The 57,208-nt window shown below is 65.4% G+C and carries 52 protein-coding genes, 1 other RNA gene and 2 pseudogenes (2 of these 55 running past the window's edge); 25 read left to right on the plus strand and 30 right to left on the minus strand.

Annotation, left to right across the window (positions count from 1 at the left end; translation table 11 throughout):
- Window positions 1–899 carry the 3' portion of a dipeptide ABC transporter ATP-binding protein gene (locus tag ACX80H_RS03745; protein WP_459311130.1) on the plus strand. Its footprint begins 880 nt before the window's first position, so 899 of the gene's 1,779 nt are visible here — the last part of the coding sequence; its start codon lies off the left edge, out of view; it ends in the stop codon at window positions 897–899.
- An 85-nt stretch (window positions 900–984) separates the two neighbouring features.
- Here ACX80H_RS03745 and ACX80H_RS03750 read toward each other — a convergent pair whose 3' ends face one another.
- The gene (locus ACX80H_RS03750; RefSeq protein ID WP_459311131.1) at window positions 985–1,950 is read right to left on the minus strand and encodes a zinc-binding dehydrogenase; all 966 of its coding nucleotides are present in this window, start codon (window positions 1,948–1,950) and stop codon (window positions 985–987) included.
- A 173-nt stretch (window positions 1,951–2,123) separates the two neighbouring features.
- Between ACX80H_RS03750 and ACX80H_RS03755 the strand changes: the two genes are divergently transcribed.
- Entirely contained in the window at window positions 2,124–2,198 is a 75-nt protein-coding gene (locus ACX80H_RS03755; RefSeq protein ID WP_369299106.1) for a 50S ribosomal protein bL37, read from the plus strand.
- A 112-nt stretch (window positions 2,199–2,310) separates the two neighbouring features.
- Here the strand turns inward: ACX80H_RS03755 and rsrA are convergent, their stop codons facing one another.
- Window positions 2,311–2,571: a mycothiol system anti-sigma-R factor gene (gene rsrA / locus ACX80H_RS03760; protein WP_087076341.1), complete on the minus strand. Its 261-nt coding sequence runs from the start codon at window positions 2,569–2,571 to the stop codon at window positions 2,311–2,313.
- Entirely contained in the window at window positions 2,568–3,263 is a 696-nt protein-coding gene (locus ACX80H_RS03765) for a sigma-70 family RNA polymerase sigma factor (RefSeq protein WP_459311133.1), read from the minus strand. The genes rsrA and ACX80H_RS03765 overlap by 4 nt, the downstream gene beginning before the upstream one ends.
- A 429-nt stretch (window positions 3,264–3,692) precedes the next feature.
- On the opposite strand from ACX80H_RS03765, the gene ACX80H_RS03770 reads away from it, so the two are divergent.
- The 11 genes and pseudogenes from ACX80H_RS03770 (at window position 3,693) to ACX80H_RS03820 (ending at window position 13,836) form a co-directional block, all read left to right on the plus strand.
- Entirely contained in the window at window positions 3,693–4,241 is a 549-nt protein-coding gene (locus ACX80H_RS03770; protein WP_459311134.1) for a DoxX family protein, read from the plus strand.
- A gap of 5 nt (window positions 4,242–4,246) precedes the next feature.
- A complete protein-coding gene (gene aroA, locus ACX80H_RS03775; protein WP_459311136.1) occupies window positions 4,247–5,623 on the plus strand; it encodes a 3-phosphoshikimate 1-carboxyvinyltransferase in 1,377 nt (458 codons plus the stop codon).
- Complete coding sequence (gene rsgA / locus ACX80H_RS03780) at window positions 5,620–6,750, plus strand: ribosome small subunit-dependent GTPase A (RefSeq protein ID WP_459311137.1); 1,131 nt, start codon at window positions 5,620–5,622, stop codon at window positions 6,748–6,750. Before aroA ends, rsgA begins: the two co-directional genes overlap by 4 nt.
- 185 nt (window positions 6,751–6,935) lie before the next feature.
- A complete protein-coding gene (locus tag ACX80H_RS03785) occupies window positions 6,936–7,139 on the plus strand; it encodes a cold-shock protein (RefSeq protein WP_043446208.1) in 204 nt (67 codons plus the stop codon).
- 143 nt (window positions 7,140–7,282) lie between these two features.
- Window positions 7,283–8,092 (plus strand): histidinol-phosphatase, encoded by an 810-nt coding sequence (gene hisN, locus ACX80H_RS03790; RefSeq protein ID WP_301226796.1) that lies wholly within the window; start codon window positions 7,283–7,285, stop codon window positions 8,090–8,092.
- Between the two features lie 27 nt (window positions 8,093–8,119).
- Window positions 8,120–8,884: a class I SAM-dependent methyltransferase gene (locus tag ACX80H_RS03795; protein WP_459311138.1), complete on the plus strand. Its 765-nt coding sequence runs from the start codon at window positions 8,120–8,122 to the stop codon at window positions 8,882–8,884.
- A gap of 31 nt (window positions 8,885–8,915) precedes the next feature.
- Window positions 8,916–9,836 (plus strand): metal ABC transporter solute-binding protein, Zn/Mn family, encoded by a 921-nt coding sequence (locus ACX80H_RS03800; protein WP_459311139.1) that lies wholly within the window; start codon window positions 8,916–8,918, stop codon window positions 9,834–9,836.
- Entirely contained in the window at window positions 9,833–10,717 is an 885-nt protein-coding gene (locus tag ACX80H_RS03805) for a metal ABC transporter ATP-binding protein (RefSeq protein ID WP_459311141.1), read from the plus strand. Before ACX80H_RS03800 ends, ACX80H_RS03805 begins: the two co-directional genes overlap by 4 nt.
- A 1-nt stretch (window position 10,718) precedes the next feature.
- A pseudogene (locus ACX80H_RS03810) lies at window positions 10,719–11,567 on the plus strand (metal ABC transporter permease); the annotation flags it as partial.
- A 272-nt stretch (window positions 11,568–11,839) separates the two neighbouring features.
- Window positions 11,840–12,550, plus strand: coding sequence for a metal-dependent transcriptional regulator (locus ACX80H_RS03815; RefSeq protein ID WP_459311143.1), 711 nt, complete (start codon window positions 11,840–11,842; stop codon window positions 12,548–12,550).
- A 185-nt stretch (window positions 12,551–12,735) separates the two neighbouring features.
- Window positions 12,736–13,836 carry a carboxylate-amine ligase gene (locus tag ACX80H_RS03820; RefSeq protein WP_459311145.1) on the plus strand — a complete coding sequence of 367 codons (1,101 nt, stop codon included), beginning with the start codon at window positions 12,736–12,738 and terminating at the stop codon, window positions 13,834–13,836.
- A 26-nt stretch (window positions 13,837–13,862) separates the two neighbouring features.
- Here the strand turns inward: ACX80H_RS03820 and ACX80H_RS03825 are convergent, their stop codons facing one another.
- The 16 genes and pseudogenes from ACX80H_RS03825 to ACX80H_RS03900 all read right to left on the minus strand — a co-directional run.
- Window positions 13,863–14,090 (minus strand): hypothetical protein, encoded by a 228-nt coding sequence (locus ACX80H_RS03825; RefSeq protein WP_301226785.1) that lies wholly within the window; start codon window positions 14,088–14,090, stop codon window positions 13,863–13,865.
- A 46-nt stretch (window positions 14,091–14,136) separates the two neighbouring features.
- Complete coding sequence (locus ACX80H_RS03830) at window positions 14,137–15,441, minus strand: D-alanyl-D-alanine carboxypeptidase family protein (RefSeq protein ID WP_459311147.1); 1,305 nt, start codon at window positions 15,439–15,441, stop codon at window positions 14,137–14,139.
- Window positions 15,442–15,567: 126 nt separating this feature from the next.
- Window positions 15,568–15,935, minus strand: a transfer-messenger RNA (tmRNA) gene (gene ssrA / locus ACX80H_RS03835).
- Between the two features lie 109 nt (window positions 15,936–16,044).
- A complete protein-coding gene (locus ACX80H_RS03840) occupies window positions 16,045–16,422 on the minus strand; it encodes a hypothetical protein (protein ID WP_459311149.1) in 378 nt (125 codons plus the stop codon).
- Entirely contained in the window at window positions 16,419–16,892 is a 474-nt protein-coding gene (smpB, locus tag ACX80H_RS03845) for an SsrA-binding protein SmpB (protein ID WP_087076369.1), read from the minus strand. The genes ACX80H_RS03840 and smpB overlap by 4 nt, the downstream gene beginning before the upstream one ends.
- A 67-nt stretch (window positions 16,893–16,959) precedes the next feature.
- Window positions 16,960–18,531, minus strand: coding sequence for a M23 family metallopeptidase (locus ACX80H_RS03850; protein ID WP_459311151.1), 1,572 nt, complete (start codon window positions 18,529–18,531; stop codon window positions 16,960–16,962).
- 28 nt (window positions 18,532–18,559) lie between these two features.
- Window positions 18,560–19,474 (minus strand): permease-like cell division protein FtsX, encoded by a 915-nt coding sequence (gene ftsX, locus ACX80H_RS03855; RefSeq protein WP_087076374.1) that lies wholly within the window; start codon window positions 19,472–19,474, stop codon window positions 18,560–18,562.
- A complete protein-coding gene (gene ftsE / locus ACX80H_RS03860) occupies window positions 19,471–20,175 on the minus strand; it encodes a cell division ATP-binding protein FtsE (RefSeq protein WP_459311152.1) in 705 nt (234 codons plus the stop codon). The genes ftsX and ftsE overlap by 4 nt, the downstream gene beginning before the upstream one ends.
- 170 nt (window positions 20,176–20,345) lie before the next feature.
- Window positions 20,346–21,461 carry a peptide chain release factor 2 gene (prfB, locus tag ACX80H_RS03865; RefSeq protein ID WP_459311154.1) on the minus strand — a complete coding sequence of 372 codons (1,116 nt, stop codon included), beginning with the start codon at window positions 21,459–21,461 and terminating at the stop codon, window positions 20,346–20,348.
- 94 nt (window positions 21,462–21,555) lie between these two features.
- On the minus strand, window positions 21,556–22,023 hold the full coding sequence (locus tag ACX80H_RS03870) for a pilus assembly protein TadG-related protein (RefSeq protein WP_459311156.1): 468 nt from the start codon (window positions 22,021–22,023) through the stop codon (window positions 21,556–21,558).
- A complete protein-coding gene (locus ACX80H_RS03875; RefSeq protein ID WP_459311157.1) occupies window positions 22,023–22,553 on the minus strand; it encodes a hypothetical protein in 531 nt (176 codons plus the stop codon). The genes ACX80H_RS03870 and ACX80H_RS03875 overlap by 1 nt, the downstream gene beginning before the upstream one ends.
- A complete protein-coding gene (locus ACX80H_RS03880) occupies window positions 22,534–22,950 on the minus strand; it encodes a TadE family protein (RefSeq protein WP_459311159.1) in 417 nt (138 codons plus the stop codon). Before ACX80H_RS03880 ends, ACX80H_RS03875 begins: the two co-directional genes overlap by 20 nt.
- Entirely contained in the window at window positions 22,951–23,172 is a 222-nt protein-coding gene (locus tag ACX80H_RS03885) for a hypothetical protein (RefSeq protein WP_459311161.1), read from the minus strand.
- Between the two features lie 30 nt (window positions 23,173–23,202).
- Entirely contained in the window at window positions 23,203–24,144 is a 942-nt protein-coding gene (locus tag ACX80H_RS03890; protein WP_459311162.1) for a type II secretion system F family protein, read from the minus strand.
- Window positions 24,141–24,998, minus strand: coding sequence for a type II secretion system F family protein (locus ACX80H_RS03895; RefSeq protein ID WP_459311163.1), 858 nt, complete (start codon window positions 24,996–24,998; stop codon window positions 24,141–24,143). The genes ACX80H_RS03890 and ACX80H_RS03895 overlap by 4 nt, the downstream gene beginning before the upstream one ends.
- Window positions 24,995–25,348 (minus strand): annotated as a pseudogene (locus ACX80H_RS03900) (P-loop NTPase family protein); the annotation flags it as partial. The pseudogene ACX80H_RS03900 and the gene ACX80H_RS03895, both read right to left, overlap by 4 nt.
- A 36-nt stretch (window positions 25,349–25,384) precedes the next feature.
- Between ACX80H_RS03900 and ACX80H_RS03905 the strand changes: the two are divergent.
- Window positions 25,385–26,863: a recombinase family protein gene (locus tag ACX80H_RS03905; RefSeq protein ID WP_459311164.1), complete on the plus strand. Its 1,479-nt coding sequence runs from the start codon at window positions 25,385–25,387 to the stop codon at window positions 26,861–26,863.
- A gap of 422 nt (window positions 26,864–27,285) precedes the next feature.
- On the opposite strand, the gene ACX80H_RS03910 is transcribed toward ACX80H_RS03905, so the two are convergent.
- Complete coding sequence (locus tag ACX80H_RS03910) at window positions 27,286–28,023, minus strand: hypothetical protein (protein WP_459311166.1); 738 nt, start codon at window positions 28,021–28,023, stop codon at window positions 27,286–27,288.
- A 694-nt stretch (window positions 28,024–28,717) separates the two neighbouring features.
- On the opposite strand from ACX80H_RS03910, the gene ACX80H_RS03915 reads away from it, so the two are divergent.
- The 3 genes from ACX80H_RS03915 (at window position 28,718) to ACX80H_RS03925 (ending at window position 31,271) form a co-directional block, all read left to right on the plus strand.
- Window positions 28,718–29,683: a hypothetical protein gene (locus ACX80H_RS03915; RefSeq protein ID WP_459311167.1), complete on the plus strand. Its 966-nt coding sequence runs from the start codon at window positions 28,718–28,720 to the stop codon at window positions 29,681–29,683.
- Between the two features lie 290 nt (window positions 29,684–29,973).
- Window positions 29,974–30,696 carry an adenylate/guanylate cyclase domain-containing protein gene (locus tag ACX80H_RS03920; RefSeq protein WP_459311168.1) on the plus strand — a complete coding sequence of 241 codons (723 nt, stop codon included), beginning with the start codon at window positions 29,974–29,976 and terminating at the stop codon, window positions 30,694–30,696.
- Window positions 30,696–31,271 (plus strand): Pycsar system effector family protein, encoded by a 576-nt coding sequence (locus tag ACX80H_RS03925; protein ID WP_525929878.1) that lies wholly within the window; start codon window positions 30,696–30,698, stop codon window positions 31,269–31,271. The genes ACX80H_RS03920 and ACX80H_RS03925 overlap by 1 nt, the downstream gene beginning before the upstream one ends.
- 174 nt (window positions 31,272–31,445) lie before the next feature.
- On the opposite strand, the gene ACX80H_RS03930 is transcribed toward ACX80H_RS03925, so the two are convergent.
- From ACX80H_RS03930 to ACX80H_RS03975, 10 genes are all read right to left on the minus strand, one after another.
- Entirely contained in the window at window positions 31,446–32,207 is a 762-nt protein-coding gene (locus ACX80H_RS03930) for a S1 family peptidase (protein ID WP_459311172.1), read from the minus strand.
- A gap of 514 nt (window positions 32,208–32,721) precedes the next feature.
- Window positions 32,722–34,770 carry an ATP-binding protein gene (locus ACX80H_RS03935; RefSeq protein ID WP_459311174.1) on the minus strand — a complete coding sequence of 683 codons (2,049 nt, stop codon included), beginning with the start codon at window positions 34,768–34,770 and terminating at the stop codon, window positions 32,722–32,724.
- A 5-nt stretch (window positions 34,771–34,775) separates the two neighbouring features.
- The gene (locus tag ACX80H_RS03940; RefSeq protein WP_459311176.1) at window positions 34,776–36,086 is read right to left on the minus strand and encodes an SIR2 family protein; all 1,311 of its coding nucleotides are present in this window, start codon (window positions 36,084–36,086) and stop codon (window positions 34,776–34,778) included.
- Window positions 36,087–36,273: 187 nt separating this feature from the next.
- Window positions 36,274–37,188 carry a tyrosine-type recombinase/integrase gene (locus ACX80H_RS03945; protein ID WP_459311178.1) on the minus strand — a complete coding sequence of 305 codons (915 nt, stop codon included), beginning with the start codon at window positions 37,186–37,188 and terminating at the stop codon, window positions 36,274–36,276.
- 1,147 nt (window positions 37,189–38,335) lie between these two features.
- Complete coding sequence (locus ACX80H_RS03950; RefSeq protein WP_459311179.1) at window positions 38,336–40,270, minus strand: hypothetical protein; 1,935 nt, start codon at window positions 40,268–40,270, stop codon at window positions 38,336–38,338.
- Between the two features lie 461 nt (window positions 40,271–40,731).
- Complete coding sequence (locus ACX80H_RS03955) at window positions 40,732–41,712, minus strand: hypothetical protein (RefSeq protein ID WP_459311180.1); 981 nt, start codon at window positions 41,710–41,712, stop codon at window positions 40,732–40,734.
- 14 nt (window positions 41,713–41,726) lie between these two features.
- Complete coding sequence (locus tag ACX80H_RS03960) at window positions 41,727–42,038, minus strand: nucleotide pyrophosphohydrolase (protein WP_459311182.1); 312 nt, start codon at window positions 42,036–42,038, stop codon at window positions 41,727–41,729.
- A gap of 138 nt (window positions 42,039–42,176) precedes the next feature.
- Window positions 42,177–42,386 carry a hypothetical protein gene (locus ACX80H_RS03965; protein WP_459311184.1) on the minus strand — a complete coding sequence of 70 codons (210 nt, stop codon included), beginning with the start codon at window positions 42,384–42,386 and terminating at the stop codon, window positions 42,177–42,179.
- A 150-nt stretch (window positions 42,387–42,536) separates the two neighbouring features.
- A complete protein-coding gene (locus ACX80H_RS03970; protein ID WP_459311186.1) occupies window positions 42,537–43,361 on the minus strand; it encodes an HNH endonuclease signature motif containing protein in 825 nt (274 codons plus the stop codon).
- Between the two features lie 1,263 nt (window positions 43,362–44,624).
- Window positions 44,625–45,647 carry a TadA family conjugal transfer-associated ATPase gene (locus ACX80H_RS03975; RefSeq protein ID WP_459311187.1) on the minus strand — a complete coding sequence of 341 codons (1,023 nt, stop codon included), beginning with the start codon at window positions 45,645–45,647 and terminating at the stop codon, window positions 44,625–44,627.
- Window positions 45,648–45,962: 315 nt separating this feature from the next.
- Between ACX80H_RS03975 and ACX80H_RS03980 the strand changes: the two genes are divergently transcribed.
- The 8 genes from ACX80H_RS03980 to ACX80H_RS04015 all read left to right on the plus strand — a co-directional run.
- The gene (locus ACX80H_RS03980; RefSeq protein ID WP_459311189.1) at window positions 45,963–48,914 is read left to right on the plus strand and encodes a hypothetical protein; all 2,952 of its coding nucleotides are present in this window, start codon (window positions 45,963–45,965) and stop codon (window positions 48,912–48,914) included.
- Window positions 48,915–48,958: 44 nt separating this feature from the next.
- Window positions 48,959–51,598, plus strand: coding sequence for a GH25 family lysozyme (locus ACX80H_RS03985; protein WP_459311190.1), 2,640 nt, complete (start codon window positions 48,959–48,961; stop codon window positions 51,596–51,598).
- 75 nt (window positions 51,599–51,673) lie between these two features.
- Window positions 51,674–52,990 carry a hypothetical protein gene (locus ACX80H_RS03990; protein ID WP_459311191.1) on the plus strand — a complete coding sequence of 439 codons (1,317 nt, stop codon included), beginning with the start codon at window positions 51,674–51,676 and terminating at the stop codon, window positions 52,988–52,990.
- Window positions 52,987–53,979: a glycosyltransferase family 2 protein gene (locus tag ACX80H_RS03995; RefSeq protein ID WP_459311193.1), complete on the plus strand. Its 993-nt coding sequence runs from the start codon at window positions 52,987–52,989 to the stop codon at window positions 53,977–53,979. Before ACX80H_RS03990 ends, ACX80H_RS03995 begins: the two co-directional genes overlap by 4 nt.
- 58 nt (window positions 53,980–54,037) lie before the next feature.
- A complete protein-coding gene (locus ACX80H_RS04000; RefSeq protein WP_459311194.1) occupies window positions 54,038–54,775 on the plus strand; it encodes a glycosyltransferase family 2 protein in 738 nt (245 codons plus the stop codon).
- A gap of 3 nt (window positions 54,776–54,778) precedes the next feature.
- Window positions 54,779–55,273 (plus strand): DUF2304 domain-containing protein, encoded by a 495-nt coding sequence (locus tag ACX80H_RS04005; RefSeq protein ID WP_459311196.1) that lies wholly within the window; start codon window positions 54,779–54,781, stop codon window positions 55,271–55,273.
- Between the two features lie 57 nt (window positions 55,274–55,330).
- The gene (locus ACX80H_RS04010; RefSeq protein ID WP_459311198.1) at window positions 55,331–56,218 is read left to right on the plus strand and encodes a glycosyltransferase family 2 protein; all 888 of its coding nucleotides are present in this window, start codon (window positions 55,331–55,333) and stop codon (window positions 56,216–56,218) included.
- Window positions 56,219–56,240: 22 nt separating this feature from the next.
- Window positions 56,241–57,208: the 5' portion of an NAD-dependent epimerase/dehydratase family protein gene (locus tag ACX80H_RS04015; protein WP_459311200.1), read on the plus strand. 130 nt of this gene lie beyond the right edge of the window; only the first 968 of its 1,098 coding nucleotides appear in the window; its start codon is at window positions 56,241–56,243; its stop codon lies beyond the right edge, outside the window.

The raw sequence follows: 57,208 nt of genomic DNA on the forward strand, positions 1-57,208 counted from the left end.
TGAGCATCCACGAGGAGTACGCGGAGGCAGCCGTGCGCGCGCAGGAGACGCACAGGGCGTCGGGCGTGGTGCCGGCGCTCGAGCTCCTGAACGTGGACATCGAGTACCCGGGCCGGTTCCGCCAGCCCCCCTTCAAGGCGGTCTCCGGCGTCTCGCTGACCATCCAACCGGGCGAGGTCCTGGGCCTGGTCGGCGAATCCGGCTCGGGCAAGTCGACGATCGCCCGTGCCGTGACCGGGCTCATCAAGACCTCCGGGGGCAGGGTCAGCATCGGCGGCACCGACATCACGGACCTCAGTGCCCGCCAGCTCCTGCCGCTGCGCAAGAAGTTCGCGATCGTGTTCCAGGACCCCGCGGCGTCGCTGAACCCTCGACTGTCCATCGGCGACAGCATCGGCGAGCCCCTGCTCCTCCATGAGAAGCCGGGCCGCGCCGAGCTCGACCGGCGCGTGGCGGCCCTGCTGGAGGACGTGCAGCTGCCGGTCGCGTTCCGCAACCGGTATCCCCACGAACTCTCGGGCGGGCAGCGCCAGCGTGTCGGCATAGCCCGGGCGCTGTCCCTCCGTCCGGACCTGCTGGTGGCCGACGAACCGACGTCGGCCCTGGACGTGTCCGTGCAGGCACGGGTCCTGGACCTGCTGCAGGAACTGCAGCGGGAGCGCGGCTTCGCGTGCCTGTTCGTGAGCCACGACCTCGCCGTCGTCGAACTGCTCGCGAGCCACATCGCGGTCCTCAACAAGGGCACGCTGGTGGAGCAGGGCAGTACGGAGCAGATCCTGAAGTACCCGCGCGATCCCTACACGCGGCGCCTGCTCGCGGCAGCCCCGGTGCCGGATCCGGCCGAGCAGTCGCTCCGCCGGGAGCAGCGCTCGGCCATCCTCGCGGCGGGCGCCGAGTAGCGGCAGAGCGGGTACACGGCAGACTCGGAAGGGAACCCTCCACGGAGGGTTCCCTTCCGAGTCCGCGGCGTGCGCCGGGCCCGCCTCAGTGGCGGAAGACGACCTTGCCGAACACGTCGCCGTCGAGCATGCGCTGGAAGCCCTGTGCCGCGTCGTCGAGGGGCAGGACCGTGTCGATGACGGGGCGCACCCCCGTGGCCACGAGGAAGCGCGTCAGCCGGACGAGTTCCTCCCGGGTCCCCATGGTGGAACCCAGCACGCGCAGCTGGAGGAAGAACACCCGGTTGAGGTCCGCCGACGGGGCCGGACCGCTCGTCGCGCCACAGGTCACCACGGTCCCGCCGGGCACGAGGGACTTCAGCGAGTGGGCCCACGTGGCCTCCCCCACCGAATCGAAGACCACGTCGACGCGTTCCGGCAGCCGCCCCCCTGCGTCGAACACCTGCTCGGCGCCGAGTCCGAGCGCCCGCTGCCGCTTGGCCTCGCTGCGGCTCGTCGCCCAGACCCGGAACCCCGCTGCGGAGGCCAGGGCGACCAGCGCGGAGGCGACGCCGCCTCCCGCGCCCTGCACGAGCACCGTGGACCCGGGCGCTGCCGGCGACACCGTGAACAGCATGCGGTACGCGGTGAGCCACGCGGTGGGAAGGCAGGCCGCCTCCTCGAAGGACAGTGCGGCGGGCTTGGGCACCAGGTTCCGCTCGGGCACCCACACGTAGTCGGCCATGGTGCCGGGGTAGCGCTCGGACAGGAGGGAGCGCTTCGGGTCGAGCGTCTCGTCACCGCGCCAGTCGGGCGAGGACACGACGCCGTGCACGATCACCTCGTTGCCGTCGTCGTCGACCCCTGCGGCGTCGCACCCGAGCACCATGGGCAGGCGGTCCTCCGGCAGGCCCACACCCTTCAGCGACCACAGGTCGTGGTGGTTGAGGCAGGACGCCACCACCCTCACCCGTACGAAGCCCGAAGGTGCGTCGGGTAGCTCGAGGTCGCCGACGGTGAGTCCGGCGAGCGGATCGTCTCCCGACTGGGTTGCTGCATAGGCGGCGCGCATACATAAGCTCCTTCGGTCACGGATGTCCACCCATCCTAGGGGCAGGCCGCGGGGCGCCGGACGGCGCCCTCCGGCCCTGCGCCTGCCGCTGTTTAGGTGACGCCCGTTGCAGTATGGGAGACTTGGGTGCAGTTCTGCACGACTACAGTGCCTGAAGAAAAAAGGAGGCAGCCATGAGCAAGCGAGCACGCAAGCGTCGCGACCGGAAGCGTGGTGGCGCAAACCACGGTAAGCGCCCCAACACCTGAGTCCAGGCGTTATCCCGCTGCACCAGCAGCAAACGAAAGAACCTCCGGGCCGTCACGGCTCCGGAGGTTCTTTTGTCTCTGCACCCAGGCAGCGCACCCAGGCAGGAGCGCGTCAGTGGTCGACGGTCCTGAGGTGGCTGATGCGGTCGAGGATGCTCGTCTTCAGGGTCGACGGCGCAACCTCGGTGCAGGACCGCTTCACGACCGACCGGATCACGCACTCGAGGTCGTGTTCCTCGGCGCACTCCGGGCAACCCTCCAGGTGGTCCTTGATCTCCACGAGGTCCTGGTGGGACAGCGCGCCGTCCAGGTACTCGTACAGCCGTTCAATCCTCGAGTCGGCGCAATCGCCCATGCTCTCGCAATCGCTCATTTCTCCATCTCCTGTTCCTTGCCCGCTGCACCCGTCGCGACCCGGGTCCTGGTACCAGCACCTGCGCCGGTACCGAGGCCCCGTTCGTGCGCGTACTCGGCGAGGAGTTCGCGCAGCAGCTTGCGGCCGCGATGCAGCCGGGACATGACGGTCCCGATGGGCGTGTTCATGATTTCCGATATTTCCTTGTACGCGAAGCCTTCGACGTCCGAGAAGTACACCGCGAGCCGGAATTCCTCCGGAATGGCCTGCAGGGCGCTCTTGACGTCGGAATCCGGCAGGTGGTCCAGCGCCTCGGCCTCGGCCGAGCGGAGACCGGTGGACGTGTGTTCGGCGGCCTTCGCCAGCTGCCAGTCCTCGATGGTGTCCGAGTGCGACTGCAGGGGCTCGCGCTGCCGCTTGCGGTACAGGTTGATGTAGGTGTTCGTGAGGATGCGGTACAGCCACGCCTTCAGGTTGGTACCCGGCTTGTACTGGTGGAAGGCCGAGAACGCCTTGGTGTAGGCCTCCTGCACCAGGTCCTCCGCGTCACTGGGGTTCCGGGCCATGCGCATGGCGGCCGAGTAGAGCTGGTCGACGTACTGCATGGCGTCGCGCTCGAATCGTGCCTTGCGGTCGGCTTCCGACTCCGTGGACACGTCCAGCTGGTCGTCTTCGGCCTGGCTGCTACCTGCGGGGGCTGTTGTATTCATCGTCCCAAAGTCTACGCGTCCGCGCGGCCGCACGGCCGGGGCAGCGTCCCGCTGGATCGACGTCGAGAGCTGGAAATCCGGTCTTTCGACCGTGGCCGTCCGTATACCCGTCATGCGCACCCATCTCCCGTTCCGGTTTCCTCCACGCCTTCTCCAACCCGCCCGCGGGTTCCCTTATTCCTGCAGCCCTCCTGCTGACCTCCTGCCACATTCCTCCTGCATTCCCCCGGTGTTCCTCCTGTGTTCCTCCTTGTCCTCCCCGTAGTTCTCCCCGTGCGCCGTCCGTCGCCGCCGTCCTCCCCGCAATCCGGGCGTCCGGGACGACCGCGGGATCGCACGGTCTCCGGAGGCGTGCAAAACTAGTTCCAGCGTGCTCCGCAGAACAAAACCCGATGCCCGGCGAATCGCGCCGGCAACCAGGAGGCAGTTGTGACCCTTGTCCGCGTAATAGCCCGACCCTTGATCGCCAGCGGTTTCGTGTTCTCCGGTATCGACCGGCTCCGCACCGCGGGTACCACGGCCCCGCAGCTCAAGCCCGTCCTCGCCGGCATCACGAGGGTCGTCCCCTCGGCCGCCGCGGTCACCGGCAACGAGAAGCTCGTGGGCCAGGTGCTGGGCGGCACCCAGGTCGCGGCATCGCTCCTGCTCGGCATCGGTCGGTTCTCCCGGGTCGCGGCCCTCCTCCTGACGGTGACGGCAACGGTGAACACGCTCGTCGACTACCGGTCGGCGGACGCCTCGACACCCGAGGGCAAGAAGGCACGCCGCTCGCAGCTGCTCAAGAACCTCTCGCTGATCGGCGCCGTCCTGCTGGCCACCGTCGACACGAACGGCCGTCCCGGGATCGCCTGGCGCGCCGAGCACCTCGCCGTGGGCGCCCGGAAGAACGCCCTGGGCCTGGGCAAGGACGCGCGCAAGCAGCTGAAGAAGGCCGACAAGGTCGTGCGCAAGACCGCTGCCGACGTCGTCGGTTCATAAGCTCGATGACAGCGTCTCCAGGCGGGGTGTCCGACCAGACCATGTGGCGGGCGCCCCGCCTGAGCCGTCCCGTGAATGCCGACATCTCGGTTCCCGGTTCGAAATCCCTGACCAACCGCTACCTCGTGCTCGCCGCCCTCGCCGACGGGCCATGCGTGATCCGGCGGCCCCTGCACTCCCGAGACTCCGCCCTGATGGTCGCCGCGCTGCACGCCCTCGGCGCGGTCATCGACGAGGTGCCCGGCGACGGCGACTTCGGCCCGGACCTGCGCGTCACTCCCCTGCCGGGCGGAGACGGCTCCACGCGTGCCCGGACGGTCGACTGCGGCCTCGCCGGCACGGTCATGCGCTTCGTACCGCCCCTCGCCGGTCTCGTCGCCGGCACCACCACCTTCGACGGCGATCCGCACGCGCGCCGCCGCCCCATGGGAAGCATCGTCGCCGCCCTGCGGGGACTCGGCGTCCCGGTCGACGACGGCGGGTCCGGCTCGCTGCCGTTCGCCGTCCGGGGCGAGGGCGACATCCGCGGGGGCCACCTCGTCATCGACGCCTCGGCGTCCTCGCAGTTCGTGTCGGCCCTGCTCCTGGTGGGCGCCCGCTTCACCGAGGGACTGCACCTCGAACACGTCGGCAAGCCGGTGCCGAGCCTCGACCACATCCGCATGACGGTGGAGACGCTGCGCTCCGTCGGGGTGGCGGTCGACGATTCCGTCCCGAACCACTGGCGTGTCTCCCCGGGCCCGATCGCGGCCTTCGACGTCGCCGTCGAACCCGACCTCTCCAACGCCGGGCCCTTCCTCGCCGCGGCGGTCGTCACCGGCGGTACCGTCCGCGTGCGGAACTGGCCCGCGGACACCACACAGGTGGGCGACGAATGGCGGCGCATCCTCCCCCTCATGGGCGCGGCCGCGGTCCTCGACGGCGACGTGCTCACCGTGACGGGTGGGGCCTCGATCAGTGGAGGGACGTTCGCCGACACCTCCGAACTCGCCCCCACGGTCGCGGCGCTCTGCGCGCTGGCGGAGACACCGTCGGTCCTCACCGGCATCGCCCACCTCCGCGGGCACGAGACGGACCGCCTCGCAGCACTCGTGGCGGAGATCAACGGGCTCGGCGGGGACGCAGAGGAGACGGCCGACGGCCTCGTGATCCGGCCCGCACCCCTCCACGGAGGGGTCTTCCGCACCTACGAGGACCACCGCATGGCGACCGCCGGGGCCATAATCGGCCTGGCCGTCGACGGCGTCGAGGTGGAGAACATCGGCACCACGGCCAAGACGATGCCGGAATTCCCGGAGCTCTGGGCGGCCGTCACCGGCACCGCCGGAGCGAAGGGTCCCGGGGCCTCCGGCGCCCCGGGACCCGCGGCGGCATCCGCATGAGCGAGGCCGGCAACCGCCGCGGCTCACGGTCCTGGGACGAGTCCGACGTCCGGATCCGCCCGAACAAGAAGGGGTCCCGTCCGCGCACCAAGAACCGTCCCGCCTACGAGGACGCCGTGCTGGGCCGTGTGGTGACCGTGGACCGCGGGCGCTACACCACCGTGGTCGACGAGGACACCCCGGACGAGCGCATCGTCATCGCCGCGCGCGCACGGGAACTGCGCCGCAGCGCCGTCGTCGCCGGTGACCTCGTCTCCCTCGTCGGCGACCTCTCCGGAGGACCCGACTCCCTCGCGCGCCTCGTGCGCATCGAGGACCGCCGGACGGTCCTCCGCCGCAGCGCGGACGACACGGACCCGGTGGAACGCGTGGTGGTCGCGAACGCGGACCAGCTCGTGATCGTCGTCGCGGCGGCCAACCCGGAACCGAGGACCGGCTTCATCGACCGGGCGCTCGTCGCCGCCTACGACGCGGGCATCGAACCGCTGCTGTGCATCACGAAGGCCGACCTCCGCGACCCCGTTGCCCTGCTCGCCAACTACGAGCACCTCGACCTCCGCGTCATCATCAGCCGGACCGACGAGAGCGTGGGGATCGAGGCCACGTCCGACGACGGCGAGTCCGCCCGGCTCTCGCACGGAGCCGTCGACGCCCTGCGCGACCAGCTCGACGGACAGGTGAGCGTGCTGCTCGGACACTCCGGTGTCGGCAAGTCGACCATGGTCAACGCCCTCACCGGCTCCTCCCGGGCGACGGGCGGCGTGAACGCGGTGACGGGCCGCGGTCGTCATACGTCCTCGTCGGCCCTCGCCCTCAAGGCCGCCGACGCCGCGCCCGGGACCTGGATCATCGACACCCCGGGCATCCGGTCCTTCGGGCTGGCGCACGTGGACGCCGACCGGATCCTGAAGGCGTTCCCCGATCTCGAGCCGGGGACGGAGCGCTGCGAACGCGGCTGCCGCCACGACGACAACGCCGTCGACTGCGGACTGGACAGCTACGTGGACGAGGGGCTCGCCGGGGATTCGGGCCCGGTGCGGCTCGCCAGCCTGCGCCGCCTGCTGACCGCCGGGACCGCCGACCCGCGGGGCAGTGCCTCCGACGCCAAGGAGCTCGGCCAGCAGTAAGGCCAGCAGTGAGTGGTCCGAGGGGACCGGAAAGACTGCTAGGCTGAAAGCTGTTGTTGTTTGCGCATTAAATTTCAAGCCTTGACCCTCCACCTGGAGTTCGACAGCTTTTGACGATAAGCGAGTAACGAACACCACGATGAGCCCCGAACGTCGGGACGCTCTCCCAGGTAAGGAAATACGACATGGCTACTGGCACAGTGAAATGGTTCAACGCCGAAAAGGGCTTCGGCTTCATCGCTCCCGAGGACGGCGGCGCTGACGTGTTCGCCCACTTCTCCGCGATCAACTCGAACGGCTACCGTTCCCTCGAAGAGAACCAGAAGGTCAACTTCGAGACCACCCAGGGCCCCAAGGGACCCCAGGCCGAGAACATCACCGTTCTCTGATTCTCTCCCGGCTGCTCCTGTAGCCCGGATCCGGAAGCCACCGCGCGGCGCGAGCCCGCGGTGGCTTTCTGCTGTCCGGACCAGCCCCCTCACCCCCGCGCCGCCGGGCGGGATGTGCCTGCAGAGACGATAGGTTGAACGGTATGAGTTTCACGCAGGGCTACAACGATGACCTCCGCCTCGCCCACATCATGGCCGACTCGGTGGACGACCAGACGATGGCGCGCTTCAAGGCGCTCGACCTCCGGGTCGAGACCAAGCCTGACCTCACTCCGGTCACAGACGCCGACAAGAGTGCCGAGGAAGCGATCCGCGGACAGCTCTCCCGGGCCCGGCCACGCGATGCGGTGCTCGGTGAGGAGTTCGGCAGTTCGGGCTCCGGTTCGCGCCGCTGGGTCATCGATCCCATCGACGGCACCAAGAACTTCGTCCGGGGCGTGCCGGTCTGGGCCACCCTGATCTCCCTGATCGACGACGGGAAGCCCGTGGTCGGCGTCGTGAGCGCACCGGCGCTGGGCAAGCGGTGGTGGGCGGCGGACGGCACCGGCGCCTATACCGGCAAGTCCCTCGCGGCGGCGCAACGCCTGCGGGTGTCGAACGTCTCGCGGCTCGGCGACGCGTCCCTGTCCTACTCGAGCCTGTCCGGCTGGCGCCAACGGGGATCCCTGGCCGAGTTCGTGAACCTGACCGACCGCGTCTGGCGCACCCGCGCCTACGGCGACTTCTGGTCCTACTGCCTGGTGGCGGAGGGCGCGGTGGACATCGCGTGCGAACCGGAGCTCAACCTGTACGACATGGCGGCACTGGTGCCGATCGTGACCGAGGCAGGGGGCCGCTTCACCTCCCTCGACGGCGAGGACGGCCCCTTCGGAGGCAACGCCCTGGCGACCAACGGAACCCTGCACAGCGAGGTCCTGCGCACCCTCAACCCCGATGTGGATGACCTGCTCTAGCAGCACCGCCGGCTCCTGGAGCCCGTCGTGGTGAGGGGAGGGCCGAGGCTGGACGAGGAGCGGCGCCGCGACATGGCCCGCGCCTACCTCTCCGGAGCAGGGCGGTACGACCGCGTGCGTCCCGGATATCCGGCGCAGGTCGGCGACTGGGTCGTCCCCGACGGTGCCCGCCGCGCCGCGGACATCGGCGCCGGCACGGGCCTCTTCACCGGCCTGCTGGTGGAGCGCGGTCTCGGAGTGACGGCAGTGGACCCGTCGGAGGACATGCTCGCCGTCCTCTCGACCCGGCTGCCGGAGGTCCCCGTAGTCCAGGGCACCGCGGAACACTCGCACCTGCCCGGCGGCTCGATGGACCTGATCACGCTCGCGCAGACCTGGCACTGGTGCGACCACGCGGCGACGGTGCGGGAGGCCGCGCGCGTCCTGGCCCCCGGAGGCCGGATCGCCCTCGTCTGGAACCAGCTCGACGTCTCGCTCCCCTGGGTGCATCGCCTGTCCCGCATCATGCACGCCGGGGACGTCTTCTCCCCGGCGTACCGGCCGGACTTCGGACCGGGCTTCGCCACTCCCGAGGACCTGCTCGTGCACTGGACCCAGGAACTGCGGGTGCCCGACGTCGTCGACCTCGCGCGGTCCCGCAGCTACTACCAGCGGGCCTCGCCGGCCCTGCAGCAGCGTGTGGAGTCGAACCTGCGGTGGTACCTCACCGACTACCTCGCCTTCGAGCCCGATGCCCTCCTCCGCATCCCGTACTACACGCATGCCTGGCGCACCTCCCTGCTCCACACCTAGTTTTCGGCATGCCTAAACGCTATTTTTAGGTATGCCTCAAAATCAGCTGCGTGGGCGGTCGGGCAGGACGGCCGCATGGTGCGTCGCCGTGGTGTTGCTCGCCGGGTGCGCGGCCACCGCGGCACCAGGGGCCCCGGCGGACGACCGCCCCCTCGTCCTCACGACCTTCTCGGTCCTCGCCGATCTCGCCGACACCGTCGGCGGAGGCCACGTCCGCGTGGAATCGATCACCAAGGTGGGCGCCGAGATCCACGGCTACGAGCCGACGCCGTCCGATCTCGTGAGGGCGCAGGATGCGGACCTCATCCTCGACAACGGGCTCGGCCTCGAGCGCTGGTTCGAGCGCTTCCTGCAGGCGGTCGATGCTCCCCACGCCGTCCTGTCCGACGGCGTGGAGCCCGTCGACATCCGCTCCGGCGACTACGCCGGACTCGCCAACCCGCACGCGTGGATGTCCCCCCGGGCAGCCCAGACCTACGTGGACAACACCGTGGAGGCGCTCTCCGGCCTCGCTCCGGAGCATGCCGCCGACTTCGAGGCCAACGGCCTGCGGCTGAAGGACGACCTCGAGGACCTGCTGACGAGCTTCCGGGAGGAACTCGACGCGGCCGACACCGCCGCGCTCGTGACCTGCGAGGGAGCCTTCTCGTACCTGGCGCGCGACGCAGGCCTGCAGGAGGCGTTCATCTGGCCGGTCAACTCCGACACCGAGGGCACCCCGCGCCAGGTCCGCGACGTCATCGGCTTCGTGGAGGAGAACCGCGTGCCGACCGTCTTCTGCGAATCCACGGTCAACCCCTCGGCGCAGGAACAGGTGGCCCTCGCCACGGGTGCAGAGCTCGGCGGCACGCTCTACGTCGACTCGCTCTCGGAAGCGGACGGCCCCGTGCCGACCTTCCTCGAACTCATCCGCTACGACCTCCGGACCATCGCGGAAGGACTCGCCCGATGACCGCCCTCGACCTCCCCGCAACCGCGCCCGCGCTCGGCGTCCGGAACCTCAGCGTGAGCTACAACGACGTCCACGCGCTCGACGACGTCACGATGGGCCTCGGCGCCGGAAGGATCTGCGGACTCATCGGCGTCAACGGCTCCGGCAAGTCGACGCTCTTCAAAGCGCTCATGGGACTCGTGGTCCCCCGGGACGGCAGCGTCGAGCTCTTCGGCATGTCCACCGCGAGCGCCCGGAAGCAGGGCCTCGTGGCCTACATGCCGCAGGCCGAGGAGGTCGACTGGACGTTCCCGGTGTCCGTGTCCGACGTCGTCGCCATGGGGCTCTACGGACGCCTGGGTGCCGCCCGCCGCCTGCGGGCGGCGGACCGGGTGGCCGTGGACGACGCCCTCGAGCGGGTGGGCCTCACCGGGCTTCGGAAACGCCAGATCGGCCAGCTGTCCGGCGGACAGCGCAAGCGGGTCTTCATTGCGCGCAGCATCGCCCAGGACGCGCGGCTGCTCCTCCTCGACGAGCCCTTCGCAGGAGTGGACCGGGCGAGCGAACGCACGATGACGGCCCTCCTGAAGGTGCTGCGGGACGAGGGACGCTCGGTGCTGGTGTCCACCCACGACCTTGCCGGTGTGCCCGAACTGTGCGACGAGGCCGTCCTCCTGCACCGGCGCGTGCTGGCCCAGGGCGATCCGTTGGAGGTGCTGACGCACGGCAACCTCGCACTCGCCTTCGGCCCGGTGCCGGCGGCGCCGACCGCCCCCTTTGTCGCCCCCTCCGTCGCCACCTCCGTCGCACCGGCGGGTCCAGCCGCACGTCCTCCAGCTCACACTGCGCCTTCCGACTCGGCTCCCAGCGCACCTCCCGCCGCCCCGAACAAAGAGTCCTGACATGGATGTCCTCACCTTCCTGCTCGAACCGCTGCAGTACGGATTCCTCACCCGGGCCCTCGCCGTCACCGTCGCCGCGGCCGTGGTAGCGGCCGTGCTCTCCTGCTGGCTCATCCTCATGGGCTGGTCCCTCATGGGCGATGCCGTGTCGCACGCGGTCCTGCCCGGAGTGGCCCTCGCGTACATCCTCGGCATCCCGTTCTCCATCGGCGCCTTCGTCTTCGGCGCCGGTGCTGTCGCGCTCATCGGGATCGTCCGGTCCACCACCAAGCTGAAGGCGGACACGGTGATCGGTGTGGTGTTCACCGCCCTGTTCGCCACCGGACTGGCCATCGTCTCGGCCACGCCCTCGCAGGTCGACCTGATGCACATCCTGTTCGGCAACGTCCTCGGTGTCTCCACCGGCGAGGTCTGGCAGGTGCTCGTCCTCGGCGCAGGAACCCTCGCGATCCTCCTGTTCAAGCGGCGCGACCTGACCCTGCTGGCCTTCGACCGCACGCACGCCCACGTGATCGGACTCAACACCAGGAGGCTGTCGGCCCTGCTGCTCGGACTGCTCGCCCTCACCGTCGTGGTCGGGCTCCAGGCCGTCGGAATCATCCTCGTCGTGGCCATGCTCATCACGCCGGGGGCCACCGCGTTCCTCCTGTCCCGCAGTTTCGACCGGATGCTGGTGATCGCCGTCGTGCTCACCGTGGCCGCGTCCGTCGCCGGGATCTACGCGAGCTACTACCTCGACATCTCCACGGGCGCCGCCGTGGTGCTGTGCCAGGCGCTGGTCTTCACCGCCGTCTACCTCTTCGCCCGGCCCGACGGGGTGCTGTGGCAGGCCCGACGGCGGCGTGCGGCCAGGTCCGGGGCCGGGCGGACCGCGTCCAGGTCCGGGGCCGGGCGGACCGCGTCCAGGTCCGGGGCCGGGCGCGAGTCCGGGAGTAGCGTCGCCCGAGCCGCTGCCGGAATCCCGCCCACCGATATGCCTACAGGTATGCCTACAGGTATGCCTGCCGGTATCCCTGCCGCCCGTATCCCTGCCGCCGGCGCCCCGGCAGCGCCCCCGCCCACGTCCCGAACGTCCGACGCGGCACTGCCCGGCGACGCCTGATGGCGGGCCGCAGGGGCGCCGTGCTCAGCATAGAATCCACGAGCGTCCAGGACTACGTGAAGGCGATCTACGCCTTCACCGAGTGGCAGGGCGACGCCATCACCGCGACGCACCTCGCGACACGCCTCTCGGTCGCCAACTCGTCCGTCACCGGGATGGTCGCCAAGCTCGTGGACCTCGGGCTGGCGCATCACCGCAAGTACGGGCCCATCAGCCTCACTCCGTCCGGGCAGGCACTCGCCCTCGCCATGGTCCGCAGGCACCGGCTCATCGAGACGTTCCTCGTGACCGAGCTGGGCTACGGCTGGGACGAGGTGCACGACGAGGCGGAGCTGCTCGAACACACCGTCTCCGACGCCTTCATCGAGCGTCTGGACGCGAAGCTGGGCCACCCCCGCCGCGACCCGCACGGCGACCCGATCCCGGGCGCGGACGGCTCCGTCCGGTATCCGTCCGCGCATCGGCTCGACGGCCTGGACGACGGCCATGCGGGCCGGCTGGTGCGGGTGAGCGACGACGACCCGGACGTCCTGCGTTTCCTCGACCGGAACGGCATCGCGCTCGACGACGACCTGCTGCTGGCCCAGCGCGCCGCCGGATCCCTCCTGGACCTTCGCCTCGGTACCGAAGCCTCCGCACCGCACCTCGCGGTGGACACGACCCTGGCCCGGTCCCTGTGGATCGAGAGCACCGCACCCCACGAGGGGTGCACCATCGGTGCCCACCGCTGACGCGCCCACCGAACGAGCGGGACCCGCGGCACCCACTGCACCGCCGGGACCCGCGGCACCCACTACACCGCCGGGACCCAGCACACCCCCGGGACGGTGGCAGATCGCCCTCGCCGGGGTGCCGCTCCTAGACTGGTCGGAATGCCGTGCCCCGATGTCCCTGATACCCCGGAAGGGAGTACCCGATGACCACCCTCGGACTTGAGGAGGAGTACCTGCTCCTCGACCCAGTGTCAGGACTGCCCGAACATCGCGCCACCGAGGTGCAGGGGTTGCTCGAGTCCACGCCGGAGATCAGCCGCGACGAGATCCAGCGCGAGCTGCTGTCCTGCCAGATCGAGACGGCGACTCCCGTCTGCGAGACCCTGACCCAGGCGGAGGAGTCCCTGCTGAATTTCCGCCGGAAGTTCGCGGACGCCGCAGCGGGCGTCGGAACCGTCGGAGCCGCGACCGGGACGGCGCCCTGGATCCGGCAGGCGTACCCGGAACTGACCGACAAGCAGCGTTACGAGGATCTTCGAGCCAGCGCGCCGGGTATCGTGGGCGACCAGTTCGTCAACGGCCTGCACGTGCACGTCGGCGTGCCCGACCAGGAGCGCGGCATCCAGGCCCTCAACCGCATCCGCCCCTGGATACCGCTGCTCACCGCGCTCAGCGTCAATTCGCCGTACTGGCTCGGCCGGGACAGCGGCTTCGACAGCTGGCGGGTGGTCCACTACCGCCGCTGGGCCGTCCAGGGCATAGCTCCCTACTTCGCCGATGCAGCCGACTACGAGCGGCGCATCACGCGGCTCGGCACCACCGGCGCCATCCTCGACCGCGGGGTCCTGACCTGGGTGGCGCGCCTCTCGGACCACTACCCCACGCTCGAGCTCAGGGCCTGCGACGTGCAGCTCGAGGCGCAGGACTCCGTGCTCCTCGGCGCCCTGACCCGGGCGCTGGTGGTCACGGCCCTCGGCGAGGCCGAAGCGGACACGCCGCCCGTCGTCCCGGACCCCGAACTGCTCGATGCCGCCCTGTGGCAGGCCGCGCGCGACGGGCTGGAACACCACCTCGTGGACTGTGCGACGGCGGAACGGGTTCCCGCCGGAGAGCATCTCGCAGCCTTCCTCGAGCACATCGGCCCGGCTCTCGACGCCGAGGGCGACACCGCCTGGGTGAAGGCGGGCCTCGCGACGGTGGACGGACGTGGCACGGGCGCCACCCGCCAGCGCCAGGCGATGCGCGAGGGCGGACTGGAGGCCCTGCTGTCCCTGTACGGGCGGACCCTCACCTTCGAACCCTAGGGCCCGCCGGTCGGGCACGTGGGCCGTCAGCGCTCCCGGGTGTCACGCCGCAGCAGGCCGACGATCAGGCACAGGAGTCCGAGCAGGAGGGGCACGAGGGTGAAGAGGGTGTGCGTGCCGCCCAGGTAGCTCATCACGAAGATGTAGACGAACGTCCCGCCGACGAGGATCCAGCCGAGCACGATCAGGGCCCGGCCCCGGTGGGGCGGAGGCAGCGGCGGGAGCCACGGGGGTGGCCGGTCGGTCCAGCTCATTGCCCAAGTGTAGTTGCCGCTCCCCGCCGCATGACCCGGTCCGCGGTCAGTAGGAGGGCGCGGCCGGGAGGCTCATGTAGTGCTCGAGGGTGGGCAGTCCGTGGATGCGCATCTCCGAGGAGATCGTCGTGCCGACGTACCGCAGGTGCCAGGGCTCGTAGGAGTATCCGGTGACCGAGGTGGACCCCTGCGGATAGCGGACGATGAATCCGTACCGCCAGGCGTTCCTGGCCGCCCAGTCTCCTGCCGGCGTCGTCGCGAAGCACTCCTGCAGACCGCAGGCCCCGTTCGGGTTTCCGATGTCGACGGCGAGGCCGGTCTGGTGTTCACTGAAGCCCGGGCGCGCCGAGATGAGGTCGGCCGTCGCCTGGCCGTACTGGTTCACGTACGAGGCATACAGGGAGGCCTGCGTGTCGTAGGAGCGGTAGCCGCTGACCGGGACCATCCCGATACCACTGGCGCGCGCGTCCGCGAGCAGCCGCGCGAACTGCTGGGCGGCGTCACTGCGGAGCAGGGGACCCTCGACCCCCACGAGCGGCCCGGGGACATGGCGTGCCGGGTTCAGCTGCCGGCGCTTGTTGACGACGACGAACACCGACGCGGCGACGTCGATGTCCCGGGCGATCCGCGCTCCGCCTGCAGGGGACCACGAGATGACCCCGCGCTGGTACCGCTGGCTGCAGGCACCCGCGGCGCACGACTCGTCGGACACAGGGTAGCCGAGGGCGCCGTTCTCGTAGCGGGTGGAGGCCCAGGCCGCGCGGATCGCGCCGACGGAGATCCGCGCGCCGGTTGACGGCGACCAGATGATCGACCCGCCCTGGTAGTTCTGGTAGCACCCGCCGCCGCGCAGCCCGCAGACCTCGTCCGTGGTCGGATAGCCCAGCTGCCCGTTCTCGAATCCCGAGCGCGCCCAGGCCCCACGGATCGCGCCCCACGTGGGCCGTCCGCCGGTGGCCGGGGACCAGTGGACCGAGCCGCCCTGGAAGCTCTGGTAGCACCCGCCGTTCCTCAGCCCGCAGACCTCGGATCCCGTGGGATAGCCGAGCTTGCCGTTCTCCCAGCCGGTCCGGGCCCAGGCGGCGCGGATGCCACCCCACGTCGGCTGGGCACCGGTGGCCGGGGACCAGTGGATCGAGCCGGCCTGGAAGCTCCGGTAGCAGCCGCCGCCGCGCAGCCCGCAGGTCTCCGGGGACGTGGGGGCTCCGAGGCGTCCGGACGCACCGCCGAGTTGAGCGTACTTCGCGTCGATCGCCGTCACCGCCTGGGCCGCCGGCGCTGCGACGACGGAGCCCGCCAGGAGCAACACACAGGTCAGCATGGCGAGCAGGTACGCGACGATGCGCCTCATGATGACCCCTCGGACTCGACGACCCTGCTCACAGGGTAGGCGCCCCGGACAGCGGCGACAAGACTTCGGCAGCAGGAGCCGGAGACGACGAAGCGCCCCGCCGGGTACCGGCGAGGCGCTTCGTGGTGGTGGAGATGGCGGGAATTGAACCCGCGTCCGATGCAGTGTAGTCAGGGCTTCTCCGGGCGCAGTTCGCGTCGGTTTTTCTCGGCTTCAGCCATCGTGCAAACAAGTGGCTGCCAAGCCCAGTTGTATAAAAGTCCCCCCGGTCCCTACAACGAGGACCGGGAGCAGTGGCCCTCTAAATGACGCCAGTATCCGGGGCGAGAGCAAACCCGGGCTGACGGACTAGCTAGGCTGCTTAGGCAGCGAGAGCGAAGTCAGTGCGCTTTTGTTCGGCACTTATTGTTTTACAAGGAGCGTTTACGAGATAACCCTGTATCCTCGGCCCGCTTCCCCTGTCGCGACTAACATCGTCGAAACCTGTCATCCCCATGTTCAGTTATCAAGTGATTCCTGTACCGCTCATCCTACCGGTCGAGCGACTCCTCAACTCTACAGCACGTCCGTCCCGCCGTTCCGGCGCTTCGCCAGCAGAGAACACTACTGTCCCAGCTGGAGTCCCAGGACGACGACCGGCGACTGCCAGAGGCGGACGACGACGAAGGCGAGCGTGACGAAGGCGATGCCGAGGGCTGCCAGGGCCGTGGTGCCGGCCTGCCTGCGGCGGAAGCTCCACCAGAAGATCGCCGCGTTGAGGAGGAGCAGCACCGGGGAGATCCACACGAGGGCCTGAGCGAAGAAGACGTAGACGAGGAAGACGAACGGGATCAGCGAGAGGATCCCGACCGGGACCACGACCATCAGGAGGACCAGGTCGATGAGCGCGCCGAGGGTCACCCACCACGGGCGCCTGTAGGTCAGCTCGGACGGCTCCGGCTCGTCGTCGTGCTCCTGGGCTTCCCAGAAGACATCGCTCACGCGCCGAGATTCTTCTCGCGCATCGCACGCAGTGCCTCGCGGTTGTCCTGCTTCTCGCGCAGGGTCTGGCGCTTGTCGTAGTCGCGCTTGCCCCGCGCCACCGCGATCTCCACCTTGGCCCGGCCATTGAGGAAGTAGAGCTGCAGCGGGACGAGGGTGAAGCCGGACTCGCGGATCTTCTGCGAGATCTTCGTGAGTTCCTCGCGGTGCAGGAGCAGCTTCCTCCTCCGGCGGGCCGCATGGTTCGTCCAGCTGCCCTGCGAATACTCCGAGATGTGGATGCCCTCCAGCCAGAGTTCGTCGCCGTAGAAGACCGCGTAGCCGTCCACGAGGGAGGCGCGACCCGCCCGCAGGGACTTCACCTCGGTCCCCATCAGGGCGAGGCCGGCCTCGTAGGTGTCGAGCACGGCGTAGTCGTGGAAGGCCTTCCGATTGGTGGCCACCACTTTCCGGCCACTTTCCTTCGGCACGGCAATACTCCTTCGACGCTGCTGCGGACGGCGGTCCGCGGGAGGACAGTGCCTTCCATCCTACGACCTAGAGCAGGCCCATCGGGTCCACGAGGGTGCCGTTCAGCATCGTCTCGAAGTGCAGATGGCATCCGGTCGAGTTGCCCGTGGTTCCGGTGTAGCCGATCAGCTGGCCGGCACTCACACGCTGCCCGACCGAGACGAGGAAGTTCGTCAGGTGGTAGTAGTTCGTCGCGAGCACATTGCCGCCCACCACCCCGTGGTTGAGCACGATCCGGTTGCCCGCTCCGGGCAGGACGTTCGAGTCCGCGTACCAGACCTCCCCGGCCGCGGGCGCGTAGAGCGGCGTTCCGCAGCCCACGCCGTAGTCGACGCCGGTGTGCATGTACCCGCCGGTGCCGTTGAAGTCGATGGTGCCCACCGGCGTCGGACGCCAGCCGAATCCCGAGCTGATCGGGCCGCTCACCGGGGAGTTCAGCCCGAATCCTCGGGGGTCCGGCGCGGGATCCGCCGGGGCGAGGGCGGGCGGCTCGGGGATCACGGGGGCAACCGGCTCCACGATCTGCGGCTGGACGGGAGCAGGAACCGGCCGGTTCGCGGCTTCGGCCTCCGCTTTCCGGCGCGCGGTCTCCGCAGCTGCGACGGCCTCGGCTTCCGCCTGGCGACGGGCCTGCTCGGCGGCCGCCGCGGCTTCCGCCTCGGCACGCAGGCGTGCCTGCTCCGCTTTCTGGCGGGCTTCCTCCGCTTTCTGGCGGGCTTCCTCCGCCTTCCGGGCTTCCTCGATCAGGCGGCGCTGGCGCTCCGCAATGTCCGCGTTCACCTGCTGCTGGGCCTGCTCGACACCGGCGAGCTTCGCCTCGATGACGGGTTTCTGTTTCTGCAGCGTGGCGGACAACGCCGACGTGTCGGCCACGAGCTTGTCCACCCTGGCTTTCTCGCTCGCTGCCTGGTCGCGTGCCGACTGCTCGGCCGCAAGGGCGGCGTCGGCCTTCTCCTTGAGCTCGGTGATCTCGGCCTCCACGGCCTCGAGTCGGGCCTGGCTGTTGGCGTTCGTGGCGTTCTGCTCCGAGAGGCGCTGCATCGCCGCGTTCTGGCTGCGCAGCGCCTGGTCCACCATGTCCATCGACTCGGTGAAGTCCTCGACGCCCTCCGCGCCGAGGAGCAGCGACACATTCGTAGGGATTCCACCGTTCTTGTAGGCCTCCGTTGCGATCTGTCCGATGACCTCGCGCGTCCGGTCCATCTCCTGCCGGTCGGCGCGGAGTTCCTCGGTGATCTTGTTCCGGGTCTCCTGCGCCAGCTCGACGCGGACGGCCAGCGCCCCGACCTCGCCGGTGGCGGCCTCGACCTTGCCCTGAGCATCCGCGAGGGACTGCTGCGCCGCGGGAAGCTCCGCCTGGTAGGTCTTCAGTGCACCGATGGTCTCGGCGATGTCCGCGTCCAGGTACTCCATGGACTGCTGCACTTCCGCGACCTCATTCTCGAGGGCACTCTTGCGGTCGTCGAGTTCATCCGCGACGACCGGCGTGCTGAACCCGAGGGCGAGTGCGACGACGAGGGCGATCGAACTGCCCGCGGTGCCACGCACCACCAAGGCCCGCTTGTCCTGCCGGGCCCACCAGGTTGCTGGCGGGCGCACGTGGTCCCTCGCACTGAGCGGCATGCTGTCAGACCTTTACGTATCGTCGAAGGGTGAGCAGGGATGAGAGTCCCGCGAGGACGGCTCCGAGCAGGATCAGCACCGGGACCAGGATCAGCACCTGCTGGGACGAGATGAACGCCGTCTGGGGGAAGGTGTTCGCGAGCCAGCCGTCGATCACGAACCTCGACGCCCCCCACAGGGCGGCAGACGCCAGCACGGCGCCGATGACGGCGGCGATCACGCCCTCCAGGATGAAAGGCAGCTGGATGACGGCCTTCGACGCCCCGACGAGGCGCATGATGCCGGTCTCCCTGCGGCGGCTGAAGGCCGAGAGCCGGATGGTCGTCGCGATCAGCAGGATGGCGCAGAACGTCATGACGCCTGCGATCGCCAGTGCGACCACGGAGGCCCAGTTCATGTACCGGAAGATCGCCTCGAGGAAGTCCCGCTGATCGCTCACCGCGTCCACGCCCGGCTCCGACGAGAAGGCCTCGTCGATGACCTCGTACTTCTCGGCGTCGACCAGGCTGACGCGGAAGGACTCGGGGAGCTGGTCCGCGGTGACGGAATCGACGATCGGCGAGTTGGCGAACTGGTCGCGGAAGTGGGCGAGCGCCTCGTCCTGCGACTCGTAGGTCACGGTGTCGACGTACGGGGCGAACTGCTCGGATTCGAGTTTTGCCTGGATTGCTGCCCGCTGGTCCTCGGTCACGGGTCCGGTGGCGCAGCTGGTCTCCGAGGAGTTGTCGACGCAGAGGTAGAGGGTGACCTGGACGCGGTCGTACCAGTACCCCTTCATCTGATTGATCTGCAGCTGGAACAGCCCGGCCGCACCGACGAAGGTCAGCGAGATGAAGGTCACGAGGATCACGGAAGTGACCATCGACAGGTTCCGGCGGATGCCCGAGCCGATCTCGGACAGGATGAACGCGAGCCTCATCCGGCCATCGCTTCGGCCTCGCCGATGTAGATGCCCTGGGCGTCGTCGCGCACCACGGATCCCCCGCGGAGTTCGACGACGCGCTTGCGCATCGTGTTCACGATGTCGTCGTCGTGCGTGGCCATGACCACGGTGGTGCCGTTCTGGTTGATCTTGTCGAGGACCTTCATGATGCCCATGGAGGTCGTCGGGTCGAGGTTCCCGGTGGGCTCGTCGGCGAGGAGGATGCCGGGCCGGTTCACGATGGCGCGCGCGATCGCGACGCGCTGCTGCTCGCCGCCGGAGAGTTCATGCGGCATGCGGTTGTTCTTGCCCTCGAGGCCGACGGTCGCGAGGACGTCGGGCACTGTCTCCCGGATGACGGCGCGGCTCTTCCCGATGACCTGCATCGCGAACGCGACGTTGGCGAAGACCGTCTTGTTGGGCAGCAGGCGGAAGTCCTGGAACACGACACCGATCCCGCGGCGGAGGCGGGGTACGCGCCAGCTGGGGATGTTGGCGACGTTCTGGCCGGCCACGTAGACCGCACCCCTCGTCGCCCGGTCCTCCTTGAGCACGAGGCGGATGAAGGTCGACTTGCCGGAGCCCGAGGCGCCGACGAGGAAGACGAACTCACCGCGGTCCACGTCGAGGGAGACGGCATCGAGGGCGGGCTGCGACTTGGAGTCGTAGGTCTTCGTGACGTTGTCGAATCGGATCATGATCACTCTGCGCCCATGGTGTCCGCCGGTACGGGCATTTGCTGGGGGAAGGAAGCGCCGGCTCCTCGACTATAACGACGGCATCACGAGGCGCCCATTACCCCGGCGGTGTGTCGCACGCAAGAGCTCCACCCTCCGACAGGTGGTGGAGCGCCGGATTCGCGTAGCGGCTAGGCAGCGTCGTTGCGGTTGTTGGTGCGCCAGCGGATGCCGGCATCGATGAAATCGTCGATCTCGCCGTCGAAGACCGCCGAGGTATTGCCCACCTCGTGGTTGGTGCGGAGGTCCTTGACCATCTGGTAAGGGTTGAGGACGTAGGAGCGCATCTGGTCGCCCCAGGATGCCTTCACGTCGCCGGCGAACGCCTTCTTCTCCGCGTCCTCCTGTTCCTTCTTGAGGAGCAGGAGCCGGGACTGGAGCACGCGCATCGCCGCGGCGCGGTTCTGGATCTGCGACTTCTCGTTCTGCATCGACACCACGAGTCCCGTGGGGAGGTGGGTCAGGCGGACGGCGGAGTCGGTGGTGTTGACGGACTGCCCGCCGGGGCCGGACGAGCGGAAGACGTCGACGCGGATCTCGTTGTCCGGGACCTCGATGACGTCCGTCTGCTCGATGAGGGGGATGACCTCGACGGCGGCGAAGGACGTCTGCCGGCGGCCCTGGTTGTCGAAGGGGCTGATGCGGACGAGGCGGTGCGTCCCGGCCTCGACCGACAAGGTGCCGAAGGCGTAGGGCGCCTTGACCTCGAACGTCGCGGACTTCAGGCCCGCCTCCTCCGCGTAGGAGGTGTCGAGGACCTGCGTCGGGTAGCCGTGGCGTTCGGCCCAGCGGAGGTACATGCGCAGGAGCATCTCGGCGAAGTCGGCGGCATCCACTCCCCCGGCTCCCGAGCGGATCGTGACCACGGCTTCCCGCTCGTCCCACTCCCCGGCCAGCAGCGTGACGATCTCGAGGTCGTCGAGGGACCTGCTCAGCGAGACGAGCTCCTTCTCGGCTTCGGCGAGGGAGTCCTCGTCGCCTTCGTCCTGCGCGAGCTCCACGAGGACCTCGAGGTCGTCGATGCGGCTCTCGAGGGTCTCGAGACGCTCGAGGGCGGACTGCCGGTAGGACAGCTTGGAGGTCACCTTCTGGGCGGCAGCGGGATCGTCCCAGAGGTCGGGGGCGCCGGCTTCCTCGCTCAGTTCCTCGATGTCCTTGCGGATTCCCTCGACATCGGAGACCTGCTCGATGGACTGGTACTTGGCGCGCAGGGCGCGGATCTCTGCGGGAAAATCAGTGGTTGCCATGGTTCTTCCAGCCTACGTCATCGGCAGCGGGCGGCATCTGACGGCCGCGGGCGCGATCGGGCTGCAGCGGGCGCGATCGGGCGGCAGCGGCGCGTCACCGGGTCAGTTCCGCGCGCGCGTCAGACTGCGCCACGATCGGGATCCCGGCGGGCACGAGGAAATTCACGATGGGCGGGCGCACGACGGCGGTGAGGACGACCCGGGCGGTGCGTCCGTCGGGTGCACCCGTCGCGGGGTCGATGGCCAGCTGCTCGAAACGGGCAGCCGCACCGGTGGCCGCCAGGTAGCCGGCTGTCGACTCCTCGACGCCGGAGCCCTGCAGGACGGGCAGCGGCGGCGTCGCGCCGGCCCCGCCGGCCCCGACGGGGATGCTGTAGTTGTCGGCGGCGGCGAGGGCAGCGCCGTCGGCAGCCGATAACAGCTTCTTGTGCTCTATATAAACGGCCGAGACGGCGAGCACCACGGTGACGACGAGCAGCGAGATGAGGAGGTATCCGATGATCAGGACCCCGACCTGCCCGTCCTCCGCCCCGTCCTTCCCCTCTGCCTGTCGCCGCGACATCAGCCGAACCGCTCGACGATCTGGGTCGAGGTCGCATCCACGGTCGCGGCGGAGGCATGGGATCCGGCGATACCGGGGATCAGTGGCAGGGGTACCTCGAGGCGCACGACGACGGTCACGGTCGAGCCCGGCGCCAGGCATTCCTCGCTGCAGGCGATGTCCACGGCAGCCTGGTCCTCGCTGTACCCGAAATCGGACAGGGCTATGCGCACCGCCTGCCGCGCCCGTGCGTCCGCCGCCTGAGGTGTCGGTGCGTCCACATAGACCTTCGCGGCCTGGTCGGCGGCACCAACGACGGCGAACGATCCGCCCTGCAACTGACCCATGGTCAGCACGAGGTAGACGACCGGGACCAGCAGCATGACGCCGAGGAACACGAACTCCACGACGGCGTTGCCGTCCTCTCCGCTCAGGGGTGCCCTGCGTGCAGCCAGCCGCCGTCGCTCGCGTCCGGGAGTCCTCCCGTGCTTCCTGCCGCGTTTCCGATGCCGGAGCGGTGCCGACACCGCCTCACGATGGAAGGGCTGCATGTCCATGCACCTCCAGTGCGCCGGCCGGCCCGATCAGGCCCAGGACGGGCAGGGGCGCCCGGACCACCACTTCGAGCATCCGGACACCACCGACCGTGCTCTCAGCGACCGTGATGTCCGACCCGTAGGAATCGGCCAGGGAACCACGGATCAGCTCCTCCGTGCGCCCCACCGCGTCCCGGGGGCTGCGGTCGGCAAGCGTGCCGTAGCGGGCGCCGGACGAGGCCGCGTCGATGAGCGTATTGCGCACATGGAGGACGAGCGTCAGCTGGACGATCGCGAGAAAGATGACCGTCAGGAGACCGCCGATCAGGGCGAAATCGACGACGGCAGCACCGCGCTCGGAATCCCCGCCCGGGCGGGCGGCGGCGTGCTGTGTGCGCGGTCGGACTCCCACCTAGGGTGAGACCTGGTCGATCGCCTGGTTGAACAGGCCCTCGAGGGCGGGCCCGGCGATGGCCAGGAGCGCGGCGACGAGGACGGCGGACATGAGCGTGATCATCACCCAGCCCGGCACGTCGCCCCGTTCGCGTTCGCCGTCGTCCGGGGGCCGGAGCAGGGCGGTGACCGCCACGAGTACCAGGAGTACGATGCGCGATGCACTGGTCATGATCTTCATGGAAGTGCTCCTTCTTGTGGTTGTCGGTGGTCAGAAGCCGAGGTTGATCAGTGCGATTCCCGGATACACGGCGAAGAGGACGGTCAGAGGAAGGACCCCGAAGACCAGCGGGACCATCATCGCGATCTCCTTCCTGCCGGCGGATTCCATCAGCTCGCGCTTGGCGAGGTCCCGGACGTCCTGGGCCTGGGCGCGCAGCACGTCCGCGAGGGGCGTACCCCGCTGGACGGCGACGGTGATGCCGTCGACGAAACGGGAGAGCGGGGCGAGACGGGTCCGGTGTGAGAACTCCTGCAGGGCGTCGACGAGCGGCTTCCCGGCCCGGGTCGCTGCGAGGACGAGGGCGAATTCACCGGCCAGCTCGCCGGACGCCGTCCTGCAGATGCGCTCGAGCGCGCCCGTCGTACTCTCCCCAGCGGAGACTGCCAGCGCCATCAGCTCCGCGAGGCTCGGGAACTCGGCGAGCATCCGCGCCTCGCGCCGCCTGATGTCGGACGACAGGACGTAATCCCGTCCGACGAACCCCATCACGGCACAGGCGAGGATGATGACGACGGCAAGGGGGATATTCGCCGAACCCGACGCCGCCAGGAGGACCATGACCAGTGTCGACCCGGCGAGTCCGCCTGCAGCCCACAGGAGTTGCTGGGCCCGGAAGTCCGTGATCGTCTGGCCCCGCCCCGCCTGGGCGAGCCTCCGGGCGAGCGTTGCCGCCGCCGGGTTGAAGCGGTGGGACCAGGAGACGGCGTCGGCCAGCAGGGGACGGAGGATGCGCTCGAGCGGCCCGAAGGGCGTGACGTTGGCCGGTGACTCGGAGAGGAGCCTGGACCGCGAATCCACCGCACGCAGTTGCGGCGCCACGCGCTGCGTCAGCGTGGGGGGCCGCATGGCCGGCAACCGCACGACCACCAGCCAGAGGCCCGTCCCGAGGACGATCCCGCAGAGTGCGGCCAGAGCAGTGGCCGGATTCATTGGAGCACCCGCTCGTCCTCAGGCAGTGCCCCGATCCGCAGCATCACGCGGTAGCAGACGATCGAGACCAGGAGCCCGCCAAGGAGGACCACGGCTCCACCTGCGGAATTGTAGGCCCGCACGGCTTCCGGTCTGGTCGACAGGAGCAGCAGCACGAACCACGGAGCAGCGACAGCCAGCCGGGCAGCATTGACGGTCCAGGACTGCCGGGCCTCCAGCTCGCTGCGCGTCCGCGCCGCGTCCCGCAGGAACTCGGACAGGGTGCCGAGCAACCGGCCCAGGTCCGAGCCACCCACCTCGCGAGTCATGCGGAGTGCCTCGACGATCCGGTCGGCCACCGGATCCGCCAGCCGGTCCTTGAGGCGGTTCAGCGCATCGTCGAACCGTCCGCCCGCACGATAGTCCACGGCGAACGCCCGGAACGCGGGTCGCAGTTCGAGCGGGCCCTTCTCTCCCAACTGGATCAGCGCTTCCGGAAGCGACAATCCGGCCCGGATAGCGGAGCGGAGGTGGTCCACCACGTCGGGCCACAGTTCGCGCAGCGAGGCCGCACGCCGGGCGGCACGCCACCTCACGATCGAGAACGGCAGGAACCCGCCGAACAGCGCGAAGCACAGCGCGATCGGAGCGGAACCGGTCAGGACGAAGCCGATGAGCAGCACCACCACGGCCACGGCGCCGCACGAGGCTATCAGGCCGTTCGATGAGACCCGCTCGACCCCCGCCCGCAGGAGAAGGTCGTCGAGCAGACGCCGCCGGGCGGGAACCCTGCGCTCCTTCGGCGGCCGCTCCCAGAAGGACCACCACACGAGGAATAGACCGGTACCGAGGGCGACACCGAGCGCGGTGCTCATGCGCGAACTCCGAGGAGGGCCGACAAGTCGACTCCCGCGGCGGCGAATTTCTCCTCTGCCGGCATGCCGCTGGCCGTCAGCTGCAGGTTCCCGTCGATGCTCCTGAAGACGGAGGAGGATTCGATGACACCGTTCTCGACGCGGCGGCCCAGCGCCATGATCTCCATGACCCTGCGCTGCCCACCGGAGAGCCGTGCGCAGTGCACCACGAGGTCGATGCACGATGCCACCGTGGGCACGACGAAGCTGCTGGAGATGTTCTGCCCTGCGAGGAGCGGCAGCGTGCAGATCTTGGTCACCGCATCATGGGCGCTGTTCGCATGGACGCTGCACATCCCCGGAAGACCCGATAACGCTCAGGGACAATGCAGGCGTAGTATGAGCGTATGAGTGAAGCGTTCATCTACTGCCGGATCAGTCAGGATCGGTCTGGGGAGGGACTTGGGGTTCAACGCCAAGAGCAGGATTGCAGGCAGCTAGCCGACAGCTTGGGCCTGCGTGTAGCGAGAGTTTTCATCGACAATGACATCTCCGCGTATGGACGCGCCAAGCGCCCGGCGTACCAGTCGATGCTCCGAGCAATTGAACGGGCAGAGGCATCGGCGATCATCAGCTGGCACACTGACCGCCTGCATCGAAACATGATGGAGCTGGAAAGCTATATCGAGGTTTGCGAAGCCGCTGGCGCTACAACTTACACCGTGAAAGCTGGGCGCTTCGACCTAGCCACCAGTTCCGGCCGGATGGTGGCAAGGATGCTCGGTTCCTCCGCTCGGTACGAGTCTGATTTGAAAAGCGAACGCATCAGGCGTTCGATTGAGCAGAACGCCAGGGCCGGGAAATGGACGGGCGGAGCCCGTCCATTCGGTTGGGAGTTCATAGATGGGAAGCCTCTTCTCGCGCCGGTCGAGAGCGAGGTCGTCGCGGAGATTTTCAACTACGTTCTCCGCGGCGGCAGCCTCGGGTCGAAAGTCAAGAGCATGAATGACCTGGGAATCAGGACTTCGATGGGAAATGACTGGACCTATGCAACTCTGCGGCAGCTGATTCTCCGTCCTCGGAATGCCGGCCTCGCTGAGTGGAAGGGCGAGATTGTCGGGCCTTCTGAGTTCCCCGCAATAGTCGGGGAAGACGTATGGCGGGCAGCGTGCTCGATTTTGAAAGACCCAAGCCGACGCAGGTCTCAGACCAATAAGGCAAAGTACTTGCTGGCAGGGATCGCGACCTGCGTGTGTGGCTCCGTAGTGCGGTCGGGACTCACCACCCTCCGCGACGGAACCAAACACCGACACTACCGTTGCAAGGAGTCAGGCACGGGACATGTCGGCAAGCGGATCACCTTTGTAGACGATGTGGTGAACCGCTGGGCGATAGCGTGGAGAGCGGCCGCTTCAGCAAACGCGGAACTTCAGCCCGTCGAGATCGACACCTCTCCCCTTGAGACCGAGATCATCGCTCTGCGGCGCCGTCTCGACGACGTCGCTATAGAAGCCGCCGACGGCGGCATCACTATGTCGCAATTGGCCACTGTATCTCGAAGGATTCAGGACAATTTGGAACGACTGGAGGCCGAGATGATTGCCGCGAGGCTGACGCCCGCTGCTCCTCCGTCGGCCTTCCCGACCCTAGTCGAGCCGATTATTGGGAGTAAGCACGCAGACGAGTGGTTCGCCCTACCGATCGACGATCGGCGTGATTGGGTGCGAAAGACCTTAGACGTAACCCTTCTGCCTCATGGGGCAGGGAGCACGAAGGTCTTCAACCCTGACACCGTGCGCGTCCTGCCACGGGGTTTCCCGATTCCTCGCACTTCCGATGAGCAACACGCCGCACGACGCCGATCTGGTCTTGATCAGACCCATTGACAGCAGCTTGCGGACGGCAAAGGTGCCGCAAACCTCTGCATGGCATCAGACCTAGGTAACGGCGGGCAGTATCACCGTTACCGGGGGGGCGATCTCAGTGGACCAGATTTAGGGGGCCCATTCGGTAGGTAGCTAACTAGGAAGGCTTGCCACGCTGTCTACCTGGATGAGGATGGCGCGACGTGGTGGTTGCCCAGCACGCGCCACTCTCGTCGTTGATGAGCAGGCCACCGAGCTCGACATGGGGAGAAGGCCCTAGTCAACCCCTGGAACGGCCGGGGATTTGCGGGATATCTAACTCCTAGGTGGACAAGCGGCTCATCACATACATGCCCAAGGCTTCCCAATTGAGCAAAACGAGTGGGTCACTTTTTCGCCACAGACCCACCTGCGGAGATTTCCCTGCCGTCCTCGCACCTAAGCTAAATAGCGGAGACGCGCTTCCGGAAAATGTTCTGCCGATGCCATGCGAAATAGACCGAGCTACCCGCACTCCACTTGGCGCACTGGTTGCCGGAAAGGTGCTGCTGAAAGTACTCGCTGAGTACTGGGCTCTGCTCAAGCAGCGCGCTTCCCTGAAGGGCACCGGATGCCGTGACCGTGACCAGACCCAGCTCGAACAGCTGATCACAACCGAGTCTGCACGCTGCCATCGCAATATGCTGGAAGTCGTGGCGCTCGTCGTCCGTGCACTGCGCGCGCAGTTTTATGTGCGCAGCTACTAAAAATTCACTATCAAACTCACGTAGGCAGAGTGCGCAGATCCCGGCTGCGTCGGACTTCACCCGCAGCGCGAGTTCCCGTTGCTCTAGACGTCTCTTACTCAAAGTACGAGCGTCGGTCGGCCCCGCACTCGGTGTGACCCCAGCATCCTCCGCCTCGGAGTAGTCCGACCGAATAGCCAAAAACCTTAGAGCCCTTTCGCTCTGCAGTTCGTCAAGCACCCTGAAGTCTTGGATATAATCTTTTCCTCCTTCACCTATGGCTGCCAGCAGCTCGACCGCTGCGCGGTCGATCGCGTACGGGTCCTCGAGCCCCATGATGTATTTGAAAGGTCGGCCGTCCACTGCCGTGCCCCAAAGGTGCTCAGCTAGGTCCGCATCGGTGAACGTCCCGATCACACGCGCCACCGCAAACAGACGCTTCTTTGCGGAGAACACGACAACGTCGCCCGCCGCAACTGAGGACCACCGATTGGGCGGTGCAGGCAGTCCTGTTGTTTGAGTCGCTGTCAGGTGCCGGCCGTTCCGTTCCCTGACTCCCCAAAAGCTGCAGCTACCCATATTGGTGCCGCCTCGCAAGTTGGATATCGAATCAACCGTTGCTAACACCGAATCCGTTAGGTCAACCGGCTCAACGACCGTCTTGTTGTAGTTGGCGCGAGCGAAATGATCCGCACACGGAAGAAATATAACCCTAGACACTTGCCCCCCTCGCAATCTCTGCCAAGTATAGGGCGACACGAGCCACGGATCGGGGCCTGGAGCGCATTGAAGTCAATCTACTGCAGAGCAACCCGCGGATAGGTGAGCGCCTTGGTTTCGCCGGAACGACCGGTTGAGCGGTCCTGCTTCAACCCGCTGCGGGATCACCATTGCGGCTCGGAGGAGCCAGCGCTGAAACGCGACCATCCGGCCCCAAGCGGTCAGAACGGCCGACACATGGCACTCATCTATCACCTATGCTCCTATATTGGGAACCGCGTACTACCGCCCATATTGCAGAACACCTTCCGAGGGCAGCCGATCAAGCCATGAGAGTGACGTCGTGGTTCTACAGAACACTCAGCACGGGCCGTAGGACCGCTCCTGGTTGCGATGACCCATGACAACAAGTAGGAAACAAGGACGGAAGATGATGAGCGGATACAAAGCGGTGCCTGAGCCGCTCTGGCAAAAGATTGAAAAATTTAACCACTCGTTCCAAATTGGTGTCTCCAAAACGTACAGCCGCGAGTCATTGGACGAAGGAAAGCTTGCGAGCCTCGGTATCGCCGATTTCGCCAGCGCCATGAATATCGATGCTGTCATCGTCCCTGACGTAGATGCAGGACGTTGGTCCGCATGGAACGTAGAGGGAAGGGAGGTCCTGCGTCCTGACCTTCCGAAGGTATCGAGGTCCTCCGTTTCCTGGGTCTATCCGTACGGCAATAAGAGCGCCTCGCAGGTGCCGGCATATCGGACCCGCTTGGTCACGCCCAGAGAGACGCTCCACGGACATGGCTATTCAATCGCGGTCATGGGCAGCGCAGCACAGGATGAGGCCCGCCTCGCCTTCCGAGTGCAGCGGGTGTTTGGGCCGGGAACAAGCAAAGATGACCCTGACCTCCTGATGTCACTGAGCCTACTGAGAGAGAACGTCGGGTCTGCAGACGTGATACCGGCAGACATGGACATTAAGGACTGGATCCATCACCAGGAGATCAGCTGGACGCTACTTCCCCCGGGGCAACGGGGGAATCCCATCTTCTCCGAGATCGTCAAGCGGCTAGATCTCGATCCGAATTCTGCGCGCACTCAGACAGCGAAACAACGAAACGAAGCAATTTGGTCTCTCAGTCCTCAGGCAGTTGCCGTCGGAAACGGCAACTTCTCTCGTTACGTTGCGTATATATTCCGGGATGATCTCGTCGTCCTTGAAAATCTTACTTACGGCAACGCTCTATACGTAATGTATGAGAACTGGCAAGCGCTGAGCCAGCGGAGCCGCCTAGATCTGCTTGCGGACCCCGCTGCGGATTACACGCGCATCGTCCACGCGGGGCGATGGATCAGTCAGCTCCGCAAAGTCGTGCAGGCATCGCGCAAACGTAAGTCCTGAGTGCTCGCTTGGTCGGCAAGTACTGCCCACCGACAGCTTCCGACTGCGTGTGCGATGTTTGCATCTAACGAACACGACGTATGCAAAGCAGCGGTGAAAATCGGTTGAACCGGTGATACCGGGTACATTTCCTTAAGGGCAACCGGCACACATTCGCGTTGGTGCTAGACCAGCGGGTTGCTTCACCGCATGCTGATCCCCAAACACCCTGCCTACAAGCAAGTGCTACCACGACCACATTCCATCTGAATAGGGCACATCGAATAGCTGTTTCACACCTCGGAGGAAGAATGGCACTAAGATCGAACGTCGAAAGCGACATCTTGAAGACTGTCAATACCAAGCTCACTACGACAGAACGAAACGACGGCGCCATCGAAAGCGTTCCTGATCCGTCGAAAATGGGCTACTCGGAAGGCTTGTACCTTCCGTCCACGTACCTGTATGCGGACATGGCCAACTCATCGGGTTTGGTCGCTATCTCCCCACCAGACACGGTAGCTCGAGTTATGAAGGCGTATCTCTCAGTCAGCACCAGGATCATCCGGGAGAACCACGGCCATATTCGCAGCTTCGATGGTGATCGTGTGATGGGCGTTTATGCCGGAACAGGTAGGTACGACCGTGCCGTGAAATCAGCGATGCAGATTAAATGGGCCATGCGAAATCTCGTTGAGCCAGCCATCTCAAAACAGTTCAATTCTATTCGCACGAATGGATGGCAGCTTAGGCATGGTTGTGGTATTGCCAGCGGTAAGTCTCTCTTGGTTCGAGCCGGATTTCGAGGCAGCGACGATATGATTTCGATCGGACTGGCCCCTAATCTCGCTGCAAAGTTCAGCGACGAGCGTCAAGGAAAGTACTCGACTTTGATAGAAGCAAACACTTATAAAAAATTGACCGAAAGTTGGAGAACCAGTAAGGGGGCAGATATGTGGAAAGGCCCGTTCACATACTCAATGGCCGGCAAGAATTACTCTTACTATAAGTCCTCCTATTCTTCATCGTTCTAATGAAGTGGCACAGACGAACTGAGGAAAGCATCAGTGCGCAGCCGGACACAAGTACGCCGACAAAGGACAAGGAGGCTCTTGACACGGCCTGGAAGATCCACGCAGCGGTCGTGGATTGGACGGGCAAAGTGGATGCGAAGGCCTCATTCGCCTTCACCTTACAGTCCGCGGCTTTGGGAGTTGCAGTTGCTCTTTCCGCGGATACCCGAATGTTCGGCGCTCTTGAGGGCCCTTGGCAAAACATCACCTACATAGTCGCATGTTTCTCACTGATATGCGGAGCTGGGTGTTCTATGTGGGTGGTAATACCTCGACTTCGCATGATTCACGTTAGAAAAGAATGGCCAGATAACTTCATTTACTTCGGACATTTGAAGTTCTGGGAGGCTGAGAACCTGCAGGAAAAAATCCGTGAGGCTGACATGCTTACAGTAGTAAGTAATCAGATCGTGAGAATGAGTAAGATCGCGTGGGCAAAACATATAGTGGTCAAGATATCGATGATTCTTGCGTCTATCGGCGGCCTCAGCCTACTGCTCTGTGCCGTATTGCTGCGAACGGGGATAACCTGGTGAAAGTGTCGAGCTCACACACCGAATTTGGGACGGGTTGCCTCAGCTCATAGGCAACCGTCTTCAGTACTGTTCTTATCAGACGGACTGTCCTCGGACGAAGGTGTCGCTGAATCATTTCTTTGAAGTCGAAACTACTGCGTTCAACAATGCCGCCTTATGGCTTCCCCGGAACTTCTAATCCTCGCCATCTCCTAGTGCGCCACCTGTGACTGGAGACCTCATCAACCAGCCCTGTGCGGACTCCGGGACCTCCAAGTACAACCAGTCAGCCACGTCTGAAAGCATCAGTGCTAGCCCGTAATTCAGGACCCGTCTTGACTCCTCGCGGTAATGGGTGCCATCCTGCAATACTTCACTTACTGAATCTGTAACGGCGAATGTTTCCAGATTTGTAGTGACCAGGCCGGTTACCAGACTCGGCATCGCTGGGTTGAACAGCGCGCTGCCGCTGAGTCCACCGGGAGCTGGAATGCTCATTTCACCCGCAAGGTAGCTGGAGCCCGCTGGGGACTCGTATTGCAAGAACCTCTGAAAGTGACCTTTGAACATGCGAGGGGTCGGGCTGACTGCTGTGTCCGCGCCGGGTCCCTCCGATGGGTATCCGAAGGTCATGAAGTCGTCACCAACATTCCAGTCACCGACTCCGTCCTGAAACGCCGTTTCCGGGCCGCCATCGCCCGCTCTGTGGTCGAAGGAGCCTTCAGCGATCAGGACGGCGAGGTCGGCAGTGGGGTGCGTCCGAATCTCTTTCACGTTCAAGTTCCGGCGGACACCGGAGAGCTCGACCACGTAGGAGCCATCGGCATGAACACAGTGCTTCGCTGTAAGCAGTACGTCATCACGTCGGAACATAAAGCACGACCCGGTGAATGTTCGTTCGCCGGACTCCTGAACACGATAGATGATGCCGGTGGCCAGGGCTGGAGAGAAGGACATGGGATTAGTTTCCTACTGTTTTGGTCTGGTGTGGCGCGCCTTTGAGACTGGGGAGACAGTCAGACGCGGCGAACCGTCCTGCTGAGGCGTTCACTCGCCACGGATCAGCTTGCATCAACTGACTCTCACCTCAGCTTGGGCTGTTCTTTTGACGTGCAGAATCTCGCGACAACTCGCGGGAGAGCTTCGAACTATCGGACTCAACCAAGCGTCGGAGGGCACAGAGTGCGAAATATGCAGACAGCGAACTTTTCACTATCGGCCAGCGCGCCTTCAGTTGAGCCACAAATGGCTCCAGTGCTCTGACGTCACCGCACCTTGCCCGGGCAAAGGAGATCCTCGAAGACTTCCTTGACGGCGTGTATCTTTGGCCAGCACCGACACCAAATTTGAGCGGCAGGGCAACAGCGTCGGCAACCAGTCCGCGCAGAGGAAGCATTGCTGCACTAGTAAGAGCGGATTCAAAAATTGCCCTGGCTCGCTTTTTCCGGCGTTACGGCTCCTTCATGTACATTCACTGTCCACCGATCCAAGCACTCTCTACCGCCTGCCAATCAAAGGCGACATCTTTCTGACGGGTCCACGTGTTCCAGAACTGAGGGTCATCGGACCGAGGTCGGTGTTCGGCGTCAAGATCGCTGATTTCAACCATCGTGGGAACGGCGGTCGCCCACCCAAGGAGAATAGCTTGCCTGGAGGGCAAGCTCGGCAGCTCTCGAAGAAGATCCCCCAACGCATCAGGTACGAGCCTAGAAACGAGGCGTTGATCTTGGTCATTGACCAACCGGTGCAGAATGAACGAGTTGCACTGGGACAATACGGTGGCTGATAGTTCGGACGGACGCTGGGAGGACAGCACCAAACCCACGCCAAACTTTCGGCCCTCTCGAGCGATTCGCTCAATTGCTTCGCGACACAGATCGTGCGTCGCTGGCACATCAGCCGTGCGAGACGCGGAAGAAACGAATGTGTGCGCTTCCTCAAGAACAAGTACTGTAGGAAGTATTTCGTTGCTCACTCTCGTTATGTACTGCGACGCCTCCATAATTACGCGCGAAAGCACGGAGACGACGGTATGCAGGACGTCGGAAGCTAGTAGTGACAAGTCAATAACAACAACCTCACCGTTAGTCCCGCGCTCATCTCCTATTGTGTCAGTTAGCCAGTCCGTTAGAGATACTCCATCTTCAGGGCAGATTACGTCTCGAAGTCGAGCGTCGGTCAGGATACTCCTCAACCTAGTGGCGAGCGATCCCACATAACCACTGGCACCCGCGAACTCAGCGCGACGGGATAAAGCCTCGACATGGCTTATGAGCGAAGACAAGTCAAAAGGCGAAGGCGCGTCCTCGCTTATTGATCCGAGAATTAGTTCATCTGATAAATCCTCGAGGGCCGTTGTAAGCTCGGATATCACTCTGTCGATATCTATCGGCGAGTATATTCTGAATCTATCACTGCCCTGCCGGCTGAGGACCATCTGGCTGATTACGTCGATCAAACTAGCAAGGCGCTCCCGATGGATGTCCTCATCATATCGCCCCATTGAATCCCGAAGAACCGACAACAGTTCAGTTATGCCAAAGTGCTTGCCCACTGTGGCATATGAAGGGGGATCCGCTTTCTTGACCAAGAATATGCTGAGAAAGCCGCTCAGCTCCTGAGCCAGAACGCTCGTCGAGGAGTCGCCGGGTTGTAGTGAGTTGCGAAGGTTACGGAGCGCTTGTAATAGCAAAGGGCGCTGCACCTGTGGCGACGCTCGGGAAATCGCGGCCCATTCAGCACCCGACCAAAGCCAAGCAGGAACGGTGAGCTGCTTTTCGCCTTCATCCTCCATGGGCACTGGCCGAAATACGCGCACTTTAGAGGCAACGTCATCGAACGATTTCGAGTATTCACCATTCGGATCAAGAATTATAAAGCGCGCGTGTGGCGGAGCGTCGGGCACATGCATGTGTGCCTTTGCGGCCTCTAGCGACCAGCGAATAAGTCCAGCGACCGTGCAACTCTTGCCACTCCCCGTGTTTCCGAGCACCGCCAAGTGCCGGCCGAAAAGCTTATCTGGGTCGACGAAGACGTCAACATCTGCAGCGAGGGGGGATGTTCCAATCTTCAGGCGTGCCGCCGGGTCAGCTGTTTGCGCTATGGCCCGAAGCTGTCGAGCGGTGGGTACTAGCACAGAAGCTCCAACCGAGGGATAGCTCACGATCCCTCGAATGAGTTCAGGCTCTTCCAACCCGTCGTTCGACCGCCACCGAAGAGTGCCTAGAGGCGCTAGGCGTAAGCGCCGAGCCGAGTACGGCATGTCAACCAGGGAGGCGTCCTTCTTGTATTCCCTTGCCAGCGAGCGGTCTCGATCCACGCCTACCCACTTGACAGTGCCGATCAGGTAGCCCACCTCGTTTGGTATGAGGACCCATCCATTTATCCTCGGAAACCTTTGGAGCGTGGATGAATTCAGCGCGGTCGCTTGAGGCGCGTCATGAGAAAGTGCCACGCTTATCTCGTCAGGAGATACTGAGTCGACAGAACCGACTACCTGCGACGCCGTGAAATCAATCAACCTCCTCATAGCAGGGCCGATCCCTCATCCGATTCATCTTGTAGACTCCCCATTCGCATGGAGGCCCGGTATTGGGCGTCTAGGAGCTCCTCGCTCACACCCGACGGCAACAGCCGAACAATATCGTCTAGGGATCCGACTTCATGCCCGATTAGCATTGTCGTTTGTCCGGTCGGGCAGTACGTTTGCACAAAACTCTCGATAGTCTTCGAATTATCCCTACTGATAACAACCAAGTGAGTTGAAGGAATTCGTAACATGTCAGAAATTATTCTATTTATATGCGAATCGCCATATCCATAGCCGTATGTGAACAACACGGAGTTTGGGCGGCAGATTGAAGCCGCAAAATCTCGAAAGAGTTCAGCGTACGGATAGGCGAGTGTCTCGACATCTTTTGCAGGATTGGGGTAGATTGCCACCGCCTCGGACGGTTTTTCCGGGATAGCGTCGGTTGACCCAAATGCTACCGGCGCCCTAACGACTTCGCCCTTACTGTATCTCCAGTCTAGGGACCCATGCAGCTTTGAATACCTAATCACGCCTTCAAGGTAGCGCGGCTCCCCCCGCAATCCAGGGGGAGAGTATGTCATATCTATATCAAGTCGAGATGAGCTGAATCTCGGCTCAAGTGTGCCGACGAATCGGTCTATCAATCTGAGACCCATTAGATCCGCGGAGTATTCCAGAAGGCGGTCGTAATTCGTTGTATATAGATTCAGCCGGTCTCGTCCAGCCTCGCGAGTGGAGAACGGCGCGAGAAAGCGTTGCAGAAGCTTCTTGGATTCCCATGCCGCTCTATCCGGCCGCTCCATCTTGAGCTTCAGGTCGCGCTCAAAGGCACTCACTTCAGCCATCAAATCGGTGAAGACTGAATCGATATCCTCTTGGAGAGAGGCTGCTGCCGCATCTCTCCCTAAGACTTTGACGCCCTCAAGGAGTGCGAGTGCGGATCGAATCTCATCCTCGAGGTTTGGCTCGCGATGCGTATTACTCGCGGCTCGGCTCGCATGAGCTCGCAGTGCTGCCCCGTGCTCCTCATTTTTGAGCTCGACATGACGATTCATCGTCGGGGGGAACGTGCTGCCGAGTGACCCTGCGATGGCGGCACTCAAGCCGTTGCCAATAAGCAGAGCCTCGTGTTCAACCTGCAGGAGTGCTGCCAGCCACGACTCGATCTTCCGTCGGTTCACCGGTTCAAAAACGAGGGCAAGATCATCCCCCTCAGCCACTACGTCATTTCCCATACGGACGAGCCCCGCTGGAAGAGGAGAGTCCTCCCTGGCTGCAAGTCCGGCACCCTCAGTAACTGTCATCGCGCTCCCCCATATTTCAGTGCTAGATCGGCTGCGACGATGCAACCGCTGGCATCATGTCCTTCTCCGTGTGCAGAAAGTTGCCCACCGATAAGCGTAGTCGGGACTACCCCTCACACCGACCGCTGAATGGCCTTGCCTGACCGGCCCCCATCGGGCCCGGGATGGTGGGCTAACGAAGTGATGTTCAGCCGAGAGCCCTCGCAACGTCATATCCGGCCGATTTGGAAAGGTTATTTCGCGCCCGGTCGTACCGGCGCGTGGTGCGAGGATCGGCGTGGCCCATGCTGTCCTGCAGATCGTGCAGGGCAGTTCCCGCGTCCAGTGCGATCGTGGCAAAAGCGTGTCGGAGACTGTGCGGACTGATCTCCCCCTCAATGCCCGCCACGCGGGCCAGCCGCTGCACTGTACGGAACGCCTCAGAGGGTGCCCATCGCTTGCCGGTGGCCGTCGTGAAGATCGGCAGGCCCATGCCTGCCGCTGTCACCAGATCCTGCCCCGTGGTCCCGAGATAGGTGTTCAGCGCTTCCACGGCGGGGGCCGGCACGGCCACCTTTGCCACCGTGCCACCCTTGCGCCGGACCGTCAGTGTCCGGTGCCCAGCATCGTGCCCGTAGTCCGCCGTGCTGGCATTGAGCGCCTCGCTGACACGGATGCCGGTAAACATGAGCAGCGCCACGAGTGCGTGGGATCGGGGGCCGTCGGCTCGCGCCGCCTCGAGCAAGGCGCGTGCCTGGCCCTTGCTTAGCCCCTGTGTGGCCGAGTGGTCCGCCGAGACCTTGGGACGGGTCACCAGATCAACAGGATTGATGGAGACCACACCAGCGGATGCCGCGTAGCGGTAGAAGCTGGAGACCGCCGCAAGCTTCTGTGCCACGGTGGCCGGCGCCCCGGTCAGCGTGTGCCGATACCCGTCGATATGGACCCGCTCGACGCCGAGCAGATCCAGCCCACGTCCATCGAGCCACCCACAGAACTGCCCGAGGTTGCGTCGGTACGCCCGCAGAGTGTGTTCCGATCCTGGGAGCGAGAGCTCCCACGCTGCGAGGGTGCGCCCATGACGGGTGACATTGGTGTTGTCGATGATGACGCTGATATCCATATCCACATGATAACTGACATTATCGTGTGGCCCCCCTTATGAATGCGAGTCCTGTTCGCTGTCACCCGGATCTGCTTTTGGTGGATCAGGGTTTCCACGCCTCCACCCAAAATCCAACTCAGCGGCTACATCGCGTTCACGGTAGTACAGCGGGTTCCCCTCCGCTTCGAGGCTGCTGAGCAGCTGCACTGCATCCAGACGCACAGGTGGGAGTTGAGGCTGTGTTCTAGACTTGCGGTTCGCTTGTCGTGTTATCCAGGTGCCGCACGCATGCCACAAAGAAGCGCCGACTAGGATCATGCTTCCAGTACCAATCATGAGTAACGCCTCGCGAAGAGTAATCAGGTCGAACAGGAGTACTGCAAGCGGTTCAGGGTCTGTCACTGCAGGGACGAAAGCTGACAAAGCAAGTGCGAAAAAGGCCAGAGATCGGGCGAGATCTCTCCTTATAGACGCTGTGTTCGCCTTATCCTCGCCCTGTGCTCGCTCGTAGCGCAGCACATCAGCCCACTGCTTCTCCCAGTTCTCCAGATTGAGACGGAGGTGCTCGCGATGAGTCTCTATCTCATGAATAGAGGGAGGCCGTGATATCCCTTCCGAGGGAACGGCCCGGCTGAAGGAACCTGGGATAACCTCGCGAGAGTCGGGCGCGCTCTTACGCCGCGGCAGCTCGTCAGAGCCAGAATCGTCAACAGCCCTTGGCAGGTTCACAGTGGTACGCTCCCTCGCTCGAGAGGCTACCAGTGTGGCCAGTCGTGGTGGTCGTGTTCCGGAAATAGCTGCCTCTGCTACCGCTGGCGCAACCGAAGCTCCCCCAATGAAGGGGTGGAGGGCCCCTAGTGCCGAGGACCACTGCTCTCCTATCGCCCGCACCGTGTGCTTTACCTGCCGGGGGGGGAGGGGCAAGCGGATTCATCGTCTCCCCCGGTCGTAATAGCGCTTTTCAATGCGGGCAGGATAGAAAGCTTTCCCGCTTGCACGCGGAATGATGGGCAATCGCGGAATTTGGCTCCGCAGACCTGGGATGCAACCCGTACTACTGCGTGCTTGTGCGCTCAGTCATGTCATCCGACGACAACGCCACTAACCATGTGGCGAACGGGAATCCTGCTGGATTCCAAGCTGCTTAAGCGTCGATCGTGCCGTCCTATCCAGTAGGCACTTTCCCTGCGCGGACCACTTCGCGGAAGCCCATGCGAAGGCCAATGACCCATTTCAGGCGCTCGGCCTGAGCGAGCGGCGCTAGCTGTGCGTGCGCGTCCTTGCGCGTAGATACCGCGTCTCTGATGACTCTCGAGATCTTCGAGTCAATGATCTCGAGGTCTTTATAGATGACTTCGAGGTCTACTTCGGAGCGGTGCAGCAGGTCAGCCGTCCCTATATAGGCGCTGGCCAGTGTCGCTTGTGCGCTAGCCAGGTCCTTCGGGCTCGGGGCCATGAGCTGCGTCTTGAAACGTGCGGCATCTTCGCGAAGCTGGGCGCGAACGTACGCCGGAAGAGGAAGTGAAGCACGCCATGGCCCTGAGAGACCGTTGTTGGCCAGAACCCAGCGGGCGTGGCTTTCGGTCGGCGTGCGTGACCGCGAAACTCGTGCTTCCTTCAAATAGATGTCGTCCGCTCGTAGGACTGGAACGGTTCCGGACATGCTCGTTTTTCGGTCCTCCTGAAGATTCTCTTGGTACAGGATCTGAAGCGTCCTCATGGCATTCACAATCGTGCCCGCTCCTGGCACCCACAGTAGGAATCGGAGTGTTCGACCCGCGTGCGATGGGCGTCCTGAAGCATCAACGACCAGATTCAACGTTGGGCATTCGATGCAGGATGACCACGGGCTCGCATCATGACCGCACTCTGGGCGAGGTGTGCGGGTCTTTCGTACGATGCGTATCGGATCGTCGAACGCGCCTCGTTCTTGCTCAGTTAACGCGAACCCCGCGAGTTCGGGTTCTTCGAGCACGGCGCGGACAACTAAGGCGGTGTCACGTTGCATGCGCCGCGAGGCTTCGAGAGCGGCCGGTGAGTCCGAATCGGCCATAACGAGTTTCAGGTCATCCAAGTTCGGGTGACCGTGCAGGGATTGGACGCGGCGGACAACTCGCGCCGTGACCGGATCCGTCATTAGCCGATCGTAGATGAGAGTTATCTGCAATCCGCGGGTGAGCTCCTCATTAGCCTCCTGCAGAAAGCCGGATTGATCAGTTAGGTCATCGAGGCTGTCGTCCACGGTGCCAAGCGCCGAGTCTAGTGCTCTCCGAGCCGTTAGCACGGTGTCGAATTGCGTAGTCACACCCGTGATTCCAGGGTCCGTTTGGATACCGAGGTTCCCGGTAGCGCCACCGTCGATGAGCCACAGGCTGCGTGTACGTCCCAGATTCCCCCCCGCACCGCTTCCGGTAGGATCCACGGGACGCGCGATGCCGAGCCGGACGGTCGGCAGCATTGGAGGCAGGGCTGTGCTGGCGCGAAGGGCCGTCGAGAAGTTAAGAGCGGACGCGTCTATCGGCTGAAGCGGTGGGGCCGCGATAAACGACTGATCTATGTGAGCCGTTATCCCGACATAACCGGAAAGCCAAAGATCTGACGAGACGAAGACGTGCTCTCGATGCCAGCCGCTCTCGCGGAGGGAACCAAGTCTGCCTGCGAATACCTTGTAGTCCTGCGCGAGGAATACGCGCGGTGCGAGCCACACCAGCCCTCCAATGGACACGAAGAACGCAATGATCGCGTACGCCCATATCCAGGCACCGAGGACCGGCGCGAAGGCTAAGCCAATGCTCACAGATGCTGAAACGGGTACCAGAGACACAATGACTGCGACGAGCAGATGACGCACGGAGCGCTGTCGATTCGTCAGCAGTTCATACAGATCCTCTAGGGCCGTAACAAGCTCTTGATCAGACCCGGGCCGACGGATTGCGATCCACGCATTGACTAGGCCGCCGCCACTCACCGAGACGATCTTTCGAACATCCTGCCACTGTCCCGCTGCGACAACCGCCAGCAACGCCCCGATAGCAGCAATGGCAGCCCGGTATCCGCCGCCAGACAGATAAACAACAATTCTCTGTGGCGAAGTCGTCATTCCATCTCTCATTCGCGGGTGATGCGACCGCGGTGCGGGCCCTGTCCTGCTAGGTCTGACAGGAATCCTCTTGGGGGCATGGATGCCGTCATCCAACCGGGCCCCGATTGCTCCCCGCAGGTGTATTCATCCAAGCACCCCCCACGGTCTCTTGATGAGACCTGTGAGCGCCTTCAGCCTGCTTACATCATCAACGCGTCGAGCCTAGTCGCTTGTGCTTGTGGAACCCGCTCTCCATGGTCGCTTTCATGGCTTGATCTTGCCTCGTGGATCGTGGCCAGCAATGCAATTCGCGGCGGACGTTGAAAGCAAGTTAGGCACAGGCTCCCTCCTGTTCCCTACCACTCCCCCAACGGAGGGAGCGGCAAGGCCGGCTTCCTCCTCGAGGTCCATTGCCTTCAACCCATGACCGCAGGGAATACCAGCCACCGCTTTCCACCTCGATCTGCGTATAGCGGTCTCTACTTCGCCCAAGACGATCGGTGCGCCTCGAAGTAGTCATGCGATGCAGCCAGGGAGGACCAACTCTTGATGGTGCGGCCCACGGCGTGATTGTTCGCGTAGGTCCGGGCAGAGTCGTCGGTCAAACGCTTCGTGCCCGCAACTTTCCCCTGTGAGGAAACGACAATCATGCCGCGTTCGTACAACTCGTCACAGCCGAACCTGCACGCCAGCATGGCGACGGCGGGGATGTCCGCCTTTTCCTGAGGGGTGCATAGACTGCGCTTTTTGATGTGTGCAGCCACCAGAAAGTCTCTGGAGAAGGTGCGGCCGCACAGCAGACAGTCCCCTTCCACACCAGGCAGAAGGTACTGGCGCAGGTACTGCTGTTCTGTCCGGCGCTTCCCGATGTACTCGGACTCCATCGCTTCGAACTCTTTCAGCACGGTCTGCGTAGCAGCCGGGGTAGGCTCCGGCGGGGGCGTGGCCCCGTGATCCTCCAAGTAGTTGAGTATTGGATCGCTTTGCTGAGAGGTAAGTACGGAGAACTCCCGTGTTGGAAGGGGAAGCTCCCCGAGTACTTCCTTGAGGTCGTCGTACGATACGTCGGCGTCCTCCGGCTGGTTGAAGGAGTACATGAACTCCCACGATGCCTTGTCGCCGTTCGCTGTGGTCTTTCTCTCCCACAGTGAATCCGCGAGACTCTGGCTGCGGAACTTGTGGGTGACACGTGCCGTCTTGAAGACCCTGTTGCCACCTGTGAAGAGCACGACGTCGCCCGCGGTGATTCTGTTCCATCGGCTTTCCATCTGGCCGCGTTCTCCCCGGGTAGTACCCCACACCGGCACCGCGCCAGAAGGATGCAGGATCGCCAGCTGTTCCTGGTCACCGGCGCTTAGATGTTGTTGCGTAGCCGTGAGGGAGATAGGGCTTTCGACTGTCTTTGCGTAGTTCCTTTTTCCCTCACGATTTCCGGCGGGTTGGACGATCACTAGGGGCAAGACGACTCTCGATTCTATGAGGGGTACTTTGCGCGATTGATGGCTATCTTGTTGCTGATTGCGCTGGGCAGGTCAACCTGCGTCGCGCGGGCGATGTAGTGGAGGTAGATGAAGACATCGGCGATCTCGGCCGCAACCTTGTCCCTGTTGCTCTGCTCGCCAAGCCATTGTTCAACTTGGGCGTCGGGAATCCACTGTAAAAGCTCCGTAAGCTCACCCACCTCTTTCACAAGGGCGAGCATGAGGCTGCGCGGTAGGTGGTGCTGCTGCCACCCGCGGTCAGCAGCGAATTCGTCGAGGGTCTCCGCGATGTCAGAGAAGTCCATAACGCTATTGACTCACACTCCTGCAGCAACGCGGCGTTCTGCGGTCGGCTGAGGCGGTCGCCCGGGAACTTCAGTCACGGCGGCGGGGAGGAGGACGGGCACGTTGCATACCCGTCCTCCTTGAATCGACCACAGTAGTCACCCGATATTCTTGCCGATACCGATACCGATACCGATACCGATTCCGATTCCGATACCGGTGCCGGTGTCGGAATCTTTGGTGGTGCGGCGCCCGTTCATGCCAGCTTTTGGGTTGATTGTTGAGTGGTCACCGATGATGGGCACACGTCGAGCGACCGGTACTTCCGTATCTCTTACCGCCGTGTTGACGGTGGTGACACCGGGCATCCATCTATCTCGCCTCTGCCCCCGGGGCAGGATGCGGCGTCCTTCATTTCGCGTTGATCATTGCTGATGGGGCAGCATCGCTAGGGCTAAACGATGGCACGCACCAATCAGTGCATGATGGCGGTCGGCGGCAGCGCGGGTGACGAGGTGTTACCTGGCGGCCGCGTGCATCGCCGTGGCCGGCCGGTGTAGCGCAAGAGGTGACAGTCCGTGAGCTTCTGCAAATTCCCGTTCAGCCACAGTCACACGACCACAGGCGACGAGACTCCGTTCATCCCCTGTGAGTTCCTTCAGCTCCTTGCGGGCCTCCGTCACCCGCCAGTGCTCCTCTGCGGGAAGTGCTTGCAGGTGGCTTGGCCGGACGCACAGCGTGACACTGCAGATATGGTCGATCTCGTACCCATCAGGGATCGGGCCGACAAAGCGATCGTAAGCCCATCTGTGGGCTCGAACTTCCTTGCGCCCGCCGCCGACGTAAAGCTTGGGGTACTTGTCGTAGGTCTTGGTCGCGGTCCACATCCAGCAGCCGTACTCGTCCGGCACGATCCGCCGCGCGAACTTCTCATCCGGCGGCAACATCCGGGTTGTCGTGAGAGCGGTCGTGCCGAGAGCATCACGACGCTTTCTGTGCTTCGGGCACAGCTCAGCGATTTTCACGGTGATTTCGCATTCCAGGACCGAGCAAGTGCGGGGCGTTCCCGCCTGTTCGCCCTTCCTGAGCGACGCATCCTGTCCGATGGCCCTTGCTTTGCCGTGCTCATCGTTGTACTTTGACCGTCCGGCTGACACCGACGTAGCCAACGATCGAGGAACAGGGTAGCTGAGTACTACGGCCCGCTTCTGCCCGTGGCGGTGAGTAGAGGCTTGCTCCTTCGCGCTGATCGTTGTTGCAGTGGCCTTCGTTCCTGCGAGGCGCAGGACGTGGGCCGGGGAGTCACCGCGCTGGGCGCTGTTGAAGTACGCGTGTGTTGTCATTTTTGTCTTTCGTGTCTGCGTCACATGGACGAGTCCGGGCACGGCTGTGCCCGGCACTATCAATGGGTCGTCGCCCGGGTAGATGGGTTCCGGGGCAGGTGGGCAGGAGCCGCGAGGCGTATGCCCGGGTAAATCCCAATCCCACGTAAAGGCATTGCTTTCGCTCGCCTTTATTAGATTGCGGTCTAGAACGGAGGCGCTCCGTCCCCCCACGGCGCAGGGAACCGTGCTCCAGTCAGCCACCAAAGCTCCTCGTCCAGAGGCCATGGACGCACCCCCAGCGGTACGTAGGCGCCGGGGGGAGGGGCTACAGGGCCACTTGGGCAAGTCAACTGCTGCACAGAGGAGTTGTTGAACCGATACCGGGTCAGGAGGAAGCCCGCAGCGCGTGCGTCGCTCCAGTGCTTTGAAACGGTTGCGGCCCGTACACCAAGGCTGGCAGCAAGACCCGCCCCGCTCTGCACGGTGACTCCTGAACCATCCGCAGTTTCGAGAGTCGCCAGCATCGTTCTCTTGGTTCCCTCATGTAGTCCCGATGCTTCCAGTCCGGAGATGAAGATTTCCCGGCAGAAGTGATTGGGTGGTGCGATACCCGCGGAGCTCTGCAGCCTGTGCAGGAACCAAATCGGGAGATGTCTCTCACACTCATGCTCGCCCGTGCCGCCGTGCGTCGCGCCCTGCCCTGCAGATTGTTCAACCCAGCTACATGTCTTCGCCGAGCCCGCAGTACCATCGGCCGTCATCGCCGTTGTTGCCGTCGACCCCGGCTGCACTTCCATAGCTGGCATCCCCGGCCGCCGATCCCGGTCCGTCACCGCTCCTGAGTCTTGGGGTAGGGCAGCATCCCGCTGCACATGATGATTTGTTTTCATTCGAGAGGCAGTCTCCCCTGCCCAAAGTAAGTTCAACGTTCTGCTTTCTGTTCGTAGTTCAGCTTGTCGATGTGCGAGCAGCCCACTGGTCTGGGCTGGTCGGTTCAGGAGTGTCACTCACATATGGGTAAAGACTGTCGCGTACGGGGATGTGGACACTGGATACCCCTTGAGTCGGAAGTCCCCGAAGACTTCGATCGCTGCCCGTCTTCCCCGGGGGTCTCCGGCGGAAGCCGCCATGGGCCTCAACCGCGACCTTCGATGCCTCCACCTGAGGAAAGAGCACAATGATCCGCCCTCACCGCATGTCCAGCGTGAGTATCGAGCAGCTTCTACTGGTGAAAGAGTGTCGCCGGCGACGATGTGGACACCGAGCGAGGTGTAACCTCCGTCACACACCGATTCCAGATACGGAATCGGTGAGCACTTGAACTCGACCCTTATGGATGGCCGTCTGCCGATGAGCATTGGTATTTGGTCGACGCGTCCCGCCGATTGATCCGGCGGTGGACCGCCCTTCAGTAATATCGGGCAGACCGCTGTTCAGGGCGATCAGCATGTCCAGGCTCTCGGCCTCGCGGACCTCGCCGACGATCAGGCGGTCCGGCCGCATCCTGAGGGCCTCCTTGACGAGGCGCCGCAGGGGTATCTCCCCATGGCCCTCGAGGTTGGGCTGCCGGCACTGCAGACCGACGACATCCCGCAGGGGAAGCTGCAGTTCGAAGATCTCCTCGACCGTGATGACCCGTTCCCGGGCGCCGATCGACGCTCCGAGGCAGTTGAGCAGCGTCGTCTTGCCGGCCTGCGTCGCGCCGGAGACGAGGATGTTGAGGCCGCTGGCAACTGCGGCGCCGAGGAACCGCGCCGCCTGCGGGGACAGCGAGCCCAGTTCGACGAGGTGTTCGAGCCTCGATGCACGCGCGATGAACTTCCTGATATTCACCGACCAGTGCTTGCGGGTGACGTCCGGAATCACCACGTGGAGGCGGGACCCGTCCGGAAGGGAGGCATCGACGAAGGGCGAGGACAGGTCGAGGCGACGCCCGGACGACTTCAGCATCTTCTCGACCAGATCCCGCACCTGCTGGTCCGTCAGCGTCAGCGCCGTGAGCTCGGATTCGCCGTTCCGCGCGACGTACACCTCCGAGGGCGCATTGATCCAGATCTCCTCGACGGACGAATCGTCGAGGTAGGGCTGCAGGACCCCGAATCCGGCGACGGCGTCGTAGATCTGCCGGCGCGCGACGTCGATCCTTCCCAACGGCGGAAGGACGCCCCGGAGGGACCGCTCCTCGTAGTCGGCGATCGCGTCATTCACCAGGAGCTGCACTTCGGAGCTCTGCAGTGAGGGGTCCAGACCGCGTCTGCGGATGAGTTCGCGTACCTCGCCCTCGACCAGGCGCACAGCATCCATGGATACCTCCGCATCCGCACGCCGACGCTGGCGTGACGGCCGAAGCCCGATGGCTCCCGCCGCTCCACACCCTACTGAACGCCGACCGGCGCGACTAGACGCTCGAGGCTCTGTGCATAAGTACGAGACCCGCAGGAACGTGCCGCTTATCACGCTCCATACGCATCAACACGCCGGGCGGAATGCCGGGGCAGCCGCAGGTTTTACCTAAGATTCCGCTTTCACATCCGAAACGTGAGTCCCATTCGTAACAGATATGTAGTCTTCTCGAGATTCACTCAGCTGGCTGACGCCCGGATTCTGCTGGAGAAACCCGTGACCTTGCCCTCCCCCACCCGGCTACTGTGCGCCGCTCTACTGTCCTTCGGTCTCCTGGGCAGTGCGGTTCCTGCAGTAGCCAACGACGCCGTGCCGGCGCCGTCCCCCTCCACGACGGCCGTTACGGCCGCCCCATCCGAGGCTCCGGTGCCGGCTCCTGCTCCGGCTCCGGCTCCGGCCATCGCTCCGAGTGCGGCACCCGCTCCGGTTGCGACCGCGGCTCCCGCCACGCCGGCTCCGGCCGACACGGGTGCGACGCCGACGGCTCAGCCGAGCGAGAGCGCAGCGGTGACCGCCGATACGCCCCCCGCGGCGCAGGACAAGGTCACGTCCTTCGTTCCGGACCTGAACTGGAACCCGCTCGAGGACCCGGACTCGAACGCCCGGTACGGGGAACACTTCGCGCAGCCCGTCACCCCGCTGAAGTCGGCGTCGCCCCTGAGCACCGACGGCAGCGCCGGGGCAGCGGCGATCGCGCCGCGGTACGGAGAGTTCAAGGTCACCCTGGTCACGGTGCAACTGTCGGGGAAGACAGTTGCCGATACCGATGCGATCAATATGACGGCGGCTCGCAACTCGATCACCAGCGCCAACTCGTACTGGAGGTCGGCTTCCGCCGGACGCCTGTCGATCACGAAGGTGAACGAGTACCGCCACAAGTCGGCGGCGAGGATCACCGACTCCTACGGCACGATCATGGCGACCGTGACGAAGGAACTGAACTGGCAGTACCGCTCCTACGAATCCCTGGTCATCTTCGTCCCGCACGCGGACCTCAACTACAACGGGTCCTGGGGGATCCTCGGTGGAGGCTTCACGGACAGCGCCACCAGCGGCCGCGTGATCATGCCGTACCCCTCGGCCCTCACGAACAACGTCGTGACGCACGAGTTCGGCCACGTCCTCGGGCTGCACCACGCGAACTCGCTGGCCTGCACCAACGGACGCTCCGACGTCCCCCGGTCGGGAGGATCATGGGCCGATTCGGCCTGCTGGTCCGCCGAGTACAGCGATACGACCGACCTCATGGGGTACGCCCAGGTCAGCCTGCCCTTGATCAACCCCTTCCTCTGGGAGTACGGCGGCTTCGGACGCGGCGACGAGATCCAGGACCTCGGCAAGGTGACCGACTCCCGCCAGGTAGCCCTCCGCCCCTGGGCGGGAACAGCCAGCAACCGCGCGGCGAAGTTCACGGACCCCGTGAGTGGCGAGGTCTACTACCTCGAACTGCGGGCCCCTGAGGGCTACGACGCGCAGACGGCCATCAACGGCAACCGCGGGGTCAAGATCACCAAGCAGGACATCCTCGGCTGGGCCGGGAATGCCTCCATCGTGCTCACGCCCAACAGCCGGGTCTCGGGCTGGGGCAACACCTCCCTGGCGTGGCAGGCGGGACAGACCTTCACCACGCACTCCGGCACGAAGATCCGCATCGATTCCGTCAGCAACACGGAGGCCCGCGTCACGATCGACCCCGTCCAGTCGGTGGTGAGTGTGGCGGGTCCGTTGGTGCAGGCCTCGGCTGCGCGGACCCCGGCGATCGGCAACCCGATCTCGTCCCTGGTCTGCGGGATCAGCCAGGGCGGCTGCTACCAGAACTACCAGTACGGGCAGGTGCACTGGACCAAGGCCACCGGAGCCCATGCCACGCAGGGAGCCGTGAACGGTGCCTGGGGCAGGTCCGGCTGGGAGAAGGGCTCCCTCGGCTACCCGGTCACCGACCTGACCTGCGGGCTCAAGAACAGCGGATGCGTGCAGTCCTTCCAGAAGGGCAACATCTACTGGTCCCCGCTCACCGGAGCGGCGCTGACCCTCGGAGCGATCGACGGCACCTGGAGTTCCCTCGGCCGTGAGAACAGCACCCTGGGCTACCCCACCGGCAACGAGGCCTGCGGGCTGGTCGACGGCGGCTGCTACCAGAACTTCCAGGGCGGCCAGATCCACTGGAGCGCGGCATCGGGCGCCTCCGCGACCTGGGGAGCCTTCGGCAGGGCCTGGGGCCAGACCGGCTGGGAGCAGGGCTCCCTGGGCTACCCCACCGGCAACGAGGTCTGCGGGCTGGTCAACGCCGGCTGCTACCAGAACTTCCAGGGCGGCAAGATGCACCGGTCCTCGACCACCGGCGCCTACATCACCAGCGGCACCATCAGCGCCGCGTGGGCCGCCAGCGGCTGGGAACAGGGCCGCGTCGGCTACCCCACCAGCAACGCCATCTGCGGACTCGTCAACGGCGGCTGCCTCCAGACCTTCCAGAAGGGCAACATCTACACCTCCCCGGCATCGGGAACAGCCATCACTACCGGCGCGATCGACAGCACCTGGAGTGCACTGGGCCGCGAAAAGGGCAAACTCGGCTACCCCACCGCGAACGAAGTCTGCGGGATCACCAACGGCGGCTGCTACCAGAACTTCCAGGGCGGCCAGATCCACTGGTCCCCCACCACCGGAGCGAACCCCACCTACGGCACCATCGGAGCCGCCTGGCGCTCCACCGGCTGGGAAACCGGAACCCTGGGCTACCCCACCAGCGGCGAGATCTGCGGACTCACCAACGGCGGCTGCTACCAGAACTTCCAGAAGGGCCAGATCCACTGGTCCCCCACCACCGGCGCCTACGCCACCCGCGGCGTGTTCAACAACGCCTGGGGGAACACCCGCTGGGAAGCCGGAAGCCTGGGCTACCCCACCAGCAACCAGGCCTGCGGACTGATCAACAGCGGCTGCTACCAGAACTTCCAGGGCGGCCAGATCCACTGGTCCCCCACCACCGGCGCCCACCCCACCAGCGGCGCCATCGGAGCCGCCTGGCGCGCCACCGGCTGGGAAAAAGGCACCCTCGGCTACCCCACCACCGACGAAACCTGCACCACCACCACCAAGACCTGCACCCAGAAATTCCAGAAAGGCCAACTCACCTGGTCCCCCACCCGCGGCGTCACCCGCTCCTAACCCCCACCAGGCGCTCCATCCCGTTGACGATGAGGACTTTCGACATGCACCCGTTTTCCCTGACAGCCAAGCTGGCGACCGCGGCCTTTCTCGGGGCCCTGACGCTCGCGCCGTTGCCGGCGGTCGCCTCGGAGCCGACTCTTCCGTCTCCGCTCACCCAGCCCGGTCCGACGGCCGAACCGTCAGCGCCTACTACCGGGGCGCAGACCGATGCCGGGGAGGCGGGAACGGCTGACAACGCACCTACCGCTGACCCCGTTCCGGCGGCAGAGCCGGCACCGGCTCCGTCCGCGTCACCGGAGGCGGACGCAGAGACGCCGGAGAAACCGGATGCGGTGACGCCGGTACCAGCGGCGCCGGTATCGCCGGACGCCGTCCTGCCCAGGGACGGTGCGGCGTCCGTCGCGTCCCCCTCGGCGGCCGACGCACTCCGCGGTCGGGGCAACGCCCACATGGGCCAGGGGCTGGAGCGGATCTCGGCGACAGGCAACGCCCAGGTCGCAGCACCCCTGCTGTCCCAGCAGTCATCGACGGACCAGTCCGGTGGGCTGGCGGCCACGTGGCGCCCGGCGGGCATCCAGGGGATGGATGTCAGCAGCCATCAGGGCACCGTCGACTGGCGCACTGCCCGGGTCCAGGGGTCGGAGTTCGCCTATGTGAAGGCGACGGAAGGCACTGGGTACGTCAACCCGTTCTACTCCCAGCAGTACAAGGGGGCGGCGGACGCGGGCATGATCCGCGGGGCATACCACTTCGCCATCCCGACGACGGGATCCTCCGGAGCCGAGCAGGCCACCTATTTCGTGCGTAACGGCGGAGGCTGGTCGGCAGACGGACGGACGCTCCCTCCGCTCCTGGACATCGAATACAACCCCTACCCTTCGCTCGGCAATTCCTGCTACAACATGTCGGCGGCGCAGATGGTCGCGTGGCTTCGGGACTTCTCCTCGACGGTGCGCGCGCTGACCGGCCGTGTGCCCATGATCTATACGACGACGGACTGGTGGGCCACGTGCACCGGCAATTCGGGCGCGTTCGCTGATCATCCCCTCCATATCGCCGCCTACGGGCAGACATCGGCGGGCCTGCTGCCCAACGGGTGGTCGTCCTATGCGGTGTGGCAGTACAGCAGCACCGGCCCCTTCGTCGGAGACTCCAACGTCTGGCGCGGAACGGCAGCCGAGCTGTCCGCCTTCGCCGTCAACTCGCAGGTCCAGTCGGTGGTGAGTGTGGCGGGTCCGTTGGTGCAGGCCTCGGCTGCGCGGACCCCGGCGATCGGCAACCCGATCTCGTCCCTGGTCTGCGGGATCAGCCAGGGCGGCTGCTACCAGAACTACCAGTACGGGCAGGTGCACTGGACCAAGGCCACCGGAGCCCATGCCACGCAGGGAGCCGTGAACGGTGCCTGGGGCAGGTCCGGCTGGGAGAAGGGCTCCCTCGGCTACCCGGTCACCGACCTGACCTGCGGGCTCAAGAACAGCGGATGCGTGCAGTCCTTCCAGAAGGGCAACATCTACTGGTCCCCGCTCACCGGAGCGGCGCTGACCCTCGGAGCGATCGACGGCACCTGGAGTTCCCTCGGCCGTGAGAACAGCACCCTGGGCTACCCCACCGGCAACGAGGCCTGCGGGCTGGTCGACGGCGGCTGCTACCAGAACTTCCAGGGCGGCCAGATCCACTGGAGCGCGGCATCGGGCGCCTCCGCGACCTGGGGAGCCTTCGGCAGGGCCTGGGGCCAGACCGGCTGGGAGCAGGGCTCCCTGGGCTACCCCACCGGCAACGAGGTCTGCGGGCTGGTCAACGCCGGCTGCTACCAGAACTTCCAGGGCGGCAAGATGCACCGGTCCTCGACCACCGGCGCCTACATCACCAGCGGCACCATCAGCGCCGCGTGGGCCGCCAGCGGCTGGGAACAGGGCCGCGTCGGCTACCCCACCAGCAACGCCATCTGCGGACTCGTCAACGGCGGCTGCCTCCAGACCTTCCAGAAGGGCAACATCTACACCTCCCCGGCATCGGGAACAGCCATCACTACCGGCGCGATCGACAGCACCTGGAGTGCACTGGGCCGCGAAAAGGGCAAACTCGGCTACCCCACCGCGAACGAAGTCTGCGGGATCACCAACGGCGGCTGCTACCAGAACTTCCAGGGCGGCCAGATCCACTGGTCCCCCACCACCGGAGCGAACCCCACCTACGGCACCATCGGAGCCGCCTGGCGCTCCACCGGCTGGGAAACCGGAACCCTGGGCTACCCCACCAGCGGCGAGATCTGCGGACTCACCAACGGCGGCTGCTACCAGAACTTCCAGAAGGGCCAGATCCACTGGTCCCCCACCACCGGCGCCTACGCCACCCGCGGCGTGTTCAACAACGCCTGGGGGAACACCCGCTGGGAAGCCGGAAGCCTGGGCTACCCCACCAGCAACCAGGCCTGCGGACTGATCAACAGCGGCTGCTACCAGAACTTCCAGGGCGGCCAGATCCACTGGTCCCCCACCACCGGCGCCCACCCCACCAGCGGCGCCATCGGAGCCGCCTGGCGCGCCACCGGCTGGGAAAAAGGCACCCTCGGCTACCCCACCACCGACGAAACCTGCACCACCACCACCAAGACCTGCACCCAGAAATTCCAGAAAGGCCAACTCACCTGGTCCCCCACCCGCGGCGTCACCCGCTCCTAACCCCCACCAGGCGCTCCATCCCGGGCACCCGTCAGATTGTGCCCGGGATGGACCGCATCGCTATGATCGGGGCTTATGTCCCCAAGTGATCCGCCCGAGTCCGCGGCTGAACCCGCGCAGGTGAAGGGCGGACGAACCCAGGGCAAAGGACTGCCGGCGGTAGGCGGAGCGTCGGTCATCGCCGCAGGTGCGAGTTACCTGATCCTCTTCCTCGCGGCGCGTGCGCTCAGCCCGGAACAGAACGCCCAGTTCCTCACCTTCTGGGCCGTCCTGTTCCTCATCCTCGGCATCATCGCGGGCATCATCAACGAGTTCACCCGTGCCGTCCGGACGGCAGCGACGGACACCGGGCGACCAGCGCACGGTGCGGCCGTCTTCCCCCTCGGATTGCTGATCGGAGGTGGCGGAGCAGTGCTGATCGCTGCGACCTCACCGCTCTGGGCGCCGTCGATCCTGCCGGACGACACGATCCTGCTGGTCGCTGTCCTCTCGGTGGCCTCCGTCGCCTATGCCGGCCACTGTTCCCTGGCGGGGGCGGCTGGAGGGTCGCAGCGGTGGTCGCTGTTCGCCGGACTCGCCGCCTCCGAAGCGGTGCTGCGCCTGCTCCTCGTCGTCGTCGTCGTACTCACCGTGTCCACGCGGGTCGGGCTGGAGGCCGCCAGTGCTGCCGGTGCGCTGACTTGGCTGCTCATCCTCCTGTTCGCACCGTCGTCACGGTCGGCGGTCCGCGCACGAGCCGACGTGGGCACAGCGGCCCTCCTGGCCAACACCGGCCATGCCATGCTGTCGGCCGCGGCCACGGCCGCTCTCATCACCGGGTTCCCCATCCTGCTGCGCCTGACGACACCCCTCGAGCAGTACGCCGGCGCGGCGCCCCTCATCCTCGCGATCTCCCTCACCCGCGCGCCGATCATGATTCCCCTCCAGGCCTTCCAGTCGGTGCTCATCTCACGCTTCGTCGGCGTGACGGGCACGGCTCTCGTCCGGGCCATCGCCCTTCCCGCCGCGGCATTGCTCGCCCTCGGCGTCGTCGGGGCAGTAGCGGCCGGCCTGCTCGGGCCCTGGATCATGCTGGTCTTCGGACCCGCCTACGTCGTCGCACCCCTGGCCATGGCAGCCCTGACCTTCGCCGGGTGCCTGATGGCCGTGCTGACCGTGACGGGAACCGCGTGCCTCGCGCGAGGTGCGCACACCGCCTACTCGATGGGCTGGCTGACGGCGACCGCAGCCACCTTCCTCCTGCTCCTGCTGCCCGGTTCCCTGGAGTCTCGGGTGATTCTCAGCCTGGTGCTGGGCCCCGTCGTAGGAGCCCTCGTCCACCTCACGGCCCTCCTGACCTCCACCGGGCGTCGGAAAGCCGAAACCTCAGCGGAAGAAGGTATCGGACGGTGACAACCGGACCCCTCGTCAGCGTGATCGTGCCCGTCTACAACAGTGCCTCGACGATCGAGCGCGCCCTTGCCAGCGTGATCGCCCAGAGTTATGAGAGCTGGGAACTGCTGGTCATCGACGATGCCTCGACCGACGACTCCGCCCGGCGTGCCCGGGCCCTTGCAGCGAGCGTCCCGGACCGGCCGGTGCGCGTCATCGACTCCCCGGAGAACCGCGGCAGCTCCGCTGCCAGGAACACGGGTCTCGACGCGGCGGCCGGCGAGTTCGTCGCCTTCCTCGACGCCGACGACGAGTTGCTGCCCGACTACCTCGAAGCGCTGACGAGCGCCTGCGACGCGGATACCGACATCGTGGTGTGCGGCCACGTCGTATCCGTGGATGGTTCCGAGGAGCGCCCGCGCTCGAGCCGCAATGCCGGGCGGATGGATGGGCGCACGGCACTTCGCGCGGCACTGGCGGATCGCATCACGCCGTTCCCCTGGGACAAGCTGTACCGCCGGAGCCTGTTCGACGGCCTTCGCTACCCGGAAGGCCTCAAGCGGTTCGAGGACATGGTGGTGAACCTCGCCCTCTACCCCCGGGCCAGGCACGTCATCGTCCTGCAGCGCCCCCTCTACCGCTACCGGATCTCCGCGGGCTCCCTCACCTGGGGCAGGGTGCCGTCCAGGGAGGACGTGGGGCAAGCCCTCACCTACCTCGACCTCCATCTCGACGCCGCCTTCCGGCGCGGTCGGTTCCGGGCGCCGTACCAGGCGCTCCTGACGCTCCTGACGCTCCTCACCGCACAGAGCGCCGCGACATCCGGCTCCACCGCAACGGGAGGACGTTCCCTCCGGCAGTACGGGGCGGACCTGCCGCTCGGCCGCCTGGCGGACTGCGCCAGGGCGCGTCCCGACCTCGCCGCAGCGGGGGTACTCCTCAAGGCGGCACCCGCGCTGTTCGGGTCGGTGTACCGGCGCTACGCGCGGCGTTCCTACGGCGCGGAGTAGACGGAGCGCACACCCGGCCAGCCGGGTCCGCCCGCCCCGGTGGGGTAGATTAGAAGTCATGCCCAAAGCGCCCTACTCCCGCGCCCTCGTCATCATGCCCGCATGGAACGAGGCTCAGACCGTAGGCAACACGGTCCGTGAAACGCTCGCCATGGAGCAGCATTACGACGTGCTCGTCGTCGACGACGGATCCTCCGACAGGACTGCGGCCGAGGCGGAGGCCGCCGGCGCCACCGTCCTGCGGCTGCCCTTCAACCTCGGTGTCGGCGGAGCCATGCGCGCCGGCTTCAAGTACGCCGCCCGCAGCGGCTACGACGCCGTCGTCCAGGTGGACGCCGACGGCCAGCACGACCCCCGTGATATCGAGCGGGTGCTCCGGGGGCTGGAGAACGCCGACATCTCCATCGGTGCGCGCTTCGCCGAACGCGGCGAATACCGGGTGTCGGGGCCCCGCAAATGGGCCATGCAGTTCCTCGCGGGGGTCATCTCCTCCCTCGCCAGGACGCGCCTGACGGATGTGACCAGCGGCTTCCGGGCGGCCAATACCCGGGCCATCGCCCAGTACCTCGACCACTACCCGGCGGAGTACCTCGGCGACACCATCGATTCGCTGGTCGTCGCCATCAAATCGGGCTGCCGGGTGGTCCAGGTCCCCGTGGAGATGCGCGTCCGCCAGGGCGGCACTCCGAGCCACAATCCGACCAAGGCGGCGATCTACCTCGGCCGCTCCGTCTTCGCCCTGCTGTTCGCCCTGACACGCAGGAAATCCGGCCCAGTCCACCTCATGGGAGCCTGACTCTTGGAAACCATCGCCGCCTTCGTGCTGGCCATCATCATCGTCGCGGTCATCCTCGACCTCCTGCGGCGCAAGAAGATCCGGGAGAAGTACGCCGCCCTCTGGCTGATCGTGGGCGCAGCGACAGTGGTGCTCGGCGCGTTCCCCCAGCTGCTGGCCATCGCGGCGGAAGCCGTGGGCGTCGAGGTCCCCTCGAACCTGCTGTTCGCCCTCGGAATCCTCTTCGTGCTCGGCGTGCTGCTGCACCTCTCCGTCGAAATCTCCTCGGTCGAGGACGAGACACGGGCCCTCGCCGAGGAAGTGGCGATCCTGCGGGCCCAGCTCGAGGCCCTTGCCCCTGAGCGCGCCCTCCCTTCCGACAAGGGAGCCGCCGGGGCACTCGCGGCACCGGGAAAGAACCGCGTTCCGGAGCACGGATCTTCAGTCCCGGAGCATGGATCTTCAGGAGGGAAGGGCGCATCCGCCGCGCACCCTCCGCAGAAGCAGAAACACCCCTGACATCACGATGCCCGGCGGAACCCTCCGCCCCACCCACCACGGAAGGCCGGCCTACCCATGCCACTGGACATTTTCATCCCCTACTGGGGAGATCCCGGCTATCTCAAGGAGACCGTCCGGAGTGTCCTGGCGCAGGACTCCGCCGACTGGCGGCTGACCGTCGTCGACGACGCGTACCCCGACCTCACGGTGAAGGAATACTTCGACGGGATCGACGACGAGCGGATCACCTACATCCGCAAGGAGCAGAACGAAGGCATCACCGCGAACTACCGGACCTGCGTCTCGCTGGCGACGGAAGAGCTGATGACGATCCTCGGCTGCGACGACGTCCTCCTGCCGAACTATGTCGACACGATCCTCGCCGCGCACCGGCGGTTCCCCGAAGCGGCGATCCTCCAGCCGGGCGTGCGGATCATCGACGAGGCAGGCACCGTCGTGACGACCCTCGCCGACACGGCCAAGCAAAAGCTGGTCCGCCCGCGCGGTACCGGACTCCAGCTCGTCTCGGGCGAGTCGATCGCGGCGAACCTGATGCACGGAGACTGGCTGTACTGGCCCTCCCTCGCATTCCGCACCGCCAAGATCCGCGAGGTCGACTTCCGTGAGGGCTTCCCCATCATCCAGGACCTCGCCCTGGTGATGGACATGATCTACAAGGGGGACCAGTTGCTCATCGAGCCCACGGTGTGCTTCTCCTACCGGCGCCATTCGGCCAGCGCCTCGTCCTCCAAGCTCGTCGACGGTTCCCGGTTCGCCGGGGAGCGCGAGTACTTCAGCCTCGCTGCCCGCCAGGCGAAGGAACTCGACTGGAGGCGCGCTGAACGCGCCGCCCGGCTCCGCCTCACCTCCCGGGCCCACGCTGCGTCCCTGCTGCCCGGCGCCCTCCTCAGCCGCAACCACACCGCAGCGAAGGCGCTCGCGCGCCACATCTTCGGCCTCTAACGGCCCCTTCAGGAAGGCTCACATGACCCATGCCCCACGTTCCGGCGCGCCGGAACAGACAGTCCTCGTCACCGGCGGAGCCGGCTTCATCGGGACCGCCATCTCCAGCGCCCTGGCGGCCTCCTTCGGCCGCGTCGTCGTCGTCGACAACCTCCACCCCCAGATCCACGAGACGGGCGAGCGTCCGGAGGAACTCCACGCATCGGCGGAGCTGGTCCGCGGCGACATCACCGACGCCGGCGTCTGGGACAGCGTCCTTGCCACGGTGACCCCCGACGTCATCATCCACCTGGCCGCCGAGACCGGCACGGGGCAATCCCTCGAAGAGTCGACGCGGCACACGATGACCAACGTCGTCGGCACCTCGCAAATGCTCGATGCGCTCAACCGCCACAAGAAGCTGCCGCGCCGCATCGTGCTCTCGAGCAGCCGCGCCGTGTACGGGGAGGGCGCCTGGCGCCGCACGGGAGCGGACGCGCTCTTCTACCCGGGCCAGCGCACCAGCGCGACGCTCGACCAGGCCCAGTGGGACTTCCCCGACGCCGAGCCGACAGCGATGAAGGCCTCCGACGTCTTCCCTGCCCCGGTGAGCGTGTACGGGGCCACCAAGCTCGCCCAGGAGAACATCCTCGTGGCGTGGGGCAAGTCCTACGGCGTCGAGACGGCCGTCCTCCGGCTCCAGAACGTCTACGGGCCGGGCCAGTCGCTCATCAACCCCTACACCGGCATCATGTCGCTGTTCTGCAGGATGGCAAAGTCCGGCACCTCCATCCCCCTGTACGAGGACGGCGAGGTCCGCCGCGACTTCATCCTGATCGACGACGTCGCCTCGGCCCTCGTGGCCGCAGCGACCTCCCCGACCGTCAGCGACACGCCCCTCGATATCGGCTCCGGTGAGTTCCAGACGATCGGAACCGCTGCGGCGATCATCGCGGGGTACTACGGCGCCCCGGAACCCCACGTCACCGGCCAGTACCGGCAGGGCGACGT

It is taken from the genome of Arthrobacter pasteuri (assembly GCF_054510955.1).

Excerpts from the sequence above, each read along its gene's own strand:
- ACX80H_RS03750 (WP_459311131.1), bottom strand. The coding sequence starts at position 1,950 with ATGCGCGCCGCCTATGCAGCAACCCAGTCGGGAGACGATCCGCTCGCC.
- rsrA (WP_087076341.1), bottom strand. The coding sequence starts at position 2,571 with ATGAGCGATTGCGAGAGCATGGGCGATTGCGCCGACTCGAGGATTGAA.
- ACX80H_RS03765 (WP_459311133.1), bottom strand. The coding sequence starts at position 3,263 with ATGAATACAACAGCCCCCGCAGGTAGCAGCCAGGCCGAAGACGACCAG.
- aroA (WP_459311136.1), top strand. The coding sequence starts at position 4,247 with ATGACAGCGTCTCCAGGCGGGGTGTCCGACCAGACCATGTGGCGGGCG.
- rsgA (WP_459311137.1), top strand. The coding sequence starts at position 5,620 with ATGAGCGAGGCCGGCAACCGCCGCGGCTCACGGTCCTGGGACGAGTCC.
- ACX80H_RS03785 (WP_043446208.1), top strand. The coding sequence starts at position 6,936 with ATGGCTACTGGCACAGTGAAATGGTTCAACGCCGAAAAGGGCTTCGGC.
- hisN (WP_301226796.1), top strand. The coding sequence starts at position 7,283 with ATGAGTTTCACGCAGGGCTACAACGATGACCTCCGCCTCGCCCACATC.
- ACX80H_RS03800 (WP_459311139.1), top strand. The coding sequence starts at position 8,916 with ATGCCTCAAAATCAGCTGCGTGGGCGGTCGGGCAGGACGGCCGCATGG.
- ACX80H_RS03805 (WP_459311141.1), top strand. The coding sequence starts at position 9,833 with ATGACCGCCCTCGACCTCCCCGCAACCGCGCCCGCGCTCGGCGTCCGG.
- ACX80H_RS03820 (WP_459311145.1), top strand. The coding sequence starts at position 12,736 with ATGACCACCCTCGGACTTGAGGAGGAGTACCTGCTCCTCGACCCAGTG.
- ACX80H_RS03825 (WP_301226785.1), bottom strand. The coding sequence starts at position 14,090 with ATGAGCTGGACCGACCGGCCACCCCCGTGGCTCCCGCCGCTGCCTCCG.
- ACX80H_RS03830 (WP_459311147.1), bottom strand. The coding sequence starts at position 15,441 with ATGAGGCGCATCGTCGCGTACCTGCTCGCCATGCTGACCTGTGTGTTG.
- ftsX (WP_087076374.1), bottom strand. The coding sequence starts at position 19,474 with ATGAGGCTCGCGTTCATCCTGTCCGAGATCGGCTCGGGCATCCGCCGG.
- ftsE (WP_459311152.1), bottom strand. The coding sequence starts at position 20,175 with ATGATCCGATTCGACAACGTCACGAAGACCTACGACTCCAAGTCGCAG.
- prfB (WP_459311154.1), bottom strand. The coding sequence starts at position 21,461 with ATGGCAACCACTGATTTTCCCGCAGAGATCCGCGCCCTGCGCGCCAAG.
- ACX80H_RS03870 (WP_459311156.1), bottom strand. The coding sequence starts at position 22,023 with ATGTCGCGGCGACAGGCAGAGGGGAAGGACGGGGCGGAGGACGGGCAG.
- ACX80H_RS03875 (WP_459311157.1), bottom strand. The coding sequence starts at position 22,553 with ATGCAGCCCTTCCATCGTGAGGCGGTGTCGGCACCGCTCCGGCATCGG.
- ACX80H_RS03885 (WP_459311161.1), bottom strand. The coding sequence starts at position 23,172 with ATGAAGATCATGACCAGTGCATCGCGCATCGTACTCCTGGTACTCGTG.
- ACX80H_RS03890 (WP_459311162.1), bottom strand. The coding sequence starts at position 24,144 with ATGAATCCGGCCACTGCTCTGGCCGCACTCTGCGGGATCGTCCTCGGG.
- ACX80H_RS03895 (WP_459311163.1), bottom strand. The coding sequence starts at position 24,998 with ATGAGCACCGCGCTCGGTGTCGCCCTCGGTACCGGTCTATTCCTCGTG.
- ACX80H_RS03905 (WP_459311164.1), top strand. The coding sequence starts at position 25,385 with ATGAGTGAAGCGTTCATCTACTGCCGGATCAGTCAGGATCGGTCTGGG.
- ACX80H_RS03915 (WP_459311167.1), top strand. The coding sequence starts at position 28,718 with ATGATGAGCGGATACAAAGCGGTGCCTGAGCCGCTCTGGCAAAAGATT.
- ACX80H_RS03920 (WP_459311168.1), top strand. The coding sequence starts at position 29,974 with ATGGCACTAAGATCGAACGTCGAAAGCGACATCTTGAAGACTGTCAAT.
- ACX80H_RS03925 (WP_525929878.1), top strand. The coding sequence starts at position 30,696 with ATGAAGTGGCACAGACGAACTGAGGAAAGCATCAGTGCGCAGCCGGAC.
- ACX80H_RS03930 (WP_459311172.1), bottom strand. The coding sequence starts at position 32,207 with ATGTCCTTCTCTCCAGCCCTGGCCACCGGCATCATCTATCGTGTTCAG.
- ACX80H_RS03940 (WP_459311176.1), bottom strand. The coding sequence starts at position 36,086 with ATGACAGTTACTGAGGGTGCCGGACTTGCAGCCAGGGAGGACTCTCCT.
- ACX80H_RS03945 (WP_459311178.1), bottom strand. The coding sequence starts at position 37,188 with ATGGATATCAGCGTCATCATCGACAACACCAATGTCACCCGTCATGGG.
- ACX80H_RS03950 (WP_459311179.1), bottom strand. The coding sequence starts at position 40,270 with ATGACGACTTCGCCACAGAGAATTGTTGTTTATCTGTCTGGCGGCGGA.
- ACX80H_RS03960 (WP_459311182.1), bottom strand. The coding sequence starts at position 42,038 with ATGGACTTCTCTGACATCGCGGAGACCCTCGACGAATTCGCTGCTGAC.
- ACX80H_RS03965 (WP_459311184.1), bottom strand. The coding sequence starts at position 42,386 with ATGCCCGGTGTCACCACCGTCAACACGGCGGTAAGAGATACGGAAGTA.
- ACX80H_RS03970 (WP_459311186.1), bottom strand. The coding sequence starts at position 43,361 with ATGACAACACACGCGTACTTCAACAGCGCCCAGCGCGGTGACTCCCCG.
- ACX80H_RS03975 (WP_459311187.1), bottom strand. The coding sequence starts at position 45,647 with ATGGATGCTGTGCGCCTGGTCGAGGGCGAGGTACGCGAACTCATCCGC.
- ACX80H_RS03985 (WP_459311190.1), top strand. The coding sequence starts at position 48,959 with ATGCACCCGTTTTCCCTGACAGCCAAGCTGGCGACCGCGGCCTTTCTC.
- ACX80H_RS03990 (WP_459311191.1), top strand. The coding sequence starts at position 51,674 with ATGTCCCCAAGTGATCCGCCCGAGTCCGCGGCTGAACCCGCGCAGGTG.
- ACX80H_RS04000 (WP_459311194.1), top strand. The coding sequence starts at position 54,038 with ATGCCCAAAGCGCCCTACTCCCGCGCCCTCGTCATCATGCCCGCATGG.
- ACX80H_RS04010 (WP_459311198.1), top strand. The coding sequence starts at position 55,331 with ATGCCACTGGACATTTTCATCCCCTACTGGGGAGATCCCGGCTATCTC.